The following is a 46,512-nucleotide window of genomic DNA, read 5'->3' as shown; positions in this document are numbered from 1 at the left end:
ACCGGCGCGATGATCAGCTTGACCAGCCGGATGAAACCATCGCCCAGCGGCTTCAGCGCCACGCCGGTTTCAGGCGCAAAATGACCGATCAGCCCGCCCATGATGATGGCGGCCAGCACCTGCACATAAAGCTCCGCATACAACGGCGTACGCCTGGCAGGACTCGCTGGATATGGTGCGCCGATAGCGATTGTCTGCTCCACTGCCTTGTGCCCGCCAATTCAGTCTGCGGGATCCCTTGGCGCCAGATTGGTCGAAAGATAGGTGACGATCTTGTCGTACTCGTCGTCGGTCAGCGCCGCACCGTGGCCGACCATCACGCTCACCACTTCCGCCCACTGATCCGGCGATCGCGGCTGCGCAACGATCACATCGACACCGTGGCATCGCGTGCACGCGCCCAGAACCTGTTCCTTGCCGGCAGCGTCAGGCAGGCTGATTGCCTGCGACACAGCGGCTGCCGCCAATGCGCCGCTGAGGCTGCAGACCACGAACATCAAACCGGGAAGAAAACGCGGCATCACCACTCCAAAATCATTGTTCGGCAGCTGCGCCCGTCAATCGGGCTTGCCGGCGGCCGCATTCACGGTCGCTGGCTCAAGCCGCAGCAACATGCCATCAGTGTCATTCGGTCCGCGCAGGCGGCCTTCCGTCAACACATAGATATTGCCGTCCGGCCCCTGCCTGATGTCGCGGAAGCGCACGCCGAGTTCATCCAGCATGGTATCGCCCTGCCGGATGAAATCGCCGCGGATGACCATCTGGGCGATCTTCCTGGTGTTGGCGCCGGCCACGATCAGGCTGCCCTTCAAGCGGGGGAACTTGTCGCCGGTGTAGAAGAACATGTTTTCCGGATTGAAATTGGGATTCCAGAAATAGATCGGATCATCCATGCCGTCGCGGTGGAAGGGCTGGTCGGAAACCAGGCTGCCGGAATAGTGGCGGCCCAGCGACACCAGCGGCCAGCCATAATTATGCCCCGGCAATATCTTGTTGATCTCGTCGCCGCCGGCCGGGCCGAACTCGCTGGCCCACATCACGCCGGTCTTGGGATCCCAGGCCATGCCATAGGCGTTTCGGTGGCCATAGCTCCAGATTTCCGGCAGCGCGCCGGCCGTTTTGACGAACGGGTTGTCGGGCGGCACCGAGCCATCGTCGCGAACCCGCAGGATCTTGCCGATGTGGCTGTTCAGGGCCTGCGCCTGCGGGCGTGCGCTCGATTGGTCGCTGGCTGTCGTGCCATCGCGGTCACCCACGCTGATGTACAGCATCCCATCCGGACCAAAGACCATGCGGCCACCATAGGTGCCGAGCGGGCTTTCCCACGCCTCTGCCAACAAAATGTCCTGCACGGCGGTCAGCCGGCCATTTTCGAAGCGGGCGCGGGCCACCGCCAAGGTCGTGGCCAGCCGGGGCTTCACCTCCTTGGTGTAAGAGACATACAGCAGATTGTTGCGGGCGAAATCGGGATGCAGAACGATATCGTGCAGGCCGCCGATGCCGACATTGTTGAGCGCCGGCAGGCCCTCAACGGGTTTCGGATCAAGCACGCCATCGCGCACCACCCGCAGGCGCCCGCCACGTTCGGTGATCAGCATGGTGCGTCCATCGGGCAGGAACACCAGCCCATCGGGATGCGACAGGCCTTCCGCCAGCTTGACGACGCGCATCGACATGCCGCCCTGGCTCTTCAGCACGACGGACTTGTCCACCGCCGCGCCGGATAGCGCATCGGGTGGATAGTTGCGCAGGATCTGGGCCGGCGTGAGCGGCGCCGTGACCCCCGGCGTGTCGACCGGTTGTGCGGGCGCAGCAACGGGCAAGGCCGCGATCAGCGCCGCCATCAGCCAGGGTTTTGTCCGAAAACGCATGCTTCCTCCAGAACGGCAAACAACCATATCCGCCTCAGTTCAAACTCAGGGCCACCAGTTCGGCCGGATGATCAACGCCGCCCACCCCGACCACGATATATTGCTTGCCCTTGTGCATGTAGGTGATCGGCGGCGACGTCGTGCCGGCACCGAGATCGGCCTGCCACGCCACCTTCCCGGTCTTCTTGTCATAGGCGCGGAACATGTTGCCGCCGCTCAATTTGGGAATGCTGAGGCCCACCTTGTCGCCTTCACCGACGAACAGGAAGGATTTGGTGAGCAGCGGCGCAGCGCGGCCGGCCTGGCCAAGCGGCGGCAGATTGAGATCCTTCAGCAACGGATGGTCACGCGGCCCTTCGCCATTGGGCACCATCCACAGATGATCACCGCTGTTCATGTCGATCGCCGTGATCCGGCCATAGGGCGGCTTGACCATGGGCAGACCCTGCGGCCCTTCCATGTACAGGCTTGATTCCGGCGGCCGCTTGTAATTGTCGCGGCCGATCCACGGCACGCTGACCGACGGGATATAGATCACCCCGGTTTCCGGATCGAGCGCGGCACCGGTCCAGTTGGCGCCGCCCACCCAGCCGGGCATGTACAGCGTTCCCAGCTTGCCATCGGGCCCGCCAGCCACCGATGGCGGCGTGTACATGGGGCCATGCTGATAGCGGCTGAGGATCTGCACCGCTTCGGCCCGCAGCGCCGGTGTATAGTCGATCAGCTGGTCCTCATCCATGCCCTGCCGGTCGAACGGTTTGGGCTTGGCCGGAATCGGCTGTGTCGGCGACGATTTTTCGCCCGGCATGGTCGATACCGCGACAGGCGTTTCGACGATGGGGAACAGCGGCTCGCCGGTCGCCCGGTCAAAGGCGAAGACATAGGCCATCTTGGTGACCTGAATGGCCGCCTTGCGCAGGCGGCCGTTGACCTTGATGTCGGCCAGCATCGGCGGCGAGGGCAGATCATAATCCCACAGATCATGATGCACCAACTGGTAATGCCACACTTTCCTGCCGGTGCGGGCATCCACGGCAACCAGCGAATCCGAATAGAGATTGTTGCCGGGCCGCGTCACGCCGTAATAGTCGCTCGGCGGCGCGCTCAGCGGCAGATAGACGAGGCCGAGTTTTTCATCCGCGCTGAATGCCGACCAGACCTTGGTCTTGCCGCCCACCCGCCAGGAGTCATTTTCCCACGTTTCCACCCCCGATTCGCCCTCGCGCGGCACGGTGTAGAAGGTCCACAGCAACTTGCCGGTGCGCACATCGAAGCCGCGCACATTGCCGGTGAGCGAGGCCTTGTTGATGTCGGCAACGCCGGTGGCGATCGGCTGGCCGCCAATTACTATCACATCCCGCACCACAATCGGCGCCGGTGCCGTCCACGAAAATATCGTCTTGGGCGCTTCGCGCAGATCGACCCGGCCTTGATCGCCGAAATCCGTGACCGGTTTTCCGGTGCGGGCGTCCAGAACATAGAGATAGGAGCCGCGCACGGAGACGATGCGGGCTGCCGCACCCTTGCCCCACAGCGCCAACGCACGGCTGGCCGCTGCCGGGGTGAGCCGCGGATCGCCGGGAAAGGGCGCCTGGCGCCAGATGATCCGGCCGCTGGCCGGATCGCGTGCCTCTACCAGGCCGATCTGGTTGCTGATGTACATCACCCCGTCCACCACCAGCGGCGCGTTGCGGAAGTTGTTTGACGGCACCAGCGTGGGATTTTCGGCGCGCAGGGCCGGATCGAGCGCCGGGGCCCGCCAGGCAACTTTGAGTCGATTGATGGTGCCGGCGTTGATCTGATCCAGCGCCGAATATTTCGTGTCGCCCAGCGTGCCGCCGAAATGCGCCCAGTCGCCGGCGGCTTGCGCCTGCGCTGCTGCAGCACACAGCCCAAAGGCAGCTGCCAGACCGATGCCCTTCAAACCCGTCATATGGTCATCTCCGTTCTGCGGCCAGGCAGCTCAATAGCCAACGGCATAGCCCATGCGCCTGGGATCAGACCCGGCCAGCCGCGTGCCATACTGCGACTGTAAGACCGCCTGGATACTGCCGATTGCATAAGGGCCGACCGTCCGGACAGCATGACCCATGGCGCGCAGGCGGGCGACCGTGTCGGACGAGAACCGCGATTCCAGTTGCAGCGTGATCGCAGCGCCCGGCGTGTAAAACCCCGGATCGGCATCAAGTGCGAGGCGCGGCGCCTCGATGGCGGCCTGCACCGGCAGGCCGCGGTCGATCACGTTGATGAGGTGCTGGAACTGCGTCTGGCCGATCGTCTCCCCGCCCGGCGAGCCGAACACCATCTTGAACTGCCCCTTGTCCAGAACAATGGTCGGGCAGTTGCCGAGCAGCGGAACCCGCCCGCCGTGCACGAAATTGGGATGCTCACGATAGGGCGCCGTGGAGCCTTCGCGCAGGCCATTGTTGCAGAACATGCCGGTGTCACCCATGATGACACCAGCGCCGAAGCCGCCGCCCAGGGTTGTGGTCACGCCGACGGCGTTGCCGTCGCCATCCACGATCGAGATGTTGGTGGTGTCGCCGGGCACACTGCCTGCCGCGACAGGCGAACGCGCCACTGCACGGGCGTTACCGATGTCGGCGCCGGCGGGAAACACAATTGCCCGGGCCGGATCGATCAGGCGCCGGCGCTGATTGGCGAACTCCTTGGAAATCAGCGTCGCAACCGGTGTCGGAGATGACGCCGGATCGGCGGCATAGCGATAGACATCGGCCTTGGTGATCTTGATGCATTCGGCAATCAGGTGCAGCGCCTGCGGGCTGTCGGCTGGAAGCGATCCAATATCATAGCCTTCCATCAGGTTCAGCTGCTCGCAGGTCTCCAGCCCGGTGCGCGAAGTTAGCGGCGAGCAGATCACATCAAGCCCGCGATAGCGGGTCGCCACCGGTTCCACCCATTTCGGCCGGTAACGCTGCATGTCGTCCAGCCGCAGCCAACCGCCATTGGCGCGCGAGAAGCGATCCATCTCCTGCGCGATGGGGCCACTGTAGAAACAATCATAGGCAGCGTTCAGCGCCCGGTCGCGGCTCGCGCCGGCCTTCAATGCTGCCGTTTCGGCGTCGGCCAGCATCTGGAAGCTGCGTGCGAGGGGCAGGTTCCGGAACATCGCCCGCGGCGCAGGCGGCTTAGCATCGGGGAAATAGATTGCCGCTGTGGTGGGAAACCGGGTCAGCATGGCCTGCTGACGCGCGATCGTCTGGGCAATCGACGGATCGAGGGGATGGCCATCACGCGCATAACCGATGGCCGGTTCCAGCAGCACCGACAGCGGCAGCTTGCCATGGCGCCGCGCCAGTTCGATCCAGCCGCCAAACGCGCCCGGCGTCACCACGGCCTTGGGGCCGGCGGTCAGATCGGCGGCCGAAGCGGTGTCTTCAAGCAGTTGCGGCGCCGCGCCGGCAAAGGCCAGCGCGCTGATCTTGCCGGTCTTGCCGTCCATGCAGGTGGCAAATCCGTTGCCGGCAGCGCCCGATGCCCAAGGTTCCACAACATTCAGCACGGCCATCACCGCTACGGCCGCATCGGCGGCGGTGCCGCCCTGCATCAGCATCCGCAGGCCCGCCATCGATGCCAGCGGGTGCCCGGCGGCCACAACACCATGCGGTCCGGCGACCTCCACCCGGTGCTGTGCGACCGAGGCCGCCCCCGTCGCAGGCGCGTCCGGCGCCTGGCGCCCAACGCCGGCCACCGGGCCTGCCGGTGCAGCCGCAGGCACTTGCGCTGAAGCCGACCGTGCCGCTGCGCCCGAAAGAACAGCGCCAGCCAAACCGCCCAGCAAGATCTCGCGGCGACCGAGCGTGCCCCGCTCATCGGCATCACTGGTCAGGGTCTTCATGGCCATATCGGCGCTCCCAAGGATGACATTACCAAAACCCGACCATCGCAGGCCTACTCCGGCATTTTCACCATTGGCTTGCCCTGGCTCTTGTAGACGATCCCGTTCTTCACCACGGTCTGGACAGAGAACAGATTGTTCAGATTGTGGTAGACCGGGTCGCCCGGCACCACGATGATATCGGCCAGCTTGCCGGGTTCGATGGTACCCAGGTCGGGCTTGCCCATGATGCGGGCATTCACGCGCGTGGTGTCGGCAATCACTTCCAGCGGCGACAGGCCTTCATCCACCAGCACCTTCATTTCACGGACCAGGCCGTCGGTGTTGAAGTTCATCGGCGTGCCGCTGTCGGTGCCAACGCCCATCAGCGCGTTGGATTCGATCAGCTGCTTCACCTGCGGGCTGCGGAACTTGATCTGCCGGTTGATGCCCGCGAAATAGCTTTCGGCCGGCCATTCCTTGAAACTGTCCTGCATCGCCGCCCAGATATCGGCGGGGAACAGGCCTTTCAGCACCGGATCCTGCAACCGGCCGGGGAACTGCACGGTATCGGGGAAAATCCAGCTGCGATGCGCTGCGGTCAGCACGATGGGCCGGTTGCTTTCCGAAATCGTGCGCACCAGATCGGCGCTGTAGGTGGGGCCGCCCGCCGACCCCATGTGCTGCAGCACATCGACTCCGGCATCATAGGCATTGCGCACATCCGCTTCGGCATAGACATGCGCATGCACCTTGACGCGGTTGGCATGCGCGGCCTTGACGATGGCGAAATAATCGTCGCGCGTCAGACCGGCATGCGCCTTGATCACGTCAACGCCCTGCTTGACCAGGCGATCGACGACATCGGCGCCTTCCTTCGGCGTGGTGATCACCGCCGACGCCTCGGCCGGAAAGCCGCCGAACGCCCGGCGCGTCACCAGCGGACCCGACACCTGCAGCCGCGGGCCGGGCACTTCGCCCGTGTTGATGCGTTTGCGCAGGCTGATGCTTTCGGTGGCATTGCCGCCCAGATCGATCGCCGACGTCACGCCGGACATCAGCAACTGCCACGCCGACAGTTCCATCACCTTCTCGATGGAATATTTCTTGCCTGCCCCCTGCAACCACTTGAACCAGCCCGCTTCGTCACCGAAGCCGATCATGAACAGGTGGGCATGGGCGTCGATCAAGCCGGGCATCATGGTCTGGCCGCTGGTATCGATCACTGTCGCGCCGGCCGGGATCTTCACCTCTGCCGCAGGGCCGACCGCGACCACCCGTTCGCCCCGAATGACGATGGTGGCATTGTGCAGCGGCGGCACGCTGAGGCCGCTGATCAACATGCCGCCGGTCAACACGGTGGTTTTCGTCTCCTGGGCCACCGCCGAGACGGAGACCAATCCGACCGCAAGCACCGTCAGGCTGCGCCACAGGGCAACAGCGATCCCCGAGCCGGCGCTTGCGGCCCTGATCATCGTGCGTGCCGGACCGATGTTCTTCTTCATGACCAATCCCCCATCACATTGCCCCGACGTGCAGCCTGTGACCGATACCGCCGCTCAGCAAGCCTTAAAGTGCAAAGCGGAAGCCTGCGCGGAACGACCGCCCGATCGTGTCATACTGCCCGGCGGAAATCGGCTGGTTGTTCCACGACTGGAAGCCGGTCGGGCCGGCCGCCACGATGGCCGGATCCTTGTTGGTGATGTTGCGGACGTTGAAGAACAGCTGATATTTCCCGTTCTCGCCGAACCGGTATGTCGCGGCGAAATCGATATAGGCGGCCGCTGGCATCTGGATGCTGTCGTACGTGGGGTTGTTCCCCGTCGAAGCCGGGCAGCCTGCAGTGCATTCGATGAACTCGTTGCTGAGCACCGAGCTCGAGATGCCGCGCAACGTGCCTGACAAGGATACGGGGCCATTGTCATAGTTGATTGCCAGGGAATAGCGCCAGGCAGGCAGGTTGACGGTTCCGGCGCGCGCGGTCGGGATGGAACCGGGCAGGCCCGGGTCAACCGTGTAGTCGAGGAAGTTGGTGGCCAGGGCGCGGATCGCCACTGAGCCGTCCATGCCCGGCACCACATCCGCCGCTCTGAAGCGATAGCTGACTTCGAAGTCCAGGCCCTGGGTGGACTCCGTGGCCAGGTTGATCGGCGCGTTGACGATGTCGAACTGGTTGACGGCGCCGGGCGTCGCCGTGATCCGGGCGCACGCCGTCTGGTTGCCGGCAAAGCACAGATTGACGAGCTGCTGGATGGTCAGGGTGCCGATCGCCTGGGTGATGTCCACCTTGTAATAGTCGATCGACGCGTTGAACCCGGGCATGAAGCCGGGTGCCACGACCACACCGGCGCTGTAGGTGCGCCCCAGTTCCGGTTCGAGATCAGGGTTGCCCGACGCCAGCGAACGCGCCGTCGTCGCCGCGCCGTTGCGGTTCGGATCCTGGAACGAGGCCTGCGACTGGAACACGCCGGCAAAGCGATCGGCCAGATTGGCTTCCCGCACATCGCGCGACGCCACGCCACGGACGCGGAGGCCATCGAACGGCGCATATTCGGCGCCAAGTTTCCACGTCATGTAGGTACCGCTGCCATATTTCACGGCCCGCGTTGCAGCATTCAGGTTGAGCGACTTGGCCCAGGATGCGTCCTTGGCCAGCGGCACCACGGTTTCAATATAGACGTCCGAAATCTTGTAGCTGCCGATCGTCGGCAAGCCGCCGGTGGTGTCCCAGTTGCCGGGGCTCTGGGTGGTGATCGCATCGGCGAAGCCAGTGGCCGATTGTGTGCGATGTTCGGCGCCGAAGGCGAGCGAGACCGGGCCGGCCCAGATATCGAACGGCTCGCCAGCAATGTTGATGCTGACGACATTCTGTTTGTAGACGTCGCTGCGGAACGGATCGCCGATGACATAATTGATCTGCGCCTGGCTGTTCACGCCCGTGCCGAACACATTGTACGGCACGCAGCCGTCCGTCGGGTTGGTAAGGGTGGATCGGCAGACGATCGAGCCGTTCGGTGCGCGCACCGCATCGATGGCCTGTCGGAAGTTCGGCAACAGCGTGGCATTGGTCGCGGTATTGGTCATGGTGGCGCGGGCATATTGATAATAGGCCTTCAGCGACCAGTCGGACCCGAAGGCGGCGAACTTGCCGTCGATCCCCACCACGCCGCGGTTATAGCCGCGCTGCGCATTGGCACCCGATGCGCCATTGTCACCCTTCAACGTGCCGAACGGGACCGAGGCAAGGCCCAGCGCCGTGATCCGCGCCGCGATGCTGGCCGGCATAAAGGGGTTTTCGGGACGCACCGTCAGGTTGTTGGGGAAGTTGCCGTAATAGTAACGTGTGTCGGTACTCTGATGGGCATACATCGCCTCGACGTAGACGTTCCAGTCATCGGCCACGTCATAGCTGATCCGGCCGAACAGGTTCCGGCGGGTCTGATCCGGCAGGATATTGTTATCGACCCCGGTGCGCACATTGTTGTCGGCAAAGGTGCCGCCCGCCATGATCGGATCGGAGACAATGGGGCCAAAAACCAAATTATAGGGCGTGCCGCCCGGACCGAAGGCAACCCCGCGCAACGATGAACAGGTCGAGGTTGCCGAACAGGCGATGGCGCCGCCCAGGGTCGCCGTGCTGAGCGCGACCTGCGGGCGCAGCAGCACCCGCGGTTGCCCGTTGGTCGCCGTGTAGGCGGGATTGTTGATGTAAGCCCAGCCATCCTGGGTCCAGCGGCGGTTGTCGGCATTGTAGATGCCGTCTTCGTGGGCGACTTCACCGCTGAGCAGGAAATGGCCGCGCCCGCCGGCAAAGCCGGTGCCCCACGTGAGTTGAACCTGCCAGTTGCGGTTGTCGCCATAGGTGGTAGCGCCGCCGGCAACCATGCCCTTGAAGCCGGTATATTTGGTGTCGAGCACGAAGTTGACGACGCCGGACAGCGCGTCGGAACCATAGGAGGCCGAAGCGCCGCCGGTCACCACGTCAACGCGCGTGATCAACTGCTGCGGCAGGCTGCTGACATCGACTGCGCCCGTGTTGATCATGCCGCCGACCCGGCGGCCATCGAGCAGGGTGAGCGTGCGCACATCGCCGATGCCGCGCAGATTGATCGAGTTGACCCCCTGCCGGCCGGCGCCGACCTGGGCCACGGTCGTTCTGGGGGTGGAACTGCCCGAAATGGCCGGCAGCGTATTGACATAATCGGCAACGTTGGGCGTGGCCGACCGGGCGATTTCATCGGCGCCCACCACGGAAACCGGCGTTGGCGATTGATAGCCGTCGCGCACGACGCGCGTGCCGATCACCTGGATCAACACCTCCTCGGCGGGCTCGGCAGCCGGCGCTGCGGCTGGCGCTGTTGTTGCCTGAGCAAGGGCCGCCCCTGAAACAAGCATGGCTGACAGGGAAACCGATGCCTTCAGCACCGCACCCGAAAAAAACGCCTGACCCTTCATATGCTTCCCCCCTTCGACAACGACATTCACAGCGCACATCAACCGTGACGAACCCTTCTTCGTCGCGGCCTCCCCGGAACACGCAGGCAAATTTGCCTCACCAAGGTATGCGTAACCCGTTATTGGATGATTGAGTCTGAATCGAGCCAGCACAAACGATTTTGCCATCCAGACAAGTCACTGATAAATAGATACTATATGAGCAACAGCCACTAAAAAACGTGTGGATATCTGCACATTGCTGCTGGACGCCGGGCGGAATCCCGCACAGTTATCGGGAACCAGTTCCGAACTGCCGCCACCAAGGGAACGCCATGTTGCCGACGATGCCGTCCCTTGCTGCCAGCCTGCCCCGTCGCAAGTGGCGGGGTGCACTGTGGGGCCTGGCCGCCGCCACCGCAGCGACCTGGGGAGCCGGACACATCGCAGCGCGCAATGCCGATGCGGCTCTCGTTCGCGAAACCAGCATCTCGGCCAGCCTGCTCGAAGCGACGCTACAAAACACGCTGGAACGGTTCCGCGCCCTGCCGATGGTACTCAGCAGCGATGGCGACGTGAAGGCGGCCCTCCGGCAGGCTGATCCCGCCGCCCGGCACCAGCTCGATGGCAAGCTCGCGAAGCTGGCCAAGGCCACGAATGCCGCCGCCATCTATGTGATTGACCCGCGCGGCCGCACGATCGCCGCCAGCAATTCGCAAACCCCGGAAAGTTTCGTCGGGATCGAATTCAGCTTCCGCGATTATTTTGCCGCCGCGATGCGCAACGGCCGCGGCGAACAGTTTGCGCTGGGCAACACCACCCATCGCCCCGGGCTGTACCTGTCATCCCGGGTGGACAGCGATGGCACTGCGCTGGGCGTGGTCGTCACCAAGATCGATTTCTCGTCACTCGAAACCGAATGGCGCCAATCGCAAACCCCCGTTCTTGTCACCGGCGCGGACGGCGTGGTGCTCATCACAACGATTGAGTCGTGGCGGTTCCAGCCCGTGGCCCGTCTGCCGATCCGGCAGTTGCCCAGCCCCGCGCCTTTGGCCAATGCCGTGCTGCCGGGCCAGAAGCCCACGGAATATGTGGCGATCAGGAAGAGCACCACCATCCCGGGCTGGACGCTCACTCTGCTGCGCCAGCGTGACATCGGCGGCGCCGTCGCCGCAGCCCGCGCGCTCACGCTGCTTGCCCTTGCGCTGTGTGCGCTCGGCGCGTGGGCGCTCCTGCGGCGCCGCAGTCTGGTCGCCGCCGCCCGTGCCGCTGCCCAGCTTGAGCTGGAAGCGAAAGTGGAACAGCGCACCCGCGAACTGAGCGAAGCCAACAACGAGCTCACGTGCGAGATCGCCGAGCGCCGCCGGGCCGAGGCCGCGTTGCTGTTGCTTCATGCCGAACTGGAGCAGGCCAACCGTCTGACCATCCTGGGCCAGATCGCCGCCGGCGTGACGCATGAGATCAACCAGCCGGTTGCCGCCATCTCGGCCTGGGCCCACAACGCCACTGCGTTTCTGCAACGCCGTGATACTGCGTCGGCGACGGACGCGCTGACGACGATCGTCCGTCTGACGGAACGGATCGGCCGCATCACCGGCGAGCTGCGCGATTTCGCGCGAAAATCGGATGGAGCGCTGTCCCGAGTGCGCGTTGATGATGCCATCGACGGCGCCCTGATGCTGGTCAGTGCCTTGCAGCAACAAACTGGCGTGCCGATCACACGCAGCCCCGCAAGCGATCTTGCCGTGATTGCCGACCGGGTTCGCCTTGAACAGGTGCTGGTCAATCTGTTGCAGAATGCGCTGGAAGCCGCCGAACCCGAACGGGACGGTGCTGCTGTCGTCATCCGGGCCGCACTGGACGGCGACATGGTCATCCTCTCCGTGGCCGACAGCGGCTACGGCGTGCCGCCCGAGATTGCCGCCACCCTGTTCACCCCGTTCCAGACCACCAAAGCGCGCGGGCTTGGGCTGGGCCTGGTCATTTCTCGGGACATCTGCCGGGCGCTGAACGGTGATCTGCGGCTGCTGCCCGCGGGCAAAAATGATGAGCGCGGTGCCATCTTTGCGGTCACCCTGCCGTCTGCCCATGCCAGCGGAGACTGTCCATGACCGCGGGAACGATTATCCTGGTGGAAGATGATGACGATCTGAAAAGCGCCATGGTGCAGGGCCTGCGGCTGGCCGGCCACAGCGTTGCCGATTTCAGCAATGCCAGCGAGGCGCTGGCCGCAATCGATGCCAGCTTCCCTGGCGTCGTGGTGAGCGACATAAGGATGCCAGGCCTGGACGGCCGCCAGTTCTTCTCGGCCCTCGCCGCCTGCGATGCGGATCTGCCGGTCATCTTCATCACCGGCCATGGCAACATCAGCGATGCCGTCGCTGCGATGCAACAGGGCGCCTATGATTTCCTTGCCAAGCCGTTCACCATGGATCGGCTGCTCGACAGCATTACCCGCGCGCTGGAAAAGCGCCGACTGGTGCTCGACAACCGCAGATTGCGCGCCGCCAGCCGCGAAGCCGCATCGCAGGCGCAGACCATTCTGCCGCTGATCGGCGACAGCCCGGCCATGGCCCAGCTGCGTGCCACGCTCAGCCATATCGGCACCATCGAAATCAATGTGCTGATCGAGGGCGAAGCCGGCACCGGGCGAGACCGCATTGCCCGGTTGCTGCACGACAGCAGCCGCCGCCGTGCGCGGGCCTTTGCCAGAGTCAATTGCGCCGGCACACCCCACGACCGGCTGGAAGACGAATTGTTCGGTTCAGAGTATGGTCCCCCCGGACGCCGCCGCACAGGCCGCATCGAATTAGCGAACAAGGGCACCCTGTTTCTTGACGGGGTCGAGGCCCTGCCGATGGCGACACAGCATCGCCTCGCTTCGGCGTTGGAAAGCGGGGAGATCATTGCCAATGGCGGCAACAGCCCGCGCAACATCGATCTGCGCGCGATCGGCGCCATTGGCCATGATCCGGGCCGCGTAGTGACCGCCGGCGGGCTGAGTGCCGAGCTGATGTTTCGCCTGGGCGCCATTCGCATTCGTATTCCCCCGCTGCGCGAACGCCGCGATGATATCCCCCTGCTCTATGGCCGGTACGCGGCAGAGGCCGCCCGCCGTTTCAATGTGCAATTGCAGGCCATCGATGCAGCCACCCACGCCCATCTGTTGGGCCACAACTGGCCGGGCAATCTGAGCGAGTTGGCGCAGTTTGCCGAGCGCAAGGTGCTGGGCCTTGATCGGGACGCCACGGTGGCCGACAGGGCCACCAGCCTGCCGGAACGCATGGCGATCATTGAAGCCGGCATGATCCGCGAAGCCTTGACCACCGCCGGCGGCCGGATCGCTGAAGTTCAGCGGCTGCTCGGCATCCCGCGCAAGACGCTGTATGACAAGCTGAACCGCCACGGCCTCAATCCGGCAAGCTTCCGCCGGCAAGAGCCAAGAAACTGAAACCGCCGGGCAATTTTCCCATGGCGACCGAATAATCCTGGCCACGAGCTGATGCGCCAGCCGCAAATCGCCCGCAACGGCCCTGCATTGACCCATCCGAGCGCGAATATCCAACCCATGAAGTGGCCGAAGGCCTTGCGTGGGGTGTAGCTGGCGAATGGCGGGCGTTCTCCTGCTCGATCCGGGCGCGCCCGGTCAGGCCTCAGTCTCACTATTCGATATCATCGACGCCCCCGATGACGCGCGCATGAAGGCGATGGACAGGATCAACGCCCTTCATGGCCGCGGCACAATCAGGCTTAGCTTGGCCCAGAAGGACGGCGAGTGGCACATCCGGCAGGAGAAGCTGTCGCCCAGTTTCACGACACGCTGGGGGATAGCCCTTCGGTGAAGATGGGGGTGGCAAGGGCAATGGATGGAGCAGCAGGCGGTGATTTGGGAGGCGCTGCCTGACGGGTTCATCCTGCTTCTGTCTGTACTCACCTACATCGCCGGCAGCCGTGCCGCACAGATTGCAACTGCAGGAAAATACGTTGGCCTGCCAAATTGAAGCTTTTGCGGCGGGTCCGCACCCAGCAGCCGAAGCGTTGCGCAACCCGGTCGCTTTCTGTACGGTCTAGTTCGTGTAATGAACATTCCAGGGGTAGTGCAATGCGGTTGATGATGCTGATGACCGCGATTTGTCTGGCCGCCGTTCCCATGGCGAGCGCAGCAGCGCAGCAACCCGCCCCCGGGGCGAATGCGGCTCCCGCCGGCCCGCCCCGCAGCTATCGCGATCCCTATGCAGACAAGAAGCGCCTGCTGATCATCGCCGATCTGTCTACCGGCAACCAATCTGCCCACATTGGATCCAGCCATGCCGTATCGGTTATCGAACAGATCGGACGAAAGACCGGGGCGTATATTTCCATCATCCGCACCGATACGGATCTGGTGACCAAAGGCGAAGTTTGGGGCACAGGCGCTTATGCCAAGGGTGGCCCGCGGCAAGCGCGCGGCCGCAACCTCGATTATTTCGATGCCGTGCTGTTTTATACCAATGGCGAAACCCGGATGACTCCGCAGCAGAAGCAGGACCTGCTGGATTTTGTCGCAAAGGACGGCAAGGGCTTTATCGGTGTGCACACCGCCACGGCGACCGCCGTCAGTTGGCCGGAATACAGCCAGATGCTGGGTGGCAACTTCGACAATCACCCGTGGGGCATCACAGGCGCGAAGATCATCGTGGAACGGCCGGATTTTCCAGCGATGAAGAAGCTGAAAACTGGCAGCGTGCTGCTTGATGAACATTACCAGATGCTGCCGACGCCCTATTCACGCGCCGATGTCGATGTGCTTGCGCGGCTGGATACGCGCGGTCTGGATCTCACCCTGCCCGGTGTTCACCGCAAGGATGGCGATTTTCCGGTGGCATGGATCAAGTCGTACGGCAAAGGCAGGGTATTTTATTCCGGCTTGGGCCACCCTGATGCCGCTTGGGATGATCCGCGGGTTCAGGCGTTGTTTCTGGAAGGCATCAAGTGGGCGATCAATGGCGGCCAGGCACCCCGCCCGCACCCGATGACGCCGGCCCCGAAATAGGCTTCAGTCGGCGGGCGGCTTGAAGCGGGCCTGGGCGGCGAGACGCACCACGGCATTGGCGGCACCATAGCCCTGATAGGCGCGGCGCTCGACGACCTCGAAGAAGACGCGGCGGGCAAAAGCGCGGCTGTAGAGCTGGAAATATTCCGCCTCGCCATCCCGGTCATAAAGAATATTGTGCGCGCGCAGCCGATCCACCAGCACCGGATCGAGGCCGAAGCGTGCTTCGATATCGTCATAATAATTGGGCGGGATTGGCAGCAGGTCGAGCCCATTGGCGGAGGCCGCCGCAGCCGCGGCGAATATGTCTGGGCAGGCAAAGGCGATATGCTGCACCCCTGCCCCGAAATAATGTTGGACAAAGCGCGACGAGAGGGTCTGCCCGCTCTGGCTGCCATTGAGGGTGATGCGGATGCCTTTGCCCGGCGATTCAACCGCCTGACTGTGCACAAGTCCCAGCGTGTCGGCGATGTCGATCTGCGGGGTCTTGGTCATGCCGAACAACGTCACATAAAACAGCTGCCAGCTCAGAAACTCTTCGTGCGTCATCGTCTGCGCGACGTGATCGATCTGCGTCAGGCCGAGCGGCTGGCCATCGCGATCGGCGGCGACTGGCACAGGAAACTCATGCGCCCAAACGGCATCTTCGGTACCCTTCGCGATGAGGTGCAGCAGGCTGCCGCCCACGGCTCGCACGCCGGGCAGTTCCATCTCGTCCCGCCCGACCGCTTGTTCGAACAGCGGCACGCCCAGGGCGCGGGCGCGTTCCAGCCCAGCAGAAACATCATCCACTTCCAGCCCGAGAGCGCACACGGAAGCGCCATGCATGATGTCAAAACTGTGCGCAAAGCCTTCAGGTTCAGAATTGACGACGATGTTGATGTCGCCCTGACACCAGCGGGTCACGTCCTTACGGCGGTGGCGTCCGGTGGCACGAAAACCCAGCGCCGCGAGCATCTGTCCCAAAGCGGCCGCCTCTTCGTGGCTCGCAGCAAATTCGATGAAAGCCATGCGCTCGCTGTGCACTGGCGGCGGTATCTGGGGCGTGAGCGGGCTGCGCGGGCGCCTTGCCACAGCGTCGTGTAGCGCCAGCAGCGAGCGGTTGCCATCCTGCGCGACACTGCTGGCTGAACCGGCGCGGAAGCGGTCGTTGAAGATCTCCAGGCTCCACCAGCCGTCATAGCCGGTACGCCAGATTGCTTCGGCCCAATCGGTGACGGCCAAATCGCCTTGGCCAGGCATGCAGCGAAAATGCCGGCTCCATTGCAGCAAGTCCATGTCGAGCCGGGGTGCATCGGCAACCTGGACCAGAAACAGTTTTTCGGGCCGGATGTCGCCAATGCTGCTCGAAGGGATGTTGCGCGAAAGGGAGTGGAAGGTATCGAGGATCAGGCCGATTGCCGGATGATCGGTATCGCGCACCAGTGCCCACGCCTCGCGATGGTCGTTGACATGCAGCCCCCACGCCAACGCTTCATAGCCGACCTTGAGCCCGCGCGCGGCGGCGCGGTCGCCCAGTTCATGGAGATCGGCGATCATGCGCGCCCGATCAGGCAGGGCGAGCGGCGAGCAGTTCGAGCACAGCAAGACAAGCGGCGCGCCCAGTTCGGCCATCACGTCGAACTTGCGCTCCATGCGCTCGAACGCCCGGGTGCGTTGCGGTTCCGGCATGGCTTCCAGATCGCGGAAGGGCTGGAACAACGTGATGGTGAGACCAAGGTCAGCGGCGATGGCGGCGACATCGCGCGGACGACCTGGAAAGGTGATGAGATCGGTTTCGAAAATCTCGACACCTTGAAAACCGGCGGCTGCGACGGCAGCCAGCTTTTGCTCCAGCGTGCCGCTGAGCGACACGGTGGCGATTGAACGCTTCATGCGGCCTTGGCCGGCGCGAACTGATCAAAGCTCGCGCGCATGCGGATGAGGTCAGCGGTGCAGCCGGTCAACAGGGCGAAGGCGGCAGCCGCCTGACCGATCACCATGGCACTGCCATCGATCACCGTGCAGCCCCGGCGCCGACCTTCAGCCACAAGCGCCGTTTCCAGCGGCACATAGACGATATCGGTCAACCACAGGTGCGGGCCCAGGCTTTCGGCCGGGACGGGAAGACCGGGCATCTTGGCCATGCCCATCGGCGTGGCATTGACCATTCCATCGGCGGCAGCGAGGGCAACAACCAGATCGCCGCCGATGCTGATGCGGCGTGACGGATACTGGGCCCGCAGCCGCCCAGCCAGCGCGCTGGCGCGCTCATTATCGATATCGAACAGGTGGAGATGATTGACGCCATGCATCATCAGCGCGTGGGCGGTGGCGGCACCCGCACCACCTGCGCCCACCTGCACCACTGTACGGTAGGGCCGGTCGCCCAGCCCACATGCAAGACTGTTGGCAAAGCCGATAACATCGGTGTTGTGACCGACGGCTCGACCGTCCTTCAGGACGATGGTGTTCACTGCCCCGACGTCGCGCGCCTGTGGCGACAATTCGTCGAGAAGGCCGATAACCGCCTGCTTGTAGGGATAAGTCACGTTACATCCCGCCGCACCCACCGTGTGGAGTGCGGCCAGCAGGCGCGGCAAATCAGCCTCGCTCCAGCCGCGCTGGGCGAAGTCGAACAGCATATACAGCAGGCGAAGCCCCTGCGCGCGGGCTTCGCCTTCATGCAGCCAGGGCGAACGCGAGGCACCGATATCGCGGCCAATCAAGCCGACCAGATGTGGGCTTCTGGTCACCATCTCTGCCATCGCTGCTGCGTTCGCCCCTTCCACAATCAGAACCGGGTCCGTACGCCGACGCTGATGACCCGCAGGATCGGGTTGCCAGCAAACGTGTCATAGCCCTGCGCATTGTTGTAGAACGACGGTTTCACGTTGAACAGGTTCTGCACGTCCAGGAACACTTCGCCGTCCTTCATCCAGCCTTCGGGCAAGGTGTAAGCCAAGTGCGTGTCGAAGGTGGTGTAGGCCTTCACCGGATCGCCGCCGGCACCCGTTGGCACGCCGCCCACCGACACCACCGGGTTGATGGCGTTGCCGCTGAAGTTGCGATAGCCGCCAGTGTGGTTGACGAACAGGTCGACTGCGAAATCGCCGACCTTCACGCCGACATCACCGCGCAGATCGAGCCTGATCGACGGGAAGGTGCCGTTGAAGCCGGTGGTGTTCAGCACCGAGAAGGTCGGACCGCCGCCGAAGTTCTGGTCGAACTTGGTCTTCAGCGACATGGCGGCGCCCACGCTGTAGCTGCCCCAATCGGCGGAGCGGCTGTAGCGGACATCGGCATCGATGCCCTGCACCTTCAGGTTCAGTACGTTGCGCTGCCGGAAATCATAGACGTAGCGCACGCTGCCCGGGATGGTGGTGGTCAGCGGCCGGTTGCCGATGATTTCCGCCAACTGTGCCGGGGTGGCACCATTCGGGAAGATCTGCAGCAGCGGCTGCAGGCCGGTGATGTTGACCGCCGAGCCCGACGCCGGCGCCGTGACGCCGCCGGTGAATTCATTGTTCCAGAAGGTGGCCGACAGGCGCAAACCTGGCGCGAAACTGGGGGTGAAATCCACACCCAGCGCCCAGCTGGTGCCCTTTTGCGCGACCAGATCGCTGTTGCCGCCATTGATCTGCAGGCCCTGGATGGTGGGCGTGCCCACGGTGCAGGCGGTGGTGGTGCAGGCGATGCCGGGAATGGTGTTCACGCCCGGATAGGCGGCAATCGGCACCGCCAGGTTGGCCGGACCGCCAGCGATCGAGGTTTCGGCGGTGGTGCCGCGACCGTCGGCGCCGAAGCTGGTCAGTGCCGGTGCCACGAAGCTCTTGGACCAGTTGCCGCGCACGCGGATGCCGCGCACCGGTTCCCAGCTTGCTGCGATCTTGGGATTGGTGGTCGAACCGAAATCCGAATATTCATCGACGCGCCCGGCCAAGTTCAGCTCCAGCTTGTAGATGCCGGGGATTTCCTGTTCCGGGCCGATGAAGGGCAGCAGCACTTCGGCATAGGCGGCCTTCACGTTGCGGCTGTAATCGAGGTTGATCGTGGTCGAACCGCTGCTCGATGGCCCGGTGCCGTTGGCGAACGCGGCATTCTGGCGGATGGTGTAGCCGATATATTCGCCGCCCACGGCCACCTGCACGGCACCGCCCGGCAGATCGAACAGCTCGCCGGCTGCCTGCAAGCGATAATTCTGGATGCCCTGGCGGGTGAAGCGATAGGTGGTGGTGTCGGTCAGCCGGGCGCGCACCGCCGCAGAGGTGCGGTTAGCCGTGCCGATGTTCCACACATCCAGCGCGTTGGCCGTGGTAAGCGGCAATTGCGTGACGATCACGCCGGTGGCCGGCACCGAAATCGTGGTCAGGCTACCGCCTTGGTTGGTGGTGCCATTCAGCGCCAGCAAAGCCGCCGACTGGTTGAGCCGGCCGGTATCCCGCACGAAGCTGCTCGAATTGCCGATCAGCGCCAGCGCCGAAATGCTCCAGGCGTCGGTCAGCTCATATTCGGCGCGGGCATTGACGAAGAAATGCTCTTCACCCGAATTGATTTCCGCACCCGGCCCGAACAGTTCATCGCCGGAGAAACGGATCTGCTGGGTGGTCGAGGTCTGGCCCGGCATGGCGACATAGAAGGGGTTGATCTGCCCGGCACCGCCGGCCGGCGTGCTGCCCGGGCCAAACACGGTGGCCAGCACCGCGCCGCCGCCGGTGCCGCCCTGGCCGCGGGACACCTGCTGGTTGTTCTTGCGGTTCGAATAGAGGATGTCGCCGCCGATGGTCAGCTTGTCGCCAACCTGCTGTTCGGCCTTCATCATCACATTATGGCGGCGCTCTTCAGGCAGTTGATCGCCGATCTGGTTGATGTCGCAGAAGGCATTGGACTGCGCGTTGCTCACTGGATTGCCATAACTGCCATTGGCAAAGCGGAAGATGGTGGTGGTGCCACCCGGCTGCACGCTGGCCGGATCGCAGTTGAAGCTGGAAAAATTGGCGCGGTTCTGCGCGGTGGCGCTGGACACATCCAGCCCGGCATCGGCCGCCCGCTGGCGCTGATCGGCGCCCAGGAACGAGCGGCTGGCGGTTTTCAGGCGCGACCGGTCGGAATAGTTGTAGCCCACCGTCACCCAGCCGTTTTCCCAGCTGGTGCCAGCGACGAAGCCGACCTGATAGGTGCGATAATCGTCGCCAAAGCCCATTTGGCCCGACGTCTGGAGACCGTCAAACTTGCGGCGGGTGATGAAGTTGATGACCCCGGCCACGGCATCGGAGCCGTAGATTGACGAGGCGCCTTCCGCCAGCACTTCGACCCGTTCGATCATGGTGACCGGCACCATGTTGGGATCGCCCAGGCTGTGGTTCACGCCCGAAAGCGGGATACGGTGGCCATCAACGATGTTGAGCGTGGAGTTGGACGCCGAACCGCCCAGACCATGGATGGTCGGCGCGTTGGTGCCGGATTGCGAGGCGGAGTTGAACGAGCCCTGGCCCGCCGAGCCGAGGCCGACCACCGCCGGCACCGAGCGCAGGATCTGCTGCACGGTCTGCGCGTTGGTCTTTTCGATGGCATCGGCGCTCACGCTGATCAGATTGGAGCCGACGGGCGCCACGCCCTTGAGGCTGGAGCCGGTAACGACAATTTCTGCTGCCTCTGCTTTTTCTTCCGCAGCGGCGTCGCCGCTCTGCTGGCCTTCGGCCGCGCGGGCGGCAGAGATTTGTGGAAACGCCAGCGTGGCGGCAATCGCCAAGAGCGAGACCTGCGGCAGCAGGCGTGTAGAAACGGTCATGATATCCTCCCCAGCAGTGGTCACGTTTTTTATGAACCAACTAGTGCGTTCGTTATCGGTGTGTGCTTTGCGCGTCAAGTTCGGCCCGGCTCAGTCGAGCGAAACCCGCACCACCGGACCAACCACGAAAACATAGGCGGCAGCGCCCACCAGCCCAAGCGCGGCAATATAGGCCAGTGCGCCATAGAAGCTGCCGGTGGCGCCCACGATGAAGCCGATCACCAGCGGGGTAACGATGCCAGCCACATTCGCACACAGGCTGAACAGCCCGCCGGTCACGCCCACCGCTTCGCGCGGCGCTACATCGGTGATCAGTGTCCAACCCAGATTGACCATGCCCTGCCCGAAAAACGCCAGGCTCATGATGGCAATCACCATGTCGTTGCTGTCGGTGAAATTCGCGCCGACCATTGTGGAGGTGAGCAGCAGCCCGGCTATGATCGGCAGCTTGCGGCCCAGCGTTGCCGAACCGGTTCGGCGAATCAGCCAATCCGAAATCTGCCCGCCGACCAGCACGCCGACACTTGCCGCCAGATATGGCAGAGCCGCCGCCCAGCCGGATTTCAGGAAATCCATGCCGCGCTCGTCTGCCAGATAACTGGGAAACCAGGTGAGGAAGAACACCAGCGTGCTGTTGCCGCAAAACTGTCCGATGGACGCGCCCAACACCTGCCGTTTGCGGATAAGGCGGCCCAACAGCGCCCAGCTGAAGGGCGGCGCCTGCAAGGTGGATAGCCCGCCGCCTGCTTCGATCATGGCCAGTTCGGCAGCGTTGGCACGGCTGTCTTGCGGTTCGCGGTAATACAAGAACCACACCCCGGAAAACACCACGCCGATGCCGCCCACCAGCCAGAACAGCGACCGCCAGCCCCAGGTAGCCACGATCCAGCCCAGCACCGGAATCAGCAACCCCAGACCGATATACTGGCCCACGGCATAAACGCTGTTGGCCCGCGCGCGTTCACCCTGCGGGAACCAACTGGCCAGAACCCGGCTGTTGGCCGGAAAACACGGGCTTTCCGCCAGCCCCAGCGCCAGCCGCGCACCCAGCAGCCCGGCCACGCCGCTGGCCAAGCCATGCAGCGCCGTCGCCGCCGACCACAGAAACAGTGACAGGCCATAGGTGATGCGGGTGCCGAATTTGTCGAGCACGAAACCGCCTGGCACCTGTGCCAGCGCATAGGTCCACGAAAATGCCGAGAAAATCAGGCCCATGACTTCCGGGCCGATCTGCAATTCCGCCGTCAATGCCGGTTTGGCAACGCCCAGCACGCTGCGATCCAGATAGTTGAGCATCGTCGCCGCTGAAATCAGCGCGAGGATGCCGAACCGGGCGCGTGTCGGCTGCATCAACCCTGCGCCCAGCGGCGAGCAAGATCCTGCACGGCAAGGCCATATCCCGCCACGCCCAGCCCGGAAATGATTCCGGTTACCACCTGCGTCATGATCGATTTGCTGCGCCATTCGGCTTCGCGGCGATGAATATTGCTGATGTGCACTTCGATCACCGGGCAATCGACCATCTTCAGCGCATCCAGAATGGGATAGCCGGCATAGGTGAAGGCGGCCGGATTGATGGCAATGCCGATCTGTCCCTTGCGGGCGGACTGCACCCATTCCACCATTTCATGTTCGTTGTTGGTCTGGCGGAAAATGAGCGGCAGATCGCCAGCCGCAGCACGGCACAGCGCCTCGACATCGGCCAGCGTATCGCGGCCATAAATCTCGGGCTCGCGCTCCCCCAGCAAATTGAGGTTGGGTCCGTTCAAGACGTGGATTGCTGCCGTCATCATCATCCCCTGCAGGTTGCCATCTGGTTGCCCGGCCCACCTGCCCGCACGCGAGCGCTTTGGGCAAGTCGCAAGGCTTGTGGTCTGTCGCCCGGTTGTGTACGAACTGGTTCATATAAAAACTGAAAGGGATTGGCAATGCGCCGCGTTTCGATGCTGTTGGCCGGGCTTGCTGTCGGCGTCTCCCCAGTCCTGGCCCCCGCGCATGCCGATCCTGCTGCAGATTGGCCCACTTATGGCCGCGACAAGGGCGGCCAGCGTCACTCGCCGCTCGATCAGATCAATCCGGCCAATGTTGCGCGCCTCGCGCCGGCCTGGACCTATCATATGCGCCCCGCCAGCCTTGATGCTGCACCGGTAGACGCCGCCGCCGTGGCCCAGCGCGCTGCAGAAGCGTCAGGCCCTCCTCCCGGTGCGGCTTCCGGTGCGCCTCCCGGCGGTGCTCCCGGTGGCGGGGCCTTCAGCCGTCAGCGCAGCCGTTTTGCCGGATCGCAGTCCACCCCGCTGATCATCGATGGCGTGATGTATACCACCACGCCTTACGGCCGGGTGGTGGCGCTGGAACCCGATACGGGGCGCGAAATCTGGGCGACGCCGATCCCCGGTCCCGGCCAGCCATCCTTGCGCGGCGTTGAATATTGGCCGGGTGATGCCGCCACGCCGCCGCGGCTGTTTTTCGGCACGCGCGATGGCAGGCTCTATGCACTGGATGCCCGCACCGGGCAGCCGGTTGCCGGGTTCGGCACGGGCGGCGTTGTCAACATGAAGACGCCCGAGGTGATGAACGGGCTGGAAAGCCGCCAATATGGCATGACCTCCCCGCCGATCGTCTGGAAGGATCTGGTGATCACCGGATCGGCCGTGCAGGAATTCCCGCCGCGCGGTGCCGCCGGCGACGTGCGCGCCTGGGATGCCCGCACCGGCAAATTGGTGTGGACCTTCCACAGCGTGCCGCGCGCCGGAGAGCCCTATCGCGAGACATGGGGCAAGGACGCGGCGGGCAAGGATGGGGCCGAGGCGCGTTCCGGCACCAATGTCTGGGGCTTCATGACCGTCGATAGCGCGCGCGGCATTGTCTACATGCCGTTCGCAGCGCCCAGTTTCGATCGGTTCGGCGGAGACCGGCCCGGGGACAATCTGTTCAGCACCACCTTGGTTGCCGCCGATGCCGCCACCGGCAAACCGCTGTGGCATTATCAGATCGTCCACCACGATATCTGGGACAATGATCTGCAGGCGCCGCCGTTGCTGTTCGACGTGAAAATGCGCGGCCGCACCATCCCGGCGGTGGCCGTGGTGTCGAAGAACAGCCTGGTCTTCATTCTTGACCGCACCACGGGCAAACCGATCTTCCCGGTGAAGGAACAGCGCTTCCCGGCCAGCAAGGTGCCCGGCGAAGTCACCTCGCCCACCCAGCCCATTCCGCAGGTGACGCCGCCGCTGGTGCGCACCAGCTTCACCATGGCCGACATTGCCGACGTGACGCCCGAACTGAAAAGCGCCTGCACAGAATGGGTCACCAAGAACAACATGGTTTCTGGCGGGCTTTATGTGCCTGTGGGCTTCAACGAGGTGACCATCAGCTTTCCCGGCCTGCAGGGCGGTGCCAACTGGGGCGGCGGCACGCTGGCGGCCGACAAGGGCCTGATCATCGTCAACACGTCTGAACTGGGGCAGGTGACGGCGCTGGTGCCGTCAAAAGGCCCGCTGCCGGTGGAGCGCGGCCCGGTGAGTGGCCGTTTCCAGCTGCCCGGCACCAAATTGATGTGCCAACAGCCGCCGTGGGGCCGCCTGTCGGCAATCGATGCGCAAACCGGCAAGATCGCCTGGTCCGTGCCGCTGGGCGTGACTGATGAACTGCCCGAAGGCAAGCGCCTGACCGGCCGGCCCAATATCGGCGGGCCGATCAGCACGGCGTCGGGCCTGACCTTCATCGGCGCGAGCGACGATGGCCGCTTCCGGGCTTTTGAGAGCGCCACCGGCAAGATGCTGTGGGAATACAAGCTGCCCGCCGCCGCCCACGCCACGCCTGCCACCTATCGCGGCAAGGATGGCCGGCAATATGTGGTGGTCACCGCCACCGGTGGCAGCTTCCTCGACAGCCCGTTGGCCAGCGATGTGGTGATGGCGTTTGCCCTGCCGAACTAAGATGCCGCCGATCAGGGCGCGAAATGCGTGCCCAGATAGGCGGCGATGGCGTCATATTCGGCATCGCTGACCTCGGCACCGCGGCCGATCATCTGATCAATGGCCTGTTCCCAAGCAGCGCGATCTCGGCGTTGTCCGACCACGATGGCAATCGCGTGGCAGGTGCCGCATTTCGCGCCGACCAGCTCACGCCCCGGCCCGGCCGGCAGCAACGACAGATCGGGCTTCGCATCCTGTGCGGCCGCAGCGCTGATCGCGGCCGCAAGCACCAACGGGACAAAAGGCAGATACTTAATCACGCGCCCGCCTAGTCGCCGACACGCGCGGTGCCGGTTTGGGATTGAGCCGGGCTACCAGCGCCGCCTTGGGCCAATCCATGGCGCGCGACTCCAGATCCAACCACATCAACTGGGGCTTTGCTGGATCAAATTGCGGCCAATTCGCCGCCGGCGCGTCGCCGCGGGCAAAGCGCACCAGCATGTCCGACATCTGATCGGCCAGCGCCCGGTCCGCCGCCGTCCATACCCGCGTCGTGCGGAACATGTTCAGGCTGTCCAAAGTCTGGAACCAGTATGGCACGTCGCCGGTGTGATAGGCGCCGGCCGTGGCCGCATCATGATCGGCAAAGCGGATGCCCGATGCATAGGGTTGGCGGCGCGCAAACTGCCAGACATAAGCAGGGCTGCCGGCATTCGCCTGAGCGGTGGCCCAGCCCATCACCTGCTGTCCAATGCTCATGTCGCGTTGCAGATCGTTGAGCGAACGATAGAGATCGGCTTCGGTCTTGGGAGCATAGCTGTCCAGCACAGCATCAGCCTGCTTGCCGAAGCGGGCGCGCACAGCGGCCTGGAACTGGGCCTTGGTCTTCACCTGGCCCAAACTGGCAAAGGCTTCGTCGTTGGTGAAGCCGATGAGCACCGGCACCTTGCTCTGCGCGCCGGCAGCATAGGTCGCCTTGGCATCACCGGTCAGCACATGGCCATCGGCCACCAGCGCGTCGCGCGGCACGCCAGCAGCGCCGGCCAACACGCGATCGCCGGGCAAGTCGCGCATGGCTTCGATGCCATTTGTCCCCAGTGCTTTCTGCAAAGCCACGCCCTGGGCCTCCGCTTCGGGAAGCGGCACGGCGCCGCGCGGGCGCATCGGGCTGCCGCTCATGCCCACCACGCGGTGGAACAGGCCCTTGGCCAGCGGCGACATCTGCAGCGTGCCGACCGACATCGATCCCGCTGACTGGCCGGATATGGTCACACTGCCGGGATTGCCGCCAAAAGCCGCAATGTTGCGCTGTACCCACTGGAGGCCGGCGATCTGGTCCATCAGACCATAATTGCCGCTGTGGCCGCCACCTTCGCGGGTGAGTTCCGGGTGGGCGAGGAAACCGAGCGGCCCAACGCGATAGGCGATGTTGACCTGGACAACGCCTTTCTTCGCAAGATTGGCCCCGGAATAATTGGCCATCGAAGTGGAGCCCACGCTGAAGGCCCCACCATAGATCCACACGACAACCGGCCAGCCGCCGGGCGGTGGCGCGCCGGGCGGTGTCCAGATGTTGAGATAGAGGCAATCTTCCGACACCGCCTCGTTGCCGAAATAATGGTTCATGGTGCGGCCGCGGCCGGACTGCAGGCACATTGGCGCGGCCTGCGTGGCGTCGCGCACGCCCGGCCATTGCGCCGCTGGCTGCGGAGCCTTCCAGCGCAATTCGCGCACTGGCGGCGCGGCGAAGGGCACACCCATATAGGCCTGCACGCCGCCATCAAGGGTGCGTCCCGCAAGGCGGCCGGTGTCGACCGACACCTGTTGCGCCGTAGCCGGGGCAGCGGCGAGCAGCAGGGCAAGAGCGATGCGGGCAACGCGTGTCATTTTTGGCCTCCAAGGGTGGCATGGAAGAAATCGAAAGTGGCGTTGACCGCCGTCATGGTGGCGGTGTGGGTGGTCGCCGCGTCCTTGCCGATAAAGCTGTGGTCCACATCCGGGATATAGATCGACTGCACCGGCACGCCATTTGCCTTCAGGCCGGCTTCTGCGATCCGTGATTGCTCCACTGGCACGGTGCGGTCGTTGATACCGTGGATCAGAAGGAATGGCGGATCGTTGCGGCTGAAATAATGCGCCGGGCTGGCGTTTGCTACGCGGGATGGCGGGCAGTTGGCTGGCGTGCAGCGCAGCAACTGATTTTCGGCTGCCGGCGCGCCGGGCTGCGCCTGCCGCGCAAGGATCGGCGCGAAATCGAACACGCCATACCAGATGGCAGCGGCCTGCACGCAGGTGTCGCCCGCCGGCTGCCCCGTTTTGGCATCCAGGCTGGCATCGCGGCAAGACGTGGCCGCCAATGCTGCCAGATGCCCGCCCGCCGAACCGCCCCACAGCGCGATGCGGGTGGGATCGATGCCGTATTTGCCGGCATTGGCCTTCAAATAACGGATGGCGGCGCGCAGATCCTGCAATTGCGCCGGGTGTGGCGCTTCGCCGGCAAGCCGATATTCCAGGCTGACCGTTACAAAACCTTCGCGGGCCAGGCCTGCCAGTGCAGAGGGAAAATCAGTGATGGCACCGGCTGCCCGCGTGTGCCCTGCCACCCAGCCGCCGCCGTGAACATAGATCACCAACGGCTTGGGCGCCGCTCCGGCCACCCGGTACAGATCAAGCCGCAGCGGCCGAAAGCCGTTTACGGTGGAAAAAATGACATCGGCCTGCGCCGTGACGCCGCCGGGAAACGCGAGCGCCCGGTCCGGCATCGGATCTCCCTGCGCCGGACCGCCGCCAACGGTTGGCAGGTCGCGCGGCGCCGATGGTTGCTGTGCACAGGCAGCGCCGGCCAAACCACACGCGATGACTATGGCGGTTGCAAGCCGTGTCGCGGCCATGTTCCACCCTCCCCAGGATAGTTATATTAACCAGTTCGTCCATAACCGCTTCGCCTGTCATCGGCAAGGCATGTCGACCCACTTGCAAAACGTGGTTCAGTCGCGGCGCACGGCCCCCAGCATCGTGTGCACGATGGCGTCACGGCGGCGCGCGATCACTTCCGGATTGGCCATGTCCAGCCCAAAGATCGTGCGGATCGTATAGCGGTTGGAAACGACATAGAAACACAGCGACGAAACCTGCAGATGCAGTTCCAACGGGTCCAGGCCGTCGCGGAACGTGCCTTCGGCCATCCCCTTGTCGATAATGGCCTGCATCGATGCCACCACACGGCGGTTGCGCTCGCTTATGCCCTCCACACCGCCCAGATGTTCGGCGTGGTGAATATTCTCGTTCATGACCAGTCGAACGAATTCGGGGTGGGCAAGGTGATAATCCAGCGTGTGTTCGACGTGGGCGCGCAGCGCTTCAAGCGCCGGCATTTCCTCGAAATGCCGGTCTGCCTCGGCTTCGCGGATGCCGCCATAGGATTGCTCCAGCACGGCGCGATAAAGCTCTTCCTTGCTGCCAAAGTAATAATAGATCATCCGCTTGGAACTGCGGGTCTTTTCGGCGATCTCGTCAATGCGCGCGCCGGCCAGCCCCTTGGCGGAAAATTCGGTGGCGGCCACGCGCAAAATATCAGCGCGCGTGGCATCTGCGTCATGCAGGCGGCCATTCTTGGCTGCAGCGTCGGTCACACGGGGGCACCTTTCGTGCAAGTTTACCCGTGGTTAGCTGCAAGTAACCGCCGCGCGCAAGAGCCTGTTCACCTGCGCTCGGTATCGATCTCTGCATAGGTTGCCGCTGGATAGCGCTCGCCGATCACCGCGCCGCCGGCAAAAATCGCCTCCGCCGCTGCCAGCAGGGCATCGTCCAGCGTCAGATCAGCCGCCGCCAGATTGTCGGTGGCATGGCGCAGCCTGGTCGTGCCGGGAATGGCGAGCACATGGCTGCCGCGCGCCAGCACCCAGCCCAGGCACAATTGCGCCGGCGTGCAACCGGCTTCGGCCGCCAGCAGCGCCAATTGCCCGGCCAGCCGCGCATTATGCTGCCGCGCCTCCCCCTGAAAGCGGGGCATGCCGGCCCGGATATCGCCGCGTTCGAAGGCGCTGTCCGCATCCACCGAGCCCGACAGAAATCCGCGGCCCAGCGGGCTGAACGCCACGAACGCGGCGCCAATATCGGCACATGCATCCAGCACACCCAGTTCCGCCTCGCGGCTCCACAGCGAATATTCACTCTGCACGGCCGCAATGGGGTGCACGGCGTGCGCGGCGCGCAACGTGGTGGCCGAAATTTCGGACAGGCCAATCATCCGCACCTTGCCGGCCTGCACCAGGGCGGCCATCGCCCCCACCGTCTCTTCGATCGGCACGGCAAAATCCCGGCGATGCAGATACAGCAGGTCAATCACATCGGTGTTCAGCCGCCGCAGCGAGGCCTCCACCGTGGCCGTGATGGTCGCCGGCCGGCCATCAATGACGCGTTTTCCGTCCACCCCGGCCATGCCGCATTTGCTGGCCAGCAGATATTCGCCGCGTCGCCCCGCCAACGTTTCGCCGATCAGCGTTTCGTTGCCGCCAAAGCCATACAGCGCGGCCGTATCCAGAAAATCATAACCGGCATCGAGCGCGGCGTGCAGCAACCGCGCCCCCTGCTCCCGGTCCGGCGGGGTGCCATAGGCGTGGGACAGGTTCATGCAGCCCAGCCCCACCGGGCGGACGCTGCGGCCAGCAATCGTGCGAACCATCATCCCAGTTGCTGCTCCAGTGCGTGCAGGGTGCGATAGCATGGCAGCACCTGCGCCACCGAAGCATTGGGCTCGCGGCCTTCGCGGATGGCCGCAACGAATTCCCGATCCTGCAATTCGATGCCGTTCATCGATACGTCCACACCGCTCACATCGATCCGTTCATCCTTGCCGGTGAACAGATCATCATACCGCGCCAGATAGGTACCGGTGGTGCCGATGTAGCGGAAAAACGTGCCCAATGGTCCGTCGTTGTTGAAACTGAGCGAGAGGGTGCAGATCGCGCCGCCCGCCGATTTCAGCTGGATGGACATATCCATGGCGATGCCGAGTTCCGGGTGCAGCGGCCCGGCCAGCACATTGGCCGCCACCACCGCTTCGCCGGTCTGATAGGCAAACAGATCAACCGTGTGGGCGGCGTGGTGCCACAACAGATGATCGGTCCAGCTGCGTGCTTGGCCCTTGGCATTCATGTTCTGGCGGCGAAAGAAATAGGTCTGCACGTCCATCTGCTGGATGGCGAATTCGCCCGCCGTGATGCGCTGGCGAACCCATTGGTGGCTGGGGTTAAATCGGCGGGTGTGACCCACCATGCAGACCAGCCCGGTCTGCTGCTGCATCGCGGCAACCGCTTCGGCATCGGCCAAGCTGTCGGCCAACGGGATTTCGACTTGCACATGCTTGCCTGCCGCCATGCACTGCAGCGCCTGCGCCGCATGCATCTGGGTGGGGGTGCACAGGATGACGGCATCGACATCGTCACGCGCCAGGCTGTCGGCCAGATCAGTGCAAGCGTGGCCGATGCCATATTTTGCTGCAATGTCCTGCGTCGGCTCCAGCCGCCGGCCCACCAGCGAGGTGACGCTAACACCGTCGATCAGTTTCAACGCATCCAGATGCTTTTCGCCAAAGGCGCCGGCACCGGCAAGCGCGATGCGAAGGGGTTTCACACTCATGTAACAGGCTCCAGAACGATATGGCCGACAGCGGTGTTCGATGCCGGCACGTGATAATGGCGGTGCAGCGCCCGCGTGGCGCGGCCCAGCGCGCCGCGCATGATCAGCCACATCACCATTTCAATGCCTTCGCTGCCGGTTTCGCGCAGATATTCGATGTGCGGAATACGGCGCAGATGGTCGCTGTCGCCCACCATCCCGTCCAGAAAGCGATTGTCCCATTCGCGGTTGATCAGGCCGGCGCGCGGGCCCTGAATCTGGTGGCTCATGCCGCCGGTGCCCCACACCTGCACGTTCAGATCTTCCGGGAAACTGGCCACGGCACGGGCAATCGCCTCGCCCAGCGCCCAGCAGCGGTTGCCCGATGGTGGCGGATAGGTGACGACGTTCACTGCCAGCGGAATCACCTTGGCCGGCCATTCCGGCAAAGCCCCGAAACAGGCGGACAATGGCACGGTCAGGCCGTGATCCACGTCCATCTCGTTGATGATCGTCATGTCGAATTCGTCCAGAATCAGGCTTTGGGCGATGTGCCATGCCAGTTCGGGGTGGCCGATCACATCGGGCACCGGCCGCGGCCCCCAGCCTTCGTCCGCCGGCTTGAACCGCTCGCCGCAGCCGATGGCAAAGGTCGGGATGATCTTCATGTCGAACGCCGACGCATGATCATTGTACACCAGAATGATCACGTCGGGCTTCGTCTGCGCCAGCCATTGGCGCGTCCAGTCATATCCGGCAAACACCGGCTGCCAATAGGGTTCATCGGTCTTGCCCAGATCCATGGCGACGCCGATCGCGGGCACATGGCTGGTGGCCAATCCGTTGGTGATGCGCGCCATGGTTCAGTTTCCTTCCCGGATCGACCGGACGCCCTGCGGGGAACGCCCACCGGCCAGCATCATCGCCTGATAATCCGCCACGCTCATCCCCGTCATCGTGCTCACGGCCTGGACGAAGGACAGGCCATCGGTGGAAAAAACCTTGGCCAAGAAATAGATGTTGCCGCCAAGATCCAGCAGCCGATTGTAATCGCGCTCCAGCACGGCTGCCCGTTGATCGTCGGTCAATGGCCAATCGGCCAGATAGGCGGCCTCATCGGCTTTCCAGCGCGCCCGGTTTTCGGGTTTCATCAGGCTCATGCAGAACTGGTTGAGATGATAGCCCTTGCGCGCCCGCGCCGCCGTGTAGACGCGGGTGCCGGGGATATCGTCAAATTCGGCCAGATACTGGTGAATATCCGTCATCACAGGCCGCGCTCCTTCAATTTCGCATCCAGGCGCGGGAACACCCGGCGGCTGTTGTGCTTGAATTTCGCGGCGCGCGCATCAGCGCTGATCGGCAGGGCATCAACATAGCGTTTGGTGTCGTCAAAATATTGCCCGGTCGTGGGATCGATGCCGCGCACCGCGCCCACCATTTCGCTGCCGAACAGGATGTTTTTCGGGTCGATCACCTCAGCCAGCAAATTCACCCCCGGCTGGTGATAGACGCAGGTGTCGAAAAACACGTTGTTCATCAGATGGCCTGACAGATCGGGCTTTTTCAACATGTCGGCCAGCCCGCGATAGCGTCCCCAATGATAGGGCACCGCGCCGCCGCCGTGCGGAATGATGAAACGCAAGGTGGGGAAACGGCTGAACAGATCGCCTTCCAGCAATTGCATGAACGCGATGGTATCGGCAGCGATGTAATAGGCGCCGGTGGCGTGCATTGCCGGATTGCAGCTGCCCGAAACATGGATCATGGCCGGCACGTCCAGTTCCACCATCGCCTCATAAAAGGGGAACCAGAACGGATCGGTGAGCGGCGGCGAACGGAAATGGCCGCCGCCGGGATCGGGATTGAGATTGCAGCCGATGAAGCCGAGTTCGGTAACGCAGCGTTTCAGTTCAGTGATGGCGCTGGCGAGATCGGCCTCTGGCGATTGCGGCAGCATGCAAACGCCGGCGAACACATCCGGATACAGGCCAACAACGCGCGCAATCAGATCATTGCAGGCCCGCGCCCACGGTACCGCCACCGATTGATCGCCAACATGCGGGGCCATGGCACTGGCGCGGGGCGAAAAGATCGTCATGTCCGCCCCGCGCTCGCGGATCAGGCGCAGTTGGTTCTTGTCGATGGTCTCCCGAATCTCATGGTCGCTGATCGCCGGATAGGGCGGGGTCGCCGTCCCAGCCTTGTGAGCGGCCTTTTGCGCCTCGCGCCAGGCATCATGCGCTGCCGGCGCCGTGGTGTAATGGCCGTGGCAATCGATTACCAATGGCTGCCTTGTCATGCGGGATTCCTTTTGTTGCCCAGCGCGTCATCGATCGCCGCCAGCCGTGTATCCGCATCCAGATCAGGGGCAATGCCCATGCGCCCCAACCGATCCTGCCAACCTTGCGTGCTGCTTGCCATCGCCGGCGGCACGCCAAGTGCCGACAGCGTGGCAGCCACCTCGGCCATTTCCTCCGCGCGGCGGCCGCCATGGCTGGTCATGCGTTCCAACCGATAGGCGATATCTGCCGGCCAGCCCGGCCCCAGTGACGCCAAGACTTCATCCAGCACGCCGGCGCGCCGTGCCGCCACCGCACATTCGGCTGCCAGCGCCTCCATGCCCTTTACCATCACCGAACGGATCATCTTGATGGCGCTGGCCTGCCCTGTCTGGCTGCCGACAATCTTCACATTGCTGAACCCCATCACCGCCAACGCCGCCGCTGCCGCCGACGCTTCCGGGCCAGACAGCAGCAGCGGGGTCGCGCGCCGGCCCGGATGCACGGGTGCCATCACCGCGACATCGATATGGTTGCCGCCGGCTGCCGCAATTGCCGCGGCGGCTGCCAATTTGGTGGCCGGGGCGACGCTGTTCATGTCCAGATACAATGCGCCCGGGGCCAGAAATGGCGCAGCCGATCGTGCGGACACCAAAGCTTGCCCGGCCGTCACCAGCGAAACCACGATGTCACCGCCGGTCACCGCCGGGCCCACGCCGTCTGCGCCCGTGACACGATTGGCAGCATAATCGGCCGCCTTTTGGGCCCGCTGGCTGGGATCATTGGTCTTGATGTCGAACACGGTCGCTGCCCAGGGCGCGCCATCGCCGGCAAAGGCCATGGCAGCCTCGCCAAAGCCAATCAGGCGCACATCAGTCAGACCGTCCATGGAGCGGCGATACCGGACGCTGCCACGTGGGCAAATAGGTTGTGACGTGCCGCTATTCGGAAAACGGAAGTGATGCAGCAGATGCCGGGCCTGCAACCTCTGCCAGCTCCGCCAGAAAGCGCCGTTGCACCGGGCTGGGCCGCCAGCCTTCACGCAGCACGACGCCAATGCGGCGGGGGATCAATGGCAGATCTGTTTCCAGCGCCACCAACAGCCCCGCATCAAGTTCGACCCGCACCTGATCGGGTGACAGCAAGGTGAGGCAATCACTGGCCGACAGCAGTTCGCGGATGGTCATTACCGAACCGCAGGCCACTGGTGCTGGCGGCGGCGCGGTCGCGAACAGCGCGTACCATTGCGCCGCCAAGGGGGAGCCTTCGCGCCCGATGATCCACGGATATTGTGCCAGATCTGGCGCTGTGCTGGCACGGCCCGCAAGCGGATGATCTGCTCTGGCGATCACGGCCAAACGATCCTCGATCAACGGCCATTGCACCAGATCCGGCGGTGACGGTTCGCGCAGTGCGCCAATCATCAAATCGATGGCGCCGTCTCGCAAAGGTTCCACCAGGTCGGTCCACGCGCCCTCCACCACATCAACCTTGATGCCGGGAAAGGCGGGCAGCACGCGGGCTAGCGCCGCCGGCAACAGGCGCGCCCGTGAAAGCGGCATGGCCCCCACCACCAGACGCACCGACGCGTCGGCAGGCAACAGCGACTCCAGCCCGGCCGCCAGTTCGGCGGCAGCCAGGCGAAACTGGCGTGCCAGCGCCCGCCCGGCGGCGGTAAGCGCCACGCCGCGCCCGCGTCGTTCTGCCATGGCCCAGCCGGCCAGTCGTTCCAGTTCGCCCACGGCCCGGTGCAGCGCCGGCTGCGAAAGGCCCAGTATCGCGGCAGCGGCAACATAACTGCCGGCATCGGCCAGCGTGATGAAGGCGCGCATCTGCGCCATCGAAAGATGGTTCACCGGGTTGAAACCGCGCCGGCCTGAACGCGCCAACGCCGTTGCCAGCCACTGTTCCGCTGCCGTGATGCGCTGCACCAGCACCGACCCGGCCGGAGTCGGCACCATGCCGCCGGGATGCCGATCGAACAGGCGCAACCCCAATCGGCGCTCCAGTTGCGCCAGACCCTGCGCCAGGGCCGGCTGGCTGATGCCGATACGCGTGGCCGCCGCGCTCATGCCACCAGCCGCCGCCACAATCGGCAGCGCGCGCACATGGCGCAGGTTCAGCTGATACAAAAGCTCCACCACCAGACTTAACCATGTCTTATGGGCAATGTGCAAATCCGTCTTTGCCGCCGCCACCAGTTGCGGCAGCCGGATCGCCAAAGCGGGGAGTCAGTCATGGCCGGAATTGTAGTTCAAAACATCGAACGGGCAGATGCCGCCGTTATGGACGGCCTTGCCGCCGCCGGTGTCGCCACCGTCCACGAAGCGCAGGGCCGCACCGGTCTGCTGGGCTCGCGCCTCCGGCCGATTTACCCCGGCAGTCGCATTGCCGGCAGTGCGGTCACCATCTCCGCCCCGCCGGGGGACAATTGGATGCTGCACGTTGCAATCGAACAATTGCAGGCTGGCGACATCCTGGTACTTGCGCCCACATCTCCTTGTGAAGACGGCTATTTTGGTGATCTGCTGGCCACCTCGGCGCAGGCCCGTGGTTGCCGGGGGCTCGTGATCGATGCCGGCGTGCGCGACGTTCGAGACCTGCAGGAAATGGGCTTTCCGGTGTGGTCGCGCGCCATTTTTGCCCAAGGCACGATCAAGGCCACCCTGGGCAGCGTCAACGTGCCGATCGTTTGTGCCGGCGCATTGATCCAGGCAGGCGATGTGATCGTCGCTGACGACGACGGCGTCTGCGTCGTCCCGCGCGCCGATGCCGCCGCTGTGCTGGTCAAGGCACAGGCGCGCGAAGCCGCAGAAGCCGGCAAGCGCGCCCGGTTGGCCGCCGGTGAACTCGGTCTCGATATCTATGCAATGCGCGACAAGCTTGCGGAGATGGGCCTGAAATATGTCTGACCCTGTGCCCTGCCTCTGGATGCGTGGCGGCACTTCCAAGGGCGGCTATTTTCTGGCTGCAGATCTGCCGGCCGATCCGGCTGCCCGCGATGCGCTGCTGCTGCGGGTGATGGGTTCGCCCGATCCGCGCCAGATCGACGGGATGGGCGGCGCCGATCCGCTCACGTCAAAGGTGGCGGTGGTGCGCCGGTCAGACAGGCCGGGCATCGATGTCGATTATCTGTTCCTGCAGGTGTTCGTTGATCAAGCCATCGTCAGCGATGGCCAAAATTGCGGCAACATTCTTGCCGGAGTTGGCCCGTTTGCCATTGAGCGCGGGCTGGTGGCAGCGAACGCAGACGTCACGCCGGTTGCGATCTTCATGGAAAATACCGGTCAGGTGGCCGTGGCGCAGGTGCAGACACCCGGCGGCCGCGTGACCTACAGCGGCGATGCTGCCATCGATGGCGTGCCCGGCACCGCCGCGCCCATCGCGTTGATGTTCCGCGACACCGCGGGCTCCACGTGCGGCGCGCTGCTGCCGACTGGCAATCTGGTCGATCACGTGGCCGGCACCAAGGTCACGCTGATCGACAACGGCATGCCCTGCATCATCATTCTGGCCGAAGATATGGGCATCACCGGTCACGAAAGCCGGGAAACGCTGGACACAGACACCGGACTGAAGACCCGGCTGGAAGCGATCCGGCTGGCAGCAGGGCCGTTGATGAACCTGGGTGACGTGACAGACAAATCGGTACCGAAAATGATGTTGGTGGCGCCGCCGGCGGCGGGGGGCAGTCTCGCTGTGCGCAGCTTCATCCCGCACCGCTGCCACGCCGGCATTGGTGTTCTGGGTGCTGTCAGTGTCGCTACGGCCGCATTGCTGCCAGGCAGTCCTGCTGCTGCCGTGGCCAATCTACCGCCCGGTTCGATCAAGACGATCGTGATCGAACATCCCACCGGGGTGACGGAGTGTATCGTCACCGTGGACGATGCAGGCCAAGTGGTGGAAGCTGGCATGTTGCGCACGGCAAGGCTGCTGATGGACGGAAAGGTGTTTGCATGAACGCACGGGTGAAAAGCTGGACCGACGCGCCGTCCGTGCCGCGCATTGTGCCACCGCCGGGCGCGGTGGATGCGCATTGCCACGTTTTCGGACCGATGGCGCAGTTTCCGTTCAGTGCAAAAGCCAAATATCTGCCTGAAGATGCCGGTCCTGAAATGTTGTTTGCGCTGCGCGACCGGCTGGGCTTGTCGCGCAATGTGATCGTGCAGGCCAGTTGCCACGGGACCGACAACGCCGCCACGCTGCACGCGATCGCCGCATCCGGCGGCCGTGCGCGCGGCGTGGCGGTGGTGGACCCAGACATTGGTGACAAGGAACTCGATGCTTTGCACGCCGGCGGTATCCGCGGCATCCGCTTCAATTTCCTCAAGCGCCTTGTTGATGATGCGCCCAAGGACAAGTTTCTCGCGGTGGCGCAGCGCATTGCACGACTGGGCTGGCATGTTGTCGTCTATTTTGAGGCGGATATTCTTGCCGAACTGCGCCCGTTTCTGGATGCGCTGCCGGTGCCCATCGTCATTGATCACATGGGCCGGCCAGATGTCAGGCAGGGGCCGCATGGCGCCGACATGACGGCACTGCGGGCGCTGCTCGACAGCCGCGACGACATCTGGGTGAAGGTGACCTGCCCTGACCGGCTCGATACGCAGCCCTGGGATGATTTCGCCCGCTCCGTGGCGCCGCTGGTGGCGGATTATCCGGCCCGCGTTCTGTGGGGCACTGATTGGCCGCATCCAAATATGGAACAGGCCATTCCCGACGACGGCGCGCTTGTTGACATGATCCCCCGCATTGCCCCGACGCCTGCCCTGCAACAGTCTCTGCTGGTCGACAATCCCATGCAGCTTTACTGGCCGAACGAAGACGTTTGAGCAGTCGCCGAGGCGCCAGCGTCAGGTCCCTGCGGATCACTCCAACGTCTGCGGACATTCGAGGTTTGCGGACAGGCGGCATTGCACGATGGTGATGATCGTCGTTGTCCTTATACTGCGTGATCAGCGCGTGATCAGGGGCCACAGATGGAACAGCGGGAGGTAAACTGGCAGGCCTTGCCGGATGGCGCGATCCTGTTGCTGGTCGTGCTCGCTTATGTTGGGTTGCTGCTGGTCCTGGCGAGGGCCGCGGATCGCAGCGAGCCCGCACCCGGGCGCAATCTGTGGCGCGGATTGGGCTATGCTCTGTCCCTCAGCGTGCTGTGCACATCCTGGACATATTTTGGCGCAATCGGCAGCGCCATACGCGGCAGCTGGGAATATCTGCCCAATACCCTGGGCCCCATCATCGCACTCACCTTGCTGTTTCCACTATGGCGCAAGATCGCCGCGGTTGCCCGCCGCGAGAATGTCAATTCGGTCGCGGATTTCATCTCGTCCCGATATGGCAAGGATCGTGCGCTCGGCGCCTTGATTGCTTGCGTGTCGATGATAGGTGCCCTGCCCTACATGGCGCTGCAACTGGTGGCGCTTACGCATGCCGCCGGAATCGTGGTTGCATCGCCGGCGCCAGCGCTTACCGCGCCGTTTATCGTGGCCGTTCTGGCAGGGCTTGCCATGCTGTTCGGCGCACGGCGGCCGTCGCTCACCCAGCATAATCGCGGCCTGACGCGGGTGGTCGCGATCGAATCGCTGGTGAAGATCGCGGCGCTGATCACGGTGGCAACCATGGCGCTGGTGATGATCGGCAGCAGCGGAAAGCCGATCGTTTTTGGCGGACTGGCGCAATGGCCGGCAATCGGCCCCAGTTTCATGATCGCCACCATCTTGTGCACCGTCACCATGTTCAGCCTGCCACGCGTGTTCCATGTCGGCTTCGTCACGCTTGAGGACATGACCGATCTGAGATCCGGGCGCTGGATCTTCCCAGCCTATATGCTGCTGTGGGCGGCGGCCATTGTGCCGATTGCAGTTGCCGGAAAATCCCTGGGCATGGGCGATGCCGATATGGCAGTTTTGCGGCTGCCGATAGCGTTCGGCGACCCGTTGATCGTTACCATCGCTTTTCTGGGCGGATTCTCGGCAGGTGCCGCAATGGTCATGGTTGAGGTGATTGCCCTGTCGGCAATGATCACCAACGAATTGATCCTCCCTTGGCTGACGCGGCTGCGGCCAGGCCTGCGCAGCGAACGCAACATCGGCGATTTCATCGTTGCGGTGCGGCGCGCGGCGATCGTGGTGATCCTGATGCTGGCCTATTTCTATTTCCTGGCAATGCCTGCTGATACCGATCTGCCGCGATTGGGTTTCACATCGTTGGCAGCGTCGGCGCAGATCGTGCCGGGCCTGATCGGTGCGGTGCTCTGGCGGCGCGGGCACGCAGCCGGCGCGTTCTGGGGCATAATATGCGGCATGGCGATCTGGGGCTGGGGCGTCGTGCTGCCGCAAATGGGTGGCCCAGGCTTGCCGGGGGGCTGGCCGCCAATGCCCGATCCCTTCGATCTGGCGGTCTGCGCGTCATTGCTGGCCAATCTGCTGATCTATGTCGCGGTGTCTCTGCGCTGCCAACCCAGCCTGATCGATGCCATTCAGGCTGATGCATTTATGCGCGGGGCAACGCCGGCCGCAGCCAACGAACCCCGGGGTCTCGAACTGACCGTGGGAGATTTGCGACGACTGCTGCACCATTTCCTTGGATCTACCGACGCAGCGCAGGGGCTTGCCGATTTTGTGCGGGATCAGGGTCGGCCCCTGAACGATGATCAGCCAGTCACCCCGATGATGGCGCGGATCGCCGAACGCATGCTGGCCGGCGCGATCGGTGCATCATCAGCGCGCAACGTCATCGGGCTGGCGCTGGCAGGGCAGCGCGGCGCGGCCGCCGATGTAAATCATTTCCTCGATGAAGCGGCGCAGGCTGTGCAGTTCAGTCGAGATATCGTCCATGCCGCGCTGAACGGCATCGATCATGGCATCAGCGTGGTGGATAGCGATCTGAAGCTGGTGGCGTGGAACGCACGCTATCTGCAATTGTTCAATTTTCCGCCCGGCGAGGTGTATGTCGGCCGGCCGCTGGTTGAACTGATTGCCTTGTCGGCATCGATCGAAGGGCTGGGCCCGCGAGAACAGGCGATGATGGTGTCGGAACGAATGGGCGGGATGCAGCAGCGTGAGGGGCGCACCTTTGAAACTCGCTGGTCCGGCGGTCGCACGCTGCGCATCGTCGGCAAGCCGCTTGCGGGCGGCGAGTATATCACCAGTTTTTCCGACGTGACCGAGGTGCGGACTGCCGAACGCACGATGCAGTCCATCAACGAGGAACTTGAACAGCGCGTGCAAGCGCGAACGGCGGAATTGACTCTGGCCAACCAGGCGCTGGCCCACGCAAACGAAATCGCAGAGCGGGTGGTGACATCACAGAACCGTTTCGTCGCCGCTGCCAGTCACGATCTGCTGCAACCGCTGCACGCCGCCCGGCTCTATCTGGCTACTGGCCTTGATGATGCCGCACCGGGCACCGGGCTGCACACCATCATCAGCCGGGCCGATCTGTCCATTCAGGCGGCCGATCGGCTGCTCAATGCGCTGCTCAACCTGTCGCGCATCGAAATCGGCGGCGAAACGCCGGAAATCGTCCCGGTGGCGATTGATGATCTACTGATCACGCTGAAGGGCGAGTTCGAACCGCTGGCTGCCGCCAAAGGCCTGCGGCTGCACGTATCGTGCGGGCCGCATTGGGTGGCGAGCAACCCTGATCTGCTGCGTTCGGTGCTGCAGAACCTGATGGGCAACGCCGTCCGCTACACGTTGGCGGGCAGCATCCTGCTGTGCGTGCGCCGCGAAGGCGATGGGTTGCGGATCGAAGTTCGTGATTCCGGCCCCGGCGTGCCCGACGAGGCCAAGGACATCGTGTTCCGCGAATATACAAGGCTCGAACAAACCCGCACCGCCGGTCACGGCGCCGGGCTGGGCCTGGCGATCGCCCAGCGCATCTGCCTGGCGCTGGGGCATCGCCTGTCGCTGCAAAGCTGGCAAGGGCGAGGCAGCGTGTTTTCGGTACTGGTGCAACAGGCCGCGCCGCCGTCGCTGGCGCGTGATGCATCGGCACCGGGCACGACATTGCACGGCCTGCGCGTGCTTTGCGTGGATGATGAGCCTGATGTGCTGGCCGCCCAGACCCTGCTGCTGCGTCGTTGGGGCGTCGTGGTCACCGAAGCCGGCACCGCAGAAGCCGCGCTGGCGCTGGCCGGCGATTTCGATGCGTTGCTTGCCGATCTGCATCTGGGCACCGGGATGAATGGCGCAAGTCTGATAACAGGGTTGCAAAGCCGGATCGCGGTGCGAATTCTGCTAACATCGGACGTGACCGATCAGGGCCGGCGGCTGGCCGATGAACTGGGCGTCAATCTGCTGCGCAAGCCGCTGGGCGCCGGCGGGTTGCGCGCTGTGCTGATGGAGGCCGCGCGCTGCCGTGACGCACAGTCAGTCGCCGTATGATCGACGATCCGCACGCCGTTCCTGCAGCACCATGATCGCCTGGGTGCGATTGCTCACCCCAAGCTTGCGGAACGCAGCGGTCATGTGCGCCTTCACGGTAAATTCGGTAACGCCGATCTCGAAGGCAATCTGCTTGTTGAGCAGCCCGCGTTCGAGACATGAAACAATCTTCATCTGCGCCGGCGTCAGATCGGCAAGCAGACTTTCAGGGTTTGCCAAGGCCTCATGGCGGGCTGGCAGCCAGATCTCCCCGTCCAGCACAGCCGCAATGGCGGCGCGGATATCTTTGAGCGGCGTCGATTTGGGAATGAAGGCCGAAGCGCCCAGAGCGATGGCGCGATCAATCATCGCCTGATCGCGCAGCGCCGTGATAATGGCAATCGGGACGGCCGGATATTTGTCGCGCAGGATGCGGATGCCAGTGAAACCGCTGCAATCGGGTAGATGCAGATCCAGCAGGATCAGATCAGCATCGGGATCGGCCTTCAGCGCATCAAGCAAGGCCGCCAGGGACTCGACCTCTTCAACCATGGTGCCGGGACGCACGGAGGCCGCGACTTCGCCGATGGCCTTGCATACCAGCGGATGATCATCGGCCAGCACGACGCGCAGCGGACGGTCTGCCGTGCGTACCGCCGGCCGATCTTGGCTCACCGCCTCGTCCATCGGATCTCCCCACAGAAGCACACGCCGTTTCAGCGCTTTGTGCCAGCATACGCCAACCGCCCAAGTGCGCAAGCACGCCGGATGCCGGTCTTGCAGCTTACACCTTGGTCTAAAAGGCGCGTCGCCATTGATTGCTGTAGCGTGCCGCCATAGCCTGAACGTACGAGTTCGGACATGCTTGCCAGGGAACGTCCTCGACAAAAGGGCTACCGGTTGGCGGGGTGGGAGGCAGGAAATTTGACGGGCGGGCGCGACAGCGGCTTAGGACACACACGGCGCCAGGCGATTGCGCTGCTGGCAGCCTCTGTGGCCGCGCTGCCGGCGCGCCGTGCGGCCGCCGATCAGCCGGCCATCTCCAGCACGTTGAGAAAAGCCCCGCAACTCGCGCTGGTGTCGCGTCACCTCCAATGGACAAGCGCCGATCTTGGACTGGAGGTCGCGCGGCGCGCCGGGTTCCCGGCCATCATCTGGACCGTCCGGCGCGGCGCCCATGTCGATCCCGCCGCGGTGCGCACGGAATTGCCGCGCATCATCAAGGCCACGCAGGCGGCCGGGCTGGCCACGCCGATGGTCATCACCGGCATCGCCGATGCACAGTCCGAAGGCGTAGAGGCCACGCTGGACACGTTGCAGAAGCTGGGCATCCGGCTCTATCGCGCCGCAGCGCCGCGGTATCGCTATGACGCGCCGTTTCAGCCGCAATATGATGATTTCCGCCGCAAGCTCGAGCGCCTGGCAAAGCTGAACGAGGCCTATGGCGTCACCGCCGCATTCCACACCCACGCTTATGCCGACTCGATCGGCGGCAGCGCCTGGGACTTGTGGATGCTGATGCGCGATATCGATCCGCGGTTCATCGGCCTGAATTACGATATCGGCCATGTCATGGCCAAGGGCGGCACCGGCTGGCGCGAAAGCATCCGGGCGCTGGGGCCCTATCTGCATTCGGTTTCGGTCAAGGATTTCCGCTGGGAGAAGCTGGACAATGTGCCGGCTGGCCAATGGCCGTGGCGCACAAGGCTGGTGCCACCGGGCGAAGGCATGGTCAATTTCGGCGATTTCTTCCGCTATTTGCAGACCAGCGGCTTCGGCGGCCCACTGGAGACTTATTATGAATATCTGGTGCAGGTGCCCGGGGTAGCCCAACCCTTCGACATGCTCGGCACCGATGTCGGCAAATGGCAGCTGACGATTCCCGAGGCCGCCTTCATCGCGCTGCTGCAACGCGACGTGCAATTCTATCAACGGCTGTGGACGGCGGCACTGACCACACCGCCACCGCCGCCCTTCTCGGTCAAGGCGGACTGACATGCCGCGCCCACCATTTTCCGGAGCCACGCCGATGCCCCGCCGACTTGCCGTGTTGATTGCTGCGGCACTGGCCGGTTCTGCCGCCAATGCCCAGCCTGCCGCCCCGCCAGCAAGCCCGCAGGGCGGCCCCGGCGGCCTGTGCAACGCGCCCTGCGATCCTTATCCGGACGTGAAAAAGCTGCTGATCGTTGCCGATGTGCAATCGGGCTATCATCACAACAGCATCAACCACACGATGGCGGTGCTGGAACAGCTTGGCCGCAAGGCCGGCGTCTATGTGACCTTCCTGCGCACCGACAGCCAGATGATCACCAAGGGACCAATCACCGTCACCAGTGCGCGCTATGCCCGCGGCAACACCAACATCCGCAATCTGAACTATTTCGACGCGGTGATGATCCTAGGCAGCGGCGAAGGCACGATGTCGGAAGCGCAAAAGGCCGATCTGCTGTCGTTCGTGCGGGAGGATGGCAAGGGCCTGATTGTCGGCCATGCCCAGGGCATCAATTTCTACAACTGGCCGGAATGGGGCGTGATGATCGGTGGCATGATGGCCAGCGAATATCCGGCCACTGGCATGTACGCAAAGGTGAAGGATTCTGCCTGGCGGTCGGCCGCCGCGTTCGGACGCAAGAGCTTCCTGTGGAAAGATCAGTGGCCGGTCCTGACGCCGGTGTTCAAGCGCGGCGATGTGCACACTATCATCGAACTGGATGCCGGCAGAATGACCCCCGAACAGGTGAAACGCGCCGGCCGCAGCGACGGCTATTTCCCGATCGTGTGGGCAAAATCCTATGGCAAGGGCCGGGTGTTCAACATGACCGGCGGGCACAACGATGCGCTGCTCGACGACCCCAAAACGCAGGCGCTCTACCTTGAAGGCATCAAGTGGGCGCTCGGCCTTGTCGATCACGATGTGACGCCAGACCAATGATCACCAATCGCAATACGCAGCAAAGTGGATTCATGATGCAACGCACCGACCGCACGATCAGCTTGATTGCCGCCGGCTTTCTGGGCACCGCCGGGTTGATCGCCCTGACCGCGACCTCGGCACAGTCGCAGGCCCCCGCCAACGCGCTTACGCTGCCCGAGGGGCCGGGCCGCGACCTGGTGGCGCAGAATTGCGCGCAATGCCATCCGATCGGACTGGCGCTCGGCAAGCGGCGCACGCCGGCGGAATGGAACGCGCAACTGCTCAACATGGTCGCGCGCGGCGCGCAGCTCGATGATGGCCAGCTCAAGCTGGCGCAGCAGTATCTTGCGGCCCATTTTGCCCCTGCCCCTGCGAGCGGTGCCGCCGTGCAGGCCGCAGCCGCCCAGCCGACAGTGCCCGCACGAAACTACCCGCGGCCCAGCGGTCCCAGCCAGTGGCCGGCCTATGGCGGCGGCAACGCCAATCAGAATTTCTCGCCACTCACCCAGGTGACCCCGGCCAATGTCGCGAAGCTGACGCCGGCATGGACCTATCATTATGGCGCCGGCATCGTTCCCCAGGGCGATCAGGGCCTCGATTACCGTTTCGAAGTCACCCCGCTGATCGTGGGTGGCATCATGTATTTCTCCACCCCCTCATCGCCTGCGTCACCCAACCTGAAGGCGTCGATCACGGCGCTGCGCCCGGAAACCGGCGAGCTGATCTGGAAATACGACAGCCCCCTGAATATCCACGGCCGCGGCATTGCCTATTGGCCCGGCGACGCGGAAACCGCGCCGCGCATCATCTTTGCCACCGATGGCGGCCTGATCATGGCGGTGGATGTCACCACCGGCCGGCTGGCGCCGGGCTTTGGCTGGGGCGGGCAGATCGATGCCTATGTCGGCGTCGCCTCCGAAGTGGTTGGTGAAAGCCGCCGCTCGAGCTTCACAATTCCCAATCCGGTGACCATCCACAAGAATTTGTTCATCACCGGCAGCCGTCCCGGCGAAGATGGTCCTCCCGGTCCGCGTGGCGACATCCGCGCCTTCGATGTGCGGACGGGCCGCAAGGTGTGGGAATTCCACACCATCCCGCACCCCGGTGAACCCGGTAGTGATCAATGGCCGGGCACAAGCTGGCGTGATGTGACCGGCGCCAACGTGTGGTCGACGATGAGCGTCGATGACGAGCGCGGCATTGTCTATGCCAGCACCGGCGACGCCAACGTCCCCGCGGCCATCGGCGGGTCACAGCCCTATGCCAGCTCGCTGCTGGCGCTTGATGCCGCCACCGGCAAATTGCTGTGGAGCCGGCAGATCACCCACCAGGACGTGTGGGACTGGGATGCGCCCACCCCGATGGTGCTGATGGATCATGTGCAGGACGGCAAGACCATTCCGGCGGTGCTGATGACCGGCAAGCATGGCCTGGTATTTCTGTTCAACCGCGTCACCGGCGAGCCGCTGAACGGCGTTGCCGAACGCCCGACGCCGCAACTGGCCAAACCTGATCCTTCGATCTGGCCAACACAACCGTTCCCCGAATGGCCCGAACCGATCGCCCGCACCCAGATGACACGCGATGAAATCCCCGATCTGGTGCCCGGCATGAAGGCCGCCTGCCAGGCGACCTGGGATCAATACAAGACCGTCAGCGGCCCGTTGTACACGCCGCGCCGCCACCCCGATCACGCGGTCGTCACCTATCCCAGCTCGGTCGGCGGGCCGAACTGGGGCGGCGGCGCCTATGATCCGCGCACCGGGCTTTATTACATCTCCATCCAGAACCGGGTGACCTTCTCGCTGCCGTCCGATGCACCGCAGGGCATGGGGCACCTGACACCGCCGGCGCCCGGCACGCCGGGCGCCAACGCGCCGCCACGGCCGCGCGGGCCCAGGGGTGGTCGCAACCAGCCGTTCACCTTCACCACGCCCGACAATATCACGCTGTCGTGCGGCGCACTGCCGTGGGGGGAAATGGTTGCTGTCGACATGAAGGCGAAGAAGATCGCCTGGCGGGTGCCGCTTGGCACCACCGAAGGTATCGGCCCCAAAGGGTTGACCACGGGCAGCAGCAATATCGGCGGCACGCTCACCACGGCTGGCGGATTGGTGTTCGTCGGCGCCACCAACGATCGCCGGCTGCGCGCGCTTGATGCCAAAACGGGCCGCAAGCTGTGGGAAACCACGCTGGATGCCAGCGCGGCCGCCACGCCGATCAGCTACCTGGGCAGCGACGGCAAGCAATATGTCGTGGTGGCGGCCGGCGGCGGCACGTCGGTCGGCCAGAAACAGATGGCCGACACGCTGGTCACCTTCAAACTGCCCTGACGACGGGATGATGCCGGCAACTGTGGCCGGCCGGCATCACCTGGCTTGTGTACGAACCTGTTACACCATCGTCTAGATGAGTTGCCTGCGCTTGGCTGCTAACTTGCCGCGACAAGGTGTGCACAGACGCGCCGCG

General features: G+C 64.1%; 37 protein-coding genes. 13 read left to right on the top strand and 24 right to left on the bottom strand.

What is annotated here, in order from left to right; genetic code table 11:
- The 7 genes from RT662_RS04435 to RT662_RS04405 form a co-directional block, all read right to left on the bottom strand.
- The coding region (locus tag RT662_RS04435; RefSeq protein ID WP_313669484.1) for a cation:dicarboxylate symporter family transporter at window positions 1-125 on the bottom strand (125 nt) is incomplete at its 3' end.
- 96 nt (window positions 126-221) lie between these two features.
- Window positions 222-521 carry a hypothetical protein gene (locus tag RT662_RS04430; protein WP_313669483.1) on the bottom strand — a complete coding sequence of 100 codons (300 nt, stop codon included), beginning with the start codon at window positions 519-521 and terminating at the stop codon, window positions 222-224.
- A gap of 36 nt (window positions 522-557) precedes the next feature.
- Window positions 558-1,871, bottom strand: coding sequence for a PQQ-dependent sugar dehydrogenase (locus RT662_RS04425; protein WP_313669482.1), 1,314 nt, complete (start codon window positions 1,869-1,871; stop codon window positions 558-560).
- A 34-nt stretch (window positions 1,872-1,905) separates the two neighbouring features.
- On the bottom strand, window positions 1,906-3,804 hold the full coding sequence (locus RT662_RS04420; protein ID WP_313669481.1) for a PQQ-binding-like beta-propeller repeat protein: 1,899 nt from the start codon (window positions 3,802-3,804) through the stop codon (window positions 1,906-1,908).
- 30 nt (window positions 3,805-3,834) lie between these two features.
- Window positions 3,835-5,730, bottom strand: coding sequence for a gamma-glutamyltransferase family protein (locus RT662_RS04415; RefSeq protein ID WP_313669480.1), 1,896 nt, complete (start codon window positions 5,728-5,730; stop codon window positions 3,835-3,837).
- Window positions 5,731-5,783: 53 nt separating this feature from the next.
- Window positions 5,784-7,214 carry an amidohydrolase family protein gene (locus RT662_RS04410; protein ID WP_313669479.1) on the bottom strand — a complete coding sequence of 477 codons (1,431 nt, stop codon included), beginning with the start codon at window positions 7,212-7,214 and terminating at the stop codon, window positions 5,784-5,786.
- A 64-nt stretch (window positions 7,215-7,278) separates the two neighbouring features.
- Window positions 7,279-10,164, bottom strand: coding sequence for a TonB-dependent receptor domain-containing protein (locus RT662_RS04405; protein ID WP_313669478.1), 2,886 nt, complete (start codon window positions 10,162-10,164; stop codon window positions 7,279-7,281).
- A gap of 314 nt (window positions 10,165-10,478) precedes the next feature.
- On the opposite strand from RT662_RS04405, the gene RT662_RS04400 reads away from it, so the two are divergent.
- The 5 genes from RT662_RS04400 to RT662_RS04380 all read left to right on the top strand — a co-directional run bounded on the left by RT662_RS04400 (window position 10,479) and on the right by RT662_RS04380 (window position 15,175).
- A complete protein-coding gene (locus tag RT662_RS04400) occupies window positions 10,479-12,254 on the top strand; it encodes an ATP-binding protein (protein WP_313669477.1) in 1,776 nt (591 codons plus the stop codon).
- Window positions 12,251-13,594 carry a sigma-54 dependent transcriptional regulator gene (locus tag RT662_RS04395; protein ID WP_313669476.1) on the top strand — a complete coding sequence of 448 codons (1,344 nt, stop codon included), beginning with the start codon at window positions 12,251-12,253 and terminating at the stop codon, window positions 13,592-13,594. Before RT662_RS04400 ends, RT662_RS04395 begins: the two co-directional genes overlap by 4 nt.
- Window positions 13,595-13,751: 157 nt before the next feature.
- Window positions 13,752-13,985 carry a DUF4113 domain-containing protein gene (locus RT662_RS04390; protein WP_313669475.1) on the top strand — a complete coding sequence of 78 codons (234 nt, stop codon included), beginning with the start codon at window positions 13,752-13,754 and terminating at the stop codon, window positions 13,983-13,985.
- 24 nt (window positions 13,986-14,009) lie between these two features.
- Complete coding sequence (locus tag RT662_RS04385; protein ID WP_313669474.1) at window positions 14,010-14,144, top strand: hypothetical protein; 135 nt, start codon at window positions 14,010-14,012, stop codon at window positions 14,142-14,144.
- Window positions 14,145-14,263: 119 nt separating this feature from the next.
- Window positions 14,264-15,175 carry a ThuA domain-containing protein gene (locus RT662_RS04380; RefSeq protein WP_313669473.1) on the top strand — a complete coding sequence of 304 codons (912 nt, stop codon included), beginning with the start codon at window positions 14,264-14,266 and terminating at the stop codon, window positions 15,173-15,175.
- Window positions 15,176-15,178: 3 nt separating this feature from the next.
- On the opposite strand, the gene RT662_RS04375 is transcribed toward RT662_RS04380, so the two are convergent.
- The 5 genes from RT662_RS04375 to RT662_RS04355 all read right to left on the bottom strand — a co-directional run bounded on the left by RT662_RS04375 (window position 15,179) and on the right by RT662_RS04355 (window position 22,735).
- The gene (locus tag RT662_RS04375; protein ID WP_313669471.1) at window positions 15,179-17,050 is read right to left on the bottom strand and encodes a TIM barrel protein; all 1,872 of its coding nucleotides are present in this window, start codon (window positions 17,048-17,050) and stop codon (window positions 15,179-15,181) included.
- A complete protein-coding gene (locus RT662_RS04370) occupies window positions 17,047-17,913 on the bottom strand; it encodes a shikimate dehydrogenase (protein ID WP_409530136.1) in 867 nt (288 codons plus the stop codon). Before RT662_RS04370 ends, RT662_RS04375 begins: the two co-directional genes overlap by 4 nt.
- A gap of 35 nt (window positions 17,914-17,948) precedes the next feature.
- Complete coding sequence (locus RT662_RS04365; RefSeq protein WP_313669468.1) at window positions 17,949-20,945, bottom strand: TonB-dependent receptor domain-containing protein; 2,997 nt, start codon at window positions 20,943-20,945, stop codon at window positions 17,949-17,951.
- Window positions 20,946-21,035: 90 nt separating this feature from the next.
- Window positions 21,036-22,295: an MFS transporter gene (locus tag RT662_RS04360; RefSeq protein ID WP_313669467.1), complete on the bottom strand. Its 1,260-nt coding sequence runs from the start codon at window positions 22,293-22,295 to the stop codon at window positions 21,036-21,038.
- Window positions 22,295-22,735: a type II 3-dehydroquinate dehydratase gene (locus RT662_RS04355; protein WP_303779124.1), complete on the bottom strand. Its 441-nt coding sequence runs from the start codon at window positions 22,733-22,735 to the stop codon at window positions 22,295-22,297. The genes RT662_RS04360 and RT662_RS04355 overlap by 1 nt, the downstream gene beginning before the upstream one ends.
- 138 nt (window positions 22,736-22,873) lie before the next feature.
- On the opposite strand from RT662_RS04355, the gene RT662_RS04350 reads away from it, so the two are divergent.
- Entirely contained in the window at window positions 22,874-24,883 is a 2,010-nt protein-coding gene (locus RT662_RS04350; protein ID WP_313669465.1) for a pyrroloquinoline quinone-dependent dehydrogenase, read from the top strand.
- A gap of 11 nt (window positions 24,884-24,894) precedes the next feature.
- Here the strand turns inward: RT662_RS04350 and RT662_RS04345 are convergent, their stop codons facing one another.
- From RT662_RS04345 to RT662_RS04295, 11 genes are all read right to left on the bottom strand, one after another.
- Window positions 24,895-25,182, bottom strand: coding sequence for a cytochrome c (locus tag RT662_RS04345; protein ID WP_313669464.1), 288 nt, complete (start codon window positions 25,180-25,182; stop codon window positions 24,895-24,897).
- Window positions 25,175-26,749: a carboxylesterase family protein gene (locus tag RT662_RS04340; RefSeq protein WP_313669463.1), complete on the bottom strand. Its 1,575-nt coding sequence runs from the start codon at window positions 26,747-26,749 to the stop codon at window positions 25,175-25,177. The genes RT662_RS04345 and RT662_RS04340 overlap by 8 nt, the downstream gene beginning before the upstream one ends.
- On the bottom strand, window positions 26,746-27,624 hold the full coding sequence (locus tag RT662_RS04335) for an alpha/beta hydrolase (protein ID WP_313669461.1): 879 nt from the start codon (window positions 27,622-27,624) through the stop codon (window positions 26,746-26,748). Before RT662_RS04335 ends, RT662_RS04340 begins: the two co-directional genes overlap by 4 nt.
- Before the next feature lie 225 nt (window positions 27,625-27,849).
- Entirely contained in the window at window positions 27,850-28,494 is a 645-nt protein-coding gene (locus tag RT662_RS04330; RefSeq protein WP_313669459.1) for a TetR family transcriptional regulator, read from the bottom strand.
- 68 nt (window positions 28,495-28,562) lie between these two features.
- Window positions 28,563-29,549, bottom strand: coding sequence for an aldo/keto reductase (locus RT662_RS04325; protein WP_409530135.1), 987 nt, complete (start codon window positions 29,547-29,549; stop codon window positions 28,563-28,565).
- On the bottom strand, window positions 29,546-30,502 hold the full coding sequence (locus RT662_RS04320; protein WP_313669457.1) for a Gfo/Idh/MocA family oxidoreductase: 957 nt from the start codon (window positions 30,500-30,502) through the stop codon (window positions 29,546-29,548). The genes RT662_RS04325 and RT662_RS04320 overlap by 4 nt, the downstream gene beginning before the upstream one ends.
- A complete protein-coding gene (locus tag RT662_RS04315; protein ID WP_313669456.1) occupies window positions 30,499-31,341 on the bottom strand; it encodes a class III extradiol dioxygenase subunit beta in 843 nt (280 codons plus the stop codon). Before RT662_RS04315 ends, RT662_RS04320 begins: the two co-directional genes overlap by 4 nt.
- A 3-nt stretch (window positions 31,342-31,344) precedes the next feature.
- Window positions 31,345-31,746: a protocatechuate 4,5-dioxygenase subunit alpha gene (gene ligA, locus RT662_RS04310; RefSeq protein WP_313669455.1), complete on the bottom strand. Its 402-nt coding sequence runs from the start codon at window positions 31,744-31,746 to the stop codon at window positions 31,345-31,347.
- Window positions 31,746-32,780, bottom strand: coding sequence for an amidohydrolase family protein (locus RT662_RS04305; RefSeq protein WP_313669454.1), 1,035 nt, complete (start codon window positions 32,778-32,780; stop codon window positions 31,746-31,748). Before RT662_RS04305 ends, ligA begins: the two co-directional genes overlap by 1 nt.
- On the bottom strand, window positions 32,777-33,649 hold the full coding sequence (locus RT662_RS04300) for a DUF1932 domain-containing protein (protein WP_313669453.1): 873 nt from the start codon (window positions 33,647-33,649) through the stop codon (window positions 32,777-32,779). Before RT662_RS04300 ends, RT662_RS04305 begins: the two co-directional genes overlap by 4 nt.
- A 52-nt stretch (window positions 33,650-33,701) precedes the next feature.
- Window positions 33,702-34,901, bottom strand: coding sequence for a LysR substrate-binding domain-containing protein (locus RT662_RS04295; RefSeq protein WP_313669452.1), 1,200 nt, complete (start codon window positions 34,899-34,901; stop codon window positions 33,702-33,704).
- Window positions 34,902-34,997: 96 nt separating this feature from the next.
- Between RT662_RS04295 and ligK the strand changes: the two genes are divergently transcribed.
- From ligK to RT662_RS04275, 4 genes are all read left to right on the top strand, one after another.
- On the top strand, window positions 34,998-35,672 hold the full coding sequence (gene ligK, locus RT662_RS04290) for a 4-carboxy-4-hydroxy-2-oxoadipate aldolase/oxaloacetate decarboxylase (RefSeq protein ID WP_313669450.1): 675 nt from the start codon (window positions 34,998-35,000) through the stop codon (window positions 35,670-35,672).
- Window positions 35,665-36,720, top strand: coding sequence for a 4-oxalomesaconate tautomerase (locus RT662_RS04285; RefSeq protein WP_313669448.1), 1,056 nt, complete (start codon window positions 35,665-35,667; stop codon window positions 36,718-36,720). Before ligK ends, RT662_RS04285 begins: the two co-directional genes overlap by 8 nt.
- Entirely contained in the window at window positions 36,717-37,592 is an 876-nt protein-coding gene (locus RT662_RS04280; protein WP_313669446.1) for an amidohydrolase family protein, read from the top strand. The genes RT662_RS04285 and RT662_RS04280 overlap by 4 nt, the downstream gene beginning before the upstream one ends.
- A 147-nt stretch (window positions 37,593-37,739) precedes the next feature.
- Window positions 37,740-41,150, top strand: a complete 3,411-nt coding sequence (locus tag RT662_RS04275; protein ID WP_313669445.1) for a PAS-domain containing protein — start codon at window positions 37,740-37,742, stop codon at window positions 41,148-41,150.
- Here the strand turns inward: RT662_RS04275 and RT662_RS04270 are convergent.
- Window positions 41,136-41,837: a response regulator transcription factor gene (locus RT662_RS04270; RefSeq protein WP_313669443.1), complete on the bottom strand. Its 702-nt coding sequence runs from the start codon at window positions 41,835-41,837 to the stop codon at window positions 41,136-41,138. The two genes, RT662_RS04275 and RT662_RS04270, sit on opposite strands and share 15 nt — an antisense overlap.
- Window positions 41,838-42,122: 285 nt before the next feature.
- Here RT662_RS04270 and RT662_RS04265 point away from each other — a divergent pair, with 285 nt between their 5' ends.
- Genes RT662_RS04265 through RT662_RS04255 form a run of 3 tightly spaced genes read left to right on the top strand, consistent with a single transcriptional unit; the run spans window position 42,123 to window position 46,376 of the window.
- Complete coding sequence (locus RT662_RS04265; protein ID WP_313669442.1) at window positions 42,123-43,124, top strand: sugar phosphate isomerase/epimerase family protein; 1,002 nt, start codon at window positions 42,123-42,125, stop codon at window positions 43,122-43,124.
- Between the two features lie 52 nt (window positions 43,125-43,176).
- The gene (locus RT662_RS04260; protein ID WP_313669440.1) at window positions 43,177-44,061 is read left to right on the top strand and encodes a ThuA domain-containing protein; all 885 of its coding nucleotides are present in this window, start codon (window positions 43,177-43,179) and stop codon (window positions 44,059-44,061) included.
- Between the two features lie 32 nt (window positions 44,062-44,093).
- Window positions 44,094-46,376: a PQQ-binding-like beta-propeller repeat protein gene (locus RT662_RS04255; RefSeq protein WP_313669438.1), complete on the top strand. Its 2,283-nt coding sequence runs from the start codon at window positions 44,094-44,096 to the stop codon at window positions 46,374-46,376.
- The last annotated feature ends 136 nt before the right edge of the window (window positions 46,377-46,512 follow it).

The sequence above is a fragment of the Sandarakinorhabdus sp. genome (assembly GCF_032115815.1).
Lineage (GTDB): Bacteria > Pseudomonadota > Alphaproteobacteria > Sphingomonadales > Sphingomonadaceae > Sandarakinorhabdus.
Note: the sequence above shows the minus strand (reverse complement) of the source record. Positions and strands in the feature narration are given on the sequence as shown.

Coding starts and splice junctions, on each gene's coding strand:
- RT662_RS04430 (WP_313669483.1), bottom strand. CDS start 521: ATGCCGCGTTTTCTTCCCGGTTTGATGTTCGTGGTCTGCAGCCTCAGC.
- RT662_RS04425 (WP_313669482.1), bottom strand. CDS start 1,871: ATGCGTTTTCGGACAAAACCCTGGCTGATGGCGGCGCTGATCGCGGCC.
- RT662_RS04420 (WP_313669481.1), bottom strand. CDS start 3,804: ATGACGGGTTTGAAGGGCATCGGTCTGGCAGCTGCCTTTGGGCTGTGT.
- RT662_RS04415 (WP_313669480.1), bottom strand. CDS start 5,730: ATGAAGACCCTGACCAGTGATGCCGATGAGCGGGGCACGCTCGGTCGC.
- RT662_RS04410 (WP_313669479.1), bottom strand. CDS start 7,214: ATGAAGAAGAACATCGGTCCGGCACGCACGATGATCAGGGCCGCAAGC.
- RT662_RS04405 (WP_313669478.1), bottom strand. CDS start 10,164: ATGAAGGGTCAGGCGTTTTTTTCGGGTGCGGTGCTGAAGGCATCGGTT.
- RT662_RS04400 (WP_313669477.1), top strand. CDS start 10,479: ATGTTGCCGACGATGCCGTCCCTTGCTGCCAGCCTGCCCCGTCGCAAG.
- RT662_RS04395 (WP_313669476.1), top strand. CDS start 12,251: ATGACCGCGGGAACGATTATCCTGGTGGAAGATGATGACGATCTGAAA.
- RT662_RS04390 (WP_313669475.1), top strand. CDS start 13,752: ATGGCGGGCGTTCTCCTGCTCGATCCGGGCGCGCCCGGTCAGGCCTCA.
- RT662_RS04385 (WP_313669474.1), top strand. CDS start 14,010: ATGGAGCAGCAGGCGGTGATTTGGGAGGCGCTGCCTGACGGGTTCATC.
- RT662_RS04380 (WP_313669473.1), top strand. CDS start 14,264: ATGACCGCGATTTGTCTGGCCGCCGTTCCCATGGCGAGCGCAGCAGCG.
- RT662_RS04375 (WP_313669471.1), bottom strand. CDS start 17,050: ATGAAGCGTTCAATCGCCACCGTGTCGCTCAGCGGCACGCTGGAGCAA.
- RT662_RS04370 (WP_409530136.1), bottom strand. CDS start 17,913: ATGGTGACCAGAAGCCCACATCTGGTCGGCTTGATTGGCCGCGATATC.
- RT662_RS04365 (WP_313669468.1), bottom strand. CDS start 20,945: ATGACCGTTTCTACACGCCTGCTGCCGCAGGTCTCGCTCTTGGCGATT.
- RT662_RS04360 (WP_313669467.1), bottom strand. CDS start 22,295: ATGCAGCCGACACGCGCCCGGTTCGGCATCCTCGCGCTGATTTCAGCG.
- RT662_RS04355 (WP_303779124.1), bottom strand. CDS start 22,735: ATGACGGCAGCAATCCACGTCTTGAACGGACCCAACCTCAATTTGCTG.
- RT662_RS04350 (WP_313669465.1), top strand. CDS start 22,874: ATGCGCCGCGTTTCGATGCTGTTGGCCGGGCTTGCTGTCGGCGTCTCC.
- RT662_RS04340 (WP_313669463.1), bottom strand. CDS start 26,749: ATGACACGCGTTGCCCGCATCGCTCTTGCCCTGCTGCTCGCCGCTGCC.
- RT662_RS04335 (WP_313669461.1), bottom strand. CDS start 27,624: ATGCCGGACCGGGCGCTCGCGTTTCCCGGCGGCGTCACGGCGCAGGCC.
- RT662_RS04325 (WP_409530135.1), bottom strand. CDS start 29,549: ATGATGGTTCGCACGATTGCTGGCCGCAGCGTCCGCCCGGTGGGGCTG.
- RT662_RS04320 (WP_313669457.1), bottom strand. CDS start 30,502: ATGAGTGTGAAACCCCTTCGCATCGCGCTTGCCGGTGCCGGCGCCTTT.
- RT662_RS04315 (WP_313669456.1), bottom strand. CDS start 31,341: ATGGCGCGCATCACCAACGGATTGGCCACCAGCCATGTGCCCGCGATC.
- ligA (WP_313669455.1), bottom strand. CDS start 31,746: ATGACGGATATTCACCAGTATCTGGCCGAATTTGACGATATCCCCGGC.
- RT662_RS04305 (WP_313669454.1), bottom strand. CDS start 32,780: ATGACAAGGCAGCCATTGGTAATCGATTGCCACGGCCATTACACCACG.
- RT662_RS04300 (WP_313669453.1), bottom strand. CDS start 33,649: ATGGACGGTCTGACTGATGTGCGCCTGATTGGCTTTGGCGAGGCTGCC.
- ligK (WP_313669450.1), top strand. CDS start 34,998: ATGGCCGGAATTGTAGTTCAAAACATCGAACGGGCAGATGCCGCCGTT.
- RT662_RS04285 (WP_313669448.1), top strand. CDS start 35,665: ATGTCTGACCCTGTGCCCTGCCTCTGGATGCGTGGCGGCACTTCCAAG.
- RT662_RS04280 (WP_313669446.1), top strand. CDS start 36,717: ATGAACGCACGGGTGAAAAGCTGGACCGACGCGCCGTCCGTGCCGCGC.
- RT662_RS04275 (WP_313669445.1), top strand. CDS start 37,740: ATGGAACAGCGGGAGGTAAACTGGCAGGCCTTGCCGGATGGCGCGATC.
- RT662_RS04255 (WP_313669438.1), top strand. CDS start 44,094: ATGATGCAACGCACCGACCGCACGATCAGCTTGATTGCCGCCGGCTTT.